This window comes from Paenibacillus sp. NPDC057967, assembly GCF_042887015.1.
In the GTDB taxonomy this organism is placed as follows: Bacteria; Bacillota; Bacilli; order Paenibacillales; family Paenibacillaceae; genus Pristimantibacillus.
On record NZ_JBHVQB010000015.1, the window covers coordinates 1 to 57,671 of the forward strand.

The 57,671-nt window shown below is 50.4% G+C and carries 55 protein-coding genes, 1 rRNA gene and 1 other annotated feature (1 of these 57 running past the window's edge); of the genes, 54 read left to right on the forward strand and 2 right to left on the reverse strand.

Annotation, left to right across the window (positions count from 1 at the left end; all coding sequences use genetic code 11):
- The 13 genes from rrf to xylB form a co-directional block, all read left to right on the forward strand.
- A 5S ribosomal RNA gene (gene rrf, locus ACFVSO_RS27810) occupies positions 1-92 on the forward strand; the annotation flags it as partial.
- A gap of 698 nt (positions 93-790) precedes the next feature.
- Positions 791-1,537 (forward strand): GntR family transcriptional regulator, encoded by a 747-nt coding sequence (locus ACFVSO_RS27815; RefSeq protein ID WP_387479987.1) that lies wholly within the window; start codon positions 791-793, stop codon positions 1,535-1,537.
- Between the two features lie 19 nt (positions 1,538-1,556).
- Complete coding sequence (locus tag ACFVSO_RS27820) at positions 1,557-2,507, forward strand: sugar phosphate isomerase/epimerase family protein (RefSeq protein ID WP_387479988.1); 951 nt, start codon at positions 1,557-1,559, stop codon at positions 2,505-2,507.
- Positions 2,504-3,715, forward strand: a complete 1,212-nt coding sequence (locus tag ACFVSO_RS27825) for a M20 family metallopeptidase (protein ID WP_387479989.1) — start codon at positions 2,504-2,506, stop codon at positions 3,713-3,715. The genes ACFVSO_RS27820 and ACFVSO_RS27825 overlap by 4 nt, the downstream gene beginning before the upstream one ends.
- Positions 3,716-3,720: 5 nt before the next feature.
- Complete coding sequence (locus tag ACFVSO_RS27830; RefSeq protein ID WP_387479990.1) at positions 3,721-4,917, forward strand: threonine synthase; 1,197 nt, start codon at positions 3,721-3,723, stop codon at positions 4,915-4,917.
- Positions 4,917-6,263 carry an ABC transporter substrate-binding protein gene (locus ACFVSO_RS27835; RefSeq protein WP_387479991.1) on the forward strand — a complete coding sequence of 449 codons (1,347 nt, stop codon included), beginning with the start codon at positions 4,917-4,919 and terminating at the stop codon, positions 6,261-6,263. The genes ACFVSO_RS27830 and ACFVSO_RS27835 overlap by 1 nt, the downstream gene beginning before the upstream one ends.
- A gap of 84 nt (positions 6,264-6,347) precedes the next feature.
- Positions 6,348-7,232 (forward strand): carbohydrate ABC transporter permease, encoded by an 885-nt coding sequence (locus tag ACFVSO_RS27840; protein ID WP_387480057.1) that lies wholly within the window; start codon positions 6,348-6,350, stop codon positions 7,230-7,232.
- Positions 7,233-7,274: 42 nt separating this feature from the next.
- The gene (locus ACFVSO_RS27845) at positions 7,275-8,078 is read left to right on the forward strand and encodes a carbohydrate ABC transporter permease (protein WP_387479992.1); all 804 of its coding nucleotides are present in this window, start codon (positions 7,275-7,277) and stop codon (positions 8,076-8,078) included.
- Between the two features lie 21 nt (positions 8,079-8,099).
- Entirely contained in the window at positions 8,100-9,155 is a 1,056-nt protein-coding gene (locus tag ACFVSO_RS27850; protein WP_387479993.1) for a Gfo/Idh/MocA family protein, read from the forward strand.
- A gap of 29 nt (positions 9,156-9,184) precedes the next feature.
- Complete coding sequence (locus ACFVSO_RS27855; protein ID WP_387479994.1) at positions 9,185-9,643, forward strand: RidA family protein; 459 nt, start codon at positions 9,185-9,187, stop codon at positions 9,641-9,643.
- A 1-nt stretch (position 9,644) separates the two neighbouring features.
- On the forward strand, positions 9,645-10,388 hold the full coding sequence (locus ACFVSO_RS27860) for an MBL fold metallo-hydrolase (RefSeq protein WP_387479995.1): 744 nt from the start codon (positions 9,645-9,647) through the stop codon (positions 10,386-10,388).
- Positions 10,389-10,418: 30 nt separating this feature from the next.
- Positions 10,419-11,150 (forward strand): sugar isomerase domain-containing protein, encoded by a 732-nt coding sequence (locus tag ACFVSO_RS27865; protein ID WP_387479996.1) that lies wholly within the window; start codon positions 10,419-10,421, stop codon positions 11,148-11,150.
- Positions 11,151-11,190: 40 nt separating this feature from the next.
- A complete protein-coding gene (gene xylB, locus ACFVSO_RS27870; RefSeq protein ID WP_387479997.1) occupies positions 11,191-12,699 on the forward strand; it encodes a xylulokinase in 1,509 nt (502 codons plus the stop codon).
- Between the two features lie 123 nt (positions 12,700-12,822).
- On the opposite strand, the gene ACFVSO_RS27875 is transcribed toward xylB, so the two are convergent.
- Positions 12,823-13,467, reverse strand: a complete 645-nt coding sequence (locus tag ACFVSO_RS27875) for a YitT family protein (protein WP_387479998.1) — start codon at positions 13,465-13,467, stop codon at positions 12,823-12,825.
- Between the two features lie 154 nt (positions 13,468-13,621).
- Here ACFVSO_RS27875 and ACFVSO_RS27880 point away from each other — a divergent pair, with 154 nt between their 5' ends.
- The 9 genes from ACFVSO_RS27880 (at position 13,622) to pssA (ending at position 23,076) form a co-directional block, all read left to right on the forward strand.
- Positions 13,622-14,059: an Lrp/AsnC family transcriptional regulator gene (locus tag ACFVSO_RS27880; protein WP_387479999.1), complete on the forward strand. Its 438-nt coding sequence runs from the start codon at positions 13,622-13,624 to the stop codon at positions 14,057-14,059.
- Between the two features lie 85 nt (positions 14,060-14,144).
- Positions 14,145-14,519, forward strand: a complete 375-nt coding sequence (locus ACFVSO_RS27885) for a DUF3221 domain-containing protein (RefSeq protein ID WP_387480000.1) — start codon at positions 14,145-14,147, stop codon at positions 14,517-14,519.
- Positions 14,520-14,867: 348 nt separating this feature from the next.
- The gene (locus ACFVSO_RS27890; RefSeq protein ID WP_387480001.1) at positions 14,868-15,329 is read left to right on the forward strand and encodes a CtsR family transcriptional regulator; all 462 of its coding nucleotides are present in this window, start codon (positions 14,868-14,870) and stop codon (positions 15,327-15,329) included.
- A gap of 15 nt (positions 15,330-15,344) precedes the next feature.
- On the forward strand, positions 15,345-15,863 hold the full coding sequence (mcsA, locus tag ACFVSO_RS27895; RefSeq protein WP_387480002.1) for a protein-arginine kinase activator protein McsA: 519 nt from the start codon (positions 15,345-15,347) through the stop codon (positions 15,861-15,863).
- A gap of 30 nt (positions 15,864-15,893) precedes the next feature.
- Entirely contained in the window at positions 15,894-16,979 is a 1,086-nt protein-coding gene (mcsB, locus tag ACFVSO_RS27900) for a protein-arginine kinase McsB (protein WP_387480003.1), read from the forward strand.
- Positions 16,976-19,441: an ATP-dependent protease ATP-binding subunit ClpC gene (clpC, locus tag ACFVSO_RS27905; RefSeq protein ID WP_387480004.1), complete on the forward strand. Its 2,466-nt coding sequence runs from the start codon at positions 16,976-16,978 to the stop codon at positions 19,439-19,441. The genes mcsB and clpC overlap by 4 nt, the downstream gene beginning before the upstream one ends.
- Before the next feature lie 345 nt (positions 19,442-19,786).
- Complete coding sequence (gene radA, locus ACFVSO_RS27910; RefSeq protein ID WP_387480005.1) at positions 19,787-21,154, forward strand: DNA repair protein RadA; 1,368 nt, start codon at positions 19,787-19,789, stop codon at positions 21,152-21,154.
- 11 nt (positions 21,155-21,165) lie between these two features.
- Positions 21,166-22,242 (forward strand): DNA integrity scanning diadenylate cyclase DisA, encoded by a 1,077-nt coding sequence (gene disA, locus ACFVSO_RS27915; RefSeq protein ID WP_387480006.1) that lies wholly within the window; start codon positions 21,166-21,168, stop codon positions 22,240-22,242.
- Between the two features lie 87 nt (positions 22,243-22,329).
- Positions 22,330-23,076 (forward strand): CDP-diacylglycerol--serine O-phosphatidyltransferase, encoded by a 747-nt coding sequence (pssA, locus tag ACFVSO_RS27920; protein ID WP_387480007.1) that lies wholly within the window; start codon positions 22,330-22,332, stop codon positions 23,074-23,076.
- 95 nt (positions 23,077-23,171) lie between these two features.
- On the opposite strand, the gene ACFVSO_RS27925 is transcribed toward pssA, so the two are convergent.
- A complete protein-coding gene (locus tag ACFVSO_RS27925; RefSeq protein ID WP_387480008.1) occupies positions 23,172-23,567 on the reverse strand; it encodes a nucleoside triphosphate pyrophosphohydrolase family protein in 396 nt (131 codons plus the stop codon).
- Positions 23,568-23,730: 163 nt separating this feature from the next.
- Between ACFVSO_RS27925 and ACFVSO_RS27930 the strand changes: the two genes are divergently transcribed.
- The 32 genes from ACFVSO_RS27930 to rplC form a co-directional block, all read left to right on the forward strand.
- Positions 23,731-24,828 (forward strand): PIN/TRAM domain-containing protein, encoded by a 1,098-nt coding sequence (locus ACFVSO_RS27930; protein WP_387480009.1) that lies wholly within the window; start codon positions 23,731-23,733, stop codon positions 24,826-24,828.
- Between the two features lie 147 nt (positions 24,829-24,975).
- Entirely contained in the window at positions 24,976-25,680 is a 705-nt protein-coding gene (gene ispD / locus ACFVSO_RS27935) for a 2-C-methyl-D-erythritol 4-phosphate cytidylyltransferase (RefSeq protein WP_387480010.1), read from the forward strand.
- A 1-nt stretch (position 25,681) separates the two neighbouring features.
- Positions 25,682-26,158, forward strand: a complete 477-nt coding sequence (ispF, locus tag ACFVSO_RS27940; RefSeq protein ID WP_387480011.1) for a 2-C-methyl-D-erythritol 2,4-cyclodiphosphate synthase — start codon at positions 25,682-25,684, stop codon at positions 26,156-26,158.
- Between the two features lie 431 nt (positions 26,159-26,589).
- On the forward strand, positions 26,590-28,050 hold the full coding sequence (gltX, locus tag ACFVSO_RS27945; RefSeq protein ID WP_387480012.1) for a glutamate--tRNA ligase: 1,461 nt from the start codon (positions 26,590-26,592) through the stop codon (positions 28,048-28,050).
- A 473-nt stretch (positions 28,051-28,523) separates the two neighbouring features.
- Positions 28,524-29,186: a serine O-acetyltransferase gene (gene cysE / locus ACFVSO_RS27950; protein ID WP_387480013.1), complete on the forward strand. Its 663-nt coding sequence runs from the start codon at positions 28,524-28,526 to the stop codon at positions 29,184-29,186.
- On the forward strand, positions 29,183-30,601 hold the full coding sequence (cysS, locus tag ACFVSO_RS27955) for a cysteine--tRNA ligase (protein ID WP_387480014.1): 1,419 nt from the start codon (positions 29,183-29,185) through the stop codon (positions 30,599-30,601). The genes cysE and cysS overlap by 4 nt, the downstream gene beginning before the upstream one ends.
- A complete protein-coding gene (locus ACFVSO_RS27960; RefSeq protein WP_387480015.1) occupies positions 30,598-31,182 on the forward strand; it encodes a Mini-ribonuclease 3 in 585 nt (194 codons plus the stop codon). The genes cysS and ACFVSO_RS27960 overlap by 4 nt, the downstream gene beginning before the upstream one ends.
- Positions 31,183-31,690: 508 nt before the next feature.
- Positions 31,691-32,446, forward strand: a complete 756-nt coding sequence (gene rlmB / locus ACFVSO_RS27965) for a 23S rRNA (guanosine(2251)-2'-O)-methyltransferase RlmB (protein ID WP_387480016.1) — start codon at positions 31,691-31,693, stop codon at positions 32,444-32,446.
- 2 nt (positions 32,447-32,448) lie between these two features.
- Positions 32,449-32,973 carry an NYN domain-containing protein gene (locus ACFVSO_RS27970; protein ID WP_387480017.1) on the forward strand — a complete coding sequence of 175 codons (525 nt, stop codon included), beginning with the start codon at positions 32,449-32,451 and terminating at the stop codon, positions 32,971-32,973.
- Positions 32,974-33,153: 180 nt separating this feature from the next.
- Positions 33,154-33,807 carry an RNA polymerase sporulation sigma factor SigH gene (gene sigH / locus ACFVSO_RS27975; protein WP_387480018.1) on the forward strand — a complete coding sequence of 218 codons (654 nt, stop codon included), beginning with the start codon at positions 33,154-33,156 and terminating at the stop codon, positions 33,805-33,807.
- Positions 33,808-34,105: 298 nt separating this feature from the next.
- Complete coding sequence (gene rpmG / locus ACFVSO_RS27980) at positions 34,106-34,255, forward strand: 50S ribosomal protein L33 (RefSeq protein ID WP_082967189.1); 150 nt, start codon at positions 34,106-34,108, stop codon at positions 34,253-34,255.
- A gap of 18 nt (positions 34,256-34,273) precedes the next feature.
- Entirely contained in the window at positions 34,274-34,483 is a 210-nt protein-coding gene (gene secE, locus ACFVSO_RS27985; RefSeq protein WP_116050280.1) for a preprotein translocase subunit SecE, read from the forward strand.
- 24 nt (positions 34,484-34,507) lie between these two features.
- The gene (gene nusG / locus ACFVSO_RS27990) at positions 34,508-35,041 is read left to right on the forward strand and encodes a transcription termination/antitermination protein NusG (protein ID WP_028609672.1); all 534 of its coding nucleotides are present in this window, start codon (positions 34,508-34,510) and stop codon (positions 35,039-35,041) included.
- Between the two features lie 58 nt (positions 35,042-35,099).
- Positions 35,100-35,525, forward strand: a complete 426-nt coding sequence (rplK, locus tag ACFVSO_RS27995; protein ID WP_387480019.1) for a 50S ribosomal protein L11 — start codon at positions 35,100-35,102, stop codon at positions 35,523-35,525.
- Between the two features lie 126 nt (positions 35,526-35,651).
- Positions 35,652-36,344, forward strand: a complete 693-nt coding sequence (gene rplA, locus ACFVSO_RS28000; protein ID WP_387480020.1) for a 50S ribosomal protein L1 — start codon at positions 35,652-35,654, stop codon at positions 36,342-36,344.
- 20 nt (positions 36,345-36,364) lie between these two features.
- Positions 36,365-36,525, forward strand: a sequence feature (ribosomal protein L10 leader region).
- A 57-nt stretch (positions 36,526-36,582) separates the two neighbouring features.
- Positions 36,583-37,086, forward strand: coding sequence for a 50S ribosomal protein L10 (gene rplJ / locus ACFVSO_RS28005; protein ID WP_387480021.1), 504 nt, complete (start codon positions 36,583-36,585; stop codon positions 37,084-37,086).
- Between the two features lie 89 nt (positions 37,087-37,175).
- Complete coding sequence (gene rplL, locus ACFVSO_RS28010; protein ID WP_387480022.1) at positions 37,176-37,538, forward strand: 50S ribosomal protein L7/L12; 363 nt, start codon at positions 37,176-37,178, stop codon at positions 37,536-37,538.
- A 127-nt stretch (positions 37,539-37,665) separates the two neighbouring features.
- Positions 37,666-38,262: a class I SAM-dependent methyltransferase gene (locus ACFVSO_RS28015; RefSeq protein ID WP_387480023.1), complete on the forward strand. Its 597-nt coding sequence runs from the start codon at positions 37,666-37,668 to the stop codon at positions 38,260-38,262.
- Between the two features lie 347 nt (positions 38,263-38,609).
- Positions 38,610-42,155, forward strand: coding sequence for a DNA-directed RNA polymerase subunit beta (gene rpoB / locus ACFVSO_RS28020; RefSeq protein WP_387480024.1), 3,546 nt, complete (start codon positions 38,610-38,612; stop codon positions 42,153-42,155).
- Between the two features lie 100 nt (positions 42,156-42,255).
- Positions 42,256-45,882, forward strand: a complete 3,627-nt coding sequence (gene rpoC / locus ACFVSO_RS28025; protein ID WP_387480025.1) for a DNA-directed RNA polymerase subunit beta' — start codon at positions 42,256-42,258, stop codon at positions 45,880-45,882.
- Positions 45,883-46,128: 246 nt separating this feature from the next.
- A complete protein-coding gene (locus ACFVSO_RS28030; protein ID WP_387480026.1) occupies positions 46,129-46,365 on the forward strand; it encodes a hypothetical protein in 237 nt (78 codons plus the stop codon).
- Positions 46,366-46,452: 87 nt separating this feature from the next.
- The gene (locus ACFVSO_RS28035) at positions 46,453-47,556 is read left to right on the forward strand and encodes a hypothetical protein (RefSeq protein WP_387480027.1); all 1,104 of its coding nucleotides are present in this window, start codon (positions 46,453-46,455) and stop codon (positions 47,554-47,556) included.
- 18 nt (positions 47,557-47,574) lie between these two features.
- On the forward strand, positions 47,575-48,363 hold the full coding sequence (locus ACFVSO_RS28040) for a hypothetical protein (RefSeq protein ID WP_387480028.1): 789 nt from the start codon (positions 47,575-47,577) through the stop codon (positions 48,361-48,363).
- A 218-nt stretch (positions 48,364-48,581) separates the two neighbouring features.
- Positions 48,582-49,001: a 30S ribosomal protein S12 gene (gene rpsL, locus ACFVSO_RS28045; RefSeq protein WP_387480029.1), complete on the forward strand. Its 420-nt coding sequence runs from the start codon at positions 48,582-48,584 to the stop codon at positions 48,999-49,001.
- 69 nt (positions 49,002-49,070) lie between these two features.
- On the forward strand, positions 49,071-49,541 hold the full coding sequence (gene rpsG / locus ACFVSO_RS28050) for a 30S ribosomal protein S7 (RefSeq protein WP_116050258.1): 471 nt from the start codon (positions 49,071-49,073) through the stop codon (positions 49,539-49,541).
- A gap of 29 nt (positions 49,542-49,570) precedes the next feature.
- Positions 49,571-51,649 carry an elongation factor G gene (gene fusA / locus ACFVSO_RS28055; RefSeq protein WP_387480030.1) on the forward strand — a complete coding sequence of 693 codons (2,079 nt, stop codon included), beginning with the start codon at positions 49,571-49,573 and terminating at the stop codon, positions 51,647-51,649.
- Positions 51,650-51,769: 120 nt separating this feature from the next.
- Positions 51,770-52,960 carry an elongation factor Tu gene (gene tuf, locus ACFVSO_RS28060; RefSeq protein WP_387480031.1) on the forward strand — a complete coding sequence of 397 codons (1,191 nt, stop codon included), beginning with the start codon at positions 51,770-51,772 and terminating at the stop codon, positions 52,958-52,960.
- A gap of 297 nt (positions 52,961-53,257) precedes the next feature.
- Positions 53,258-54,271, forward strand: coding sequence for an ABC transporter substrate-binding protein (locus ACFVSO_RS28065; protein ID WP_387480032.1), 1,014 nt, complete (start codon positions 53,258-53,260; stop codon positions 54,269-54,271).
- A gap of 95 nt (positions 54,272-54,366) precedes the next feature.
- Positions 54,367-55,278 (forward strand): ABC transporter permease, encoded by a 912-nt coding sequence (locus tag ACFVSO_RS28070; protein ID WP_387480033.1) that lies wholly within the window; start codon positions 54,367-54,369, stop codon positions 55,276-55,278.
- Positions 55,278-56,072, forward strand: a complete 795-nt coding sequence (locus tag ACFVSO_RS28075; protein WP_387480034.1) for an ABC transporter ATP-binding protein — start codon at positions 55,278-55,280, stop codon at positions 56,070-56,072. Before ACFVSO_RS28070 ends, ACFVSO_RS28075 begins: the two co-directional genes overlap by 1 nt.
- A 934-nt stretch (positions 56,073-57,006) precedes the next feature.
- The gene (gene rpsJ, locus ACFVSO_RS28080) at positions 57,007-57,315 is read left to right on the forward strand and encodes a 30S ribosomal protein S10 (RefSeq protein ID WP_005544556.1); all 309 of its coding nucleotides are present in this window, start codon (positions 57,007-57,009) and stop codon (positions 57,313-57,315) included.
- Between the two features lie 39 nt (positions 57,316-57,354).
- Positions 57,355-57,671, forward strand: partial view of a 50S ribosomal protein L3 gene (gene rplC / locus ACFVSO_RS28085; RefSeq protein ID WP_119803794.1) — the 5' portion only. Its footprint extends 307 nt past the window's final position; the window shows 317 of its 624 coding nt (coding positions 1-317); the start codon lies at positions 57,355-57,357; its stop codon lies beyond the right edge, outside the window.

Below are 57,671 nucleotides of genomic sequence, written 5' to 3' on the forward strand. Positions count from 1 at the left end.
CACGCGTTCCCATACCGAACACGACCGTTAAGCCCTTCAGCGCCGATGGTACTTGGACCGCAGGGTCCTGGGAGAGTAGGACGTCGCCAAGCACAGATAGCCTACCGCATGCATTTGCGGTAGGTTTTTTGTTGTTCGTACAGGCTATGCCTCGTACGAACTGCTTGGCGACGTTCCTCTCCCTGACTGGGAGAGTGTCCGAACCTTTGATCGAAGCAACTCGGAGATGTGGGCCCGGCATTAGAGGTAGGTTCAGACGCCGACCGTGATGTAGAGCTTCGTAGCTGACTCATCCGGTGCGGAATGGACATCGCCAAGCACAGAAGCCTACCGTAATGGACGGGTAGGCTAATTATTTATTAGATCAAAAACTAAAGATAAATCAAAAACCTAAGGTCAAAATACCATAGACTATACTCCTAATCGGCACCTATACGATGCCTCATATAGCCATGAAGAGCATAAATTCAATGAAATAAATCACCTGTAGCAGCTTCCAGCTACAGGTTTTTTCGTGGAAAAGAATATTATTTCAGTACATCTTAAAACAAGAAGATTCAGTTATTACTGCGAGCAATAAGCTAAAATAAGCATAAATTTCGATAAATTATTAGAATATTTTAATGTTTTAAGCTATTTGGGCAGTAAGATTGTGCAAATTTAAAATGATTCTGAATATTCGCCATTGAAAAATGATATTGACAAATGTGTGAAGGTTGAAATATATTATTCTCAACAACTGGTATAGACGACTACTTCACTATACGACATTTGAAATCGAGGTGATGCCATGAAAGACTTGAAGGGCTTTATCGATCGCAATAGCGTTCTCCCGCTTTACTTTCAAGTGAAGGAGTATTTGCGCAGTCAGATTCAATCAGGCCATTATAAGCCAGATGAATTGATTCCTTCTGAGCGTGAGCTGTCGGAGGAATTTGAGATCAATCGTTTGACAGTCAGGCAGGCAATTAACGAGCTGGTACAGGAAGGTTTGTTGTATCGTCAGCGTGGAGTCGGAACATTCGTGTCCACGCCGAAAATTGAGCAACCGCTTACGAAACTGACAAATTTCAGTACGGATATGCAGAATCGCGGCGCTGTGCCGGGAGCACAGGTTGTGTCCATACAAGTTATTCCTTCTACGAAGCAAGTTGCCGCACAGCTTCGCTTGGAGACAGGCGAGGAAGTGCTGGAGATCGTACGGGTGCGTACGGCAGATGGTGAACCAATGGCGCTTGAACGCTCATACCTTGTGTACGAACTGGCAAGACCGCTGCATGGCATGGATATGGAAAATGTATCGTTATACGAAATGCTGGAGAGGTATTGTGGACTTAAACTTGTGAAAGCGGTTCAAACGATAGAGGTTGCTGCCGTATATCCGGAGGAAGCCGGCATTCTCGAGATAGGACAACATGATGCTGCGATGCTGATCGAGAGGACGACCTACGCGGAAGGCTTAGATCGGCCGGTGGAATATGTAAGATCGCTGTATAGAGGAGATCGCTACAAGTTTACAATCGAAATGAACGTCTAGACATCTTAGGAGGAACACTATGAGTAATCATTTGAAGCTGTCGTTCGAGATTTGGCCAAACATGCCGTGGGGAAGACTGGAGATCGCAGGTCCTGCCTGGAACTCCTGGGGAGACAAATCACTAGAGTGGTGCATAAGACAAATCGCTTCCTACGGCTATGAAGGCTTCGATGTCATCTATCCGAAGATACAAGAAATATTGCCTCATGAATATGACGATACGGTCAAAAAGGTACGCAAGGCGATGGACGAAACAGGACTGGCCTTCTCCTCTATCGGCTGTCATACGACTTTTGTAACACCGCGTTACTTCGACCGCGATGCCGGTATTGCGAAGTTCAAAAAAGCGATCGATGCCGCATCCGATATGGGCGCAGGTACAGTGGTGACGCTAATTGGAGACGGTTACTATGATCCGCCGCTATACAACCTGATGACACGAAAAGAAGCTTGGCATCAAGTGGTTACAGCGACACAAGAGGTTGCGGATTACGCCAAAACAAAAGGAATCGACGTCAGCATTGAGCTGATCCAGGGTACGATCATTAACAACATCGACGATATGCTGAAGCTGTTTGAACTGGTTGATCGCCCGAATGTGTATGCTTGTGTGGATGTCGGAACGTTCTACACGACCGTTAAGCCTCGTATGCCGATCAAGGAAGCGATTCGCAAGCTGGGCGACCGAATCCGCGTAACGCATGTGAAAGACGAAGTCGGTTTCCCGAACATTATGCAATCCCAGCACGTATGGTTCGGCGCTGGTTTTGTCGATTTCCGCGAAATGGCGGAAGCGCTTAAAGAAGTCAATTTCCAAGGCTACAACTCCGTCGAGTGGGAAGGCTTCCAGACAGGCGGCCTATATGGTGTCGGCGATCCTTCAGGCGTAAGCATGACAGACTTCGACAGAGTGGCTGAAGAATCGAAGGAATATCTAGAGGAATTCGGCTGGGGAAAACAAGACAAATGAACAAGGTAATCGCCGCTTCAGTCCCTGGGGAGATCGAAGAGCTATTAGCACAACTCATTGCCATTGAGAGCCATAGCGAGGTACCTGAACAGGAGATGCGGTTAGCCGTATATATGCAACAATGGTTTCAAGACCAGGGGATTGAATGCGAGCTGAAAGAGGCGATCCCCGGTCGTCCCAACCTGATTGCACGGATCGTTGGGAGTGGAGGAGGAAAGTCCTTGCTCCTCAACGGCCATCTTGATACAGTTCCCCCCTATAGTATGCATAATCCATTTAAAGCAACTCTAATCGGAGATCGGCTGTATGGCAGAGGAAGCGTAGATATGAAAGGCGCGCTTGCGGCGATGATGATGACTCTGAGGTCTATCCACCGCAGCGGAGTCAGCTTGGCTGGCGATGTGATCTTTGCAGGAACAGCAGGAGAAGAAACGTATAGTCCTGGTGCCTACCGTCTGGCACGCAGCGGTTTCCGGGCTGATTACGCCGTTGTCGGTGAGCCGACAGGGATGAGAGTCGGCATTGCGCATAAAGGGGTAGCCTGGTTCGAAGCGGACTTTGTAGGCCGCTCCGTTCATGGAAGCGTACCCGAGCAAGGCGTCAACGCGATCTACCGGGCCTCGCGTTGGATCAACTACATTCAGGATCATTATTTGCCGGAATTGAAGCTTCGCACTCATCCACTACTTGGCTCTCCATCTCTGAATATCGGAATGATTCAGGGAGGCACAAGACCGGTAATCGTTCCGAACCACTGTGCGATCGGCTTCGAGCGGCGATTGCTGCCCGGAGAGTCGGCTGAATCGGCTCTGGCAGAGCTGGAATTGACACTAGCCGCCGTTCGTGAACAGTATCCTGACTTTGAAGGGAAAATTCGTGTCTCGGACAATTTCCACGGTGTACCACATGGTCCAATGGGGACGAGCGCAGACAGCTTGCTGGTAAAAACGATGCTGAAAGCTTATCAAACAGAGTTTGCAACTGAGGCCTTGGAAGGGGCAGAGCCGATCGGCCTGCAATTCTGGACAGACGGAGCGCTTCTGCAAGAGGCATGTCCTGAGATTATCGTCTGTGGTCCCGGCAACATTGAACAAGCCCATTCTAACGAAGAATATATCGAGCTTGGACAGCTCCACAGCGCTTATCGCATGTATGTGCAAGCCGCACTGGCGCTTGCGGGACATGCTGCATTGGAAGAGGAGGCGTAGCACCTATGAATAGGTTCTGGCCCGTATGCTGGTATTGCGGCGAAACCTACGAGATAGAGCCGATCTATACTTGCAGGCATTGCAATGGCACTATGGATATTCACTATGAGTATAAGGAAATATTCAGCAAAGCCTACTTCGAGCCATTATCGAACGCAGCGTGGAGCGACATCTGGAGATTTCGAGAACTGCTTCCGATATGGCCGGAACGGAGTACGGTCACGCTTGGCGAAGGCGGAACACCGCTTATCCGCACTCTTAATATACTGAATATTGCGAATAATCAGTCTTTATGGTTGAAATTGGAATCCGTCAATCCGACATTGGCGTTCAAGGACAGACCGCTCGCGGTTGCCATGACAGCAGCAGCTCAATTTGGTCTGAAAGAGGTTGTATGCGCTTCAACTGGAAATACCGGTGTAGCTGCCGCAGCTTATGCGGCAAGAGCCGGCTTACGTTGTACGATTTATGTGCCAGAAGGCACGCCAGAGGAGAAGCGGTCTGCGATGGAGCAGTACGGAGCGGTACTGCATACCGTGGCAGGCCACTATAGCGACGCTTACAAAGTGGCGGAAGAGATGGCGCTTGAACGACAAGCTTTTAATCTGACCTCCACCTACATGAATCCTTATGCAGTAGAAGGCAACAAGACGGTTGCCTATGAGCTGGCTTTCCAGCTTGGCAAGGTTCCGGATTGGATTATCGTGCCGATCGGGGCAGGACCCTTGTTATCCGGAATCTACAAAGGCTTTAAAGAAATGCGGCTCGCCGGATTTACGGACAAGCTGCCGCGCATGGCAGGCGTACAGGCCGAGGGATGCGCACCGATTGTGAAAGCGTTCCAAGCTGGCGAGGCTGACGTACAGCCTTGGAGCGGTCCGGCTCAGACGATCGCTTCAGGGATTGCTGATCCCTTGCTGACTTATCCTGCGGATGGAACCCGCACCTTGTCAGTCATTCGAGAATCCGAAGGAATGGCGCTGGCTATAGCGGATGCAGAATTGATTCGCTATCGCAGGCTGCTGGCGGAGCGCGAAGGCGTGCTCGCCGAGCTGTCATCCGTGACGGCTGTTGCGGCAGCGGCGCATATGCAGCAGACTGGCTTGCTTGAGCAGAATGCTACCGTCGTATCGATTGTAACCGGGCATGGCCTTAAGGATATGTCCGCTGCAATAAATCATACAAAAGGGAGTGTCTTGTAATGAAGAGTAAAAAATTTCTGCTGCTGATCGCACTGGTTATCGTGCTTCAAACCGTGCTGGCGGCATGCTCGTCGAACAGCGGCGGCTCGGAGGGCAATAAGGACAAAAACACCAATACGGGCGGAAGCAACGGCAAAGTTACAGAAATTACGCTGTGGCATATGGAGGAGCCGCCGAACCGGGTGAAGCGATTCCAGGAAATTACGGATGCCTTCAACAAAGCAAACCCGGATATCAAAGTGACGCCGCAAGTACAGAGCTGGGGCGATGCATACTCGAAATTCCCGGCGTCCATTATGTCAGGCACGGGGCCGGACCTGCTCTTTACAATCCCGGACTACACGACGCTGATCAAAGAGCTGGGTGTTGTTCAGCCGGTTGATGACATCATCGCGTCACTGGACAGCAAGCATGGCTTCCTGGATACCGCTCTGGAGCCATACAAGTATGACGGCCAGACATGGGCAGTTCCGATCTTCGGCATGGTTCAAGTGCTGTGGTACCGCAGTGATTTGCTGCAAGCAGCCAATGTAGAGCCGCCTAAGACATGGGCAGAGCTGAAAACGGCAGCCGAGAAGCTGACTTCCGGCAGTCAGTACGGCATTGCGCTTCCGGGATCGAAATCGATGGCAACCGACCAGGTGCTGTACAGCTTCCTCGTATCTGGCGGAGCCAAGCATGTCATCAATGGCAACAACGAGATCACCTTCGACAATGAAAAGACCGTTGCAGCTTATCAAATGTATACCGATCTGATGAAGTTTTCTCCACCGGACAGCAATACGTATCAATGGGGCGAGCCGCAAGCGCTGTTCAACTCCGGCAGCGTCGCGATGGCGATCGAGAAGGGCCAATACCTGTCGACCTTTGAAGCGGAATCCGGACGTCCGGCCTCCGATCTGGGTGTCGTGCCAATGCCGGTAGGCGAAGGCGGGGAAGAAGGCAGCATCTACTATTCCAACGGCATCATGGTTCTGACAGACGATGCTGCGAAGAAAGAAGCCATTACGAAGTTCTTTGAATTCCTGTTCGAGCCAGAGACGTACGGCAGCTTTGTCAATGCGGAGCCGGGTCTGTTCCTTCCGGTTACGGAAGACGGCAGCAAGGCCGAGAGCTTCTGGAATGATCCGGTCATTAGTAAATACAAGGAGCAAGTAGAGGTATTGATAGAAGCTTCCAGCAAAGGCGCACTGTTTGGCTTCACAGACGGCGTAGCGACCAAGATCGGCCAGATTGCAGGACCGAACTACATGGCCCAAACGCTCGAGAATATCATCATCGCTGGGAAGTCAATTGAGGAATCAGTCAAGTGGGGACAAGCCCAAATGGAAACTGCTGTGAAATAATTGGACGAGGGGTTTGATGGGCAGGGGTGTGCGTTGGATACCATACCCCTTCTCGTCCCTCCAGGGGAGTGAACAAGCTTGGAGATGTTAGGCAAAGGCAAAAGGTTCAACAAACTGCTGCCCTATCTGCTAGTTGCGCCTATTGTAATTTGGATTGTGGTGACCATATTTATTCCTTTATTTAGCGTAATCAAGGAAAGCTTCTACAGCACAGGGTTTATCGGTACAAAAGGCACGTTCGTCGGGTTGGATCAGTACAAAGCCACATTAACATCAAGCGCTTACTGGACAGCTTGGAAGAAGAGCTTAATATGGGTATTTGGCAATGGCTTGATGCAGACTGTGCTTGCCTTCAGCGTAGCGTTATTGCTCAACAAAGCATCGCGTATGACGAATTTTGCACGTAACTGGATGATCATTCCTTGGATTATACCGACGATTGTCGTCGCTATCTTTTGGCAATGGATATTTAACGGATCCTACGGTATTTTTAACCACGTGCTTCAAGCGCTTCATCTTATTGATAAACCGATTAATTTGCTGGGTGACAGCTTCTGGTCGTTCCCGATTGTCATCTTCATCAACACCTGGCATTGGTTCCCGTTCATGGCTGTTATCGTATTGGCGGGTCTATCTACCATTTCACAAGACATTTATGAGGCCGCCGATGTGGATGGCGCGAACAAATGGCAGCAATTCTGGAGCATTACGTTCCCTTCGCTGGGAAAAATCACGTTCGCGCTTGGACTTGTCGGCACATTATGGTCGTTCAATATATTCGATACGATTTACATTCTAACCGGCGGCGGTCCTGCAGGAGCTTCTACGACTGTACCGGTCATGATCTATCAGCAGGCATTCGAGCAGTTCAAGATCGGACAAGCTTCGGCAACCTCGATTATCACGGCCGTATTCTTGAGCATATTCGCCTTCTTCTTCCTCAAATATGCAGGGCCTAAGGAAGATTAACAACAAGCTTATCTCATCGCTACCGGAAAGTTGGTGACTGTCGTGAAAATATTCCGATACATCATCGGTATATTGCTGACCTTTTTAATAGTCTTTCCCTTCTACTGGGTCATCGTCTCTTCGTTCAAGCCGGCTGATCAAATCCTGAAGCCGGATCTGTTCCCGAAGGCCTTTACCCTTGTTCATTATCAAGAGCTGATCGAACAGACATCGTATTTGACGAACTTGTCCAACAGCATCATCGTCTCCATCGGCACGATGGCCATATCCGTACTCATCGTTATCCCGGCGAGCTTTGCACTGTACCGGATGAAGTTCAAGGGACGCAAGTTTGTAAGCCGCCTTATATTGGCTACGTATGTGTTCCCGGGGATTCTGCTGCTGGTTCCCGTCTATCAACTCATGGCGGATCTGCATCTGGTCAACTCTTTGCTTGGCCTAATGGTCATCAACGTAACATTCGCCGCGCCGTTCTCCGTATGGCTGATGCAGGGCTTCTTCGACAATGTGCCGATTGCGCTTGACGAATCTGCCGCCATAGACGGTGCTGGCCGGATGCGGACATTGTTCCAGATTATCTTGCCGCTTATTGGACCGGGCATCGCTACGATATCCATTTATGCGTTCATTATGGCTTGGACGGAGTTTGCATTCTCGTCAGTTCTGATCAACAGCGATTCATTGCGTACACTCCCAATCGGTCTTAACGCCATTATGGGCCAATACACGGTCCGCTGGGGTTGGACGACAGCTGGTGCGGTGCTTGCCTTGCTGCCGGTTGTCATCTTCTTCGCTTTCGTCGGTAAGTACTTCGTGAAGGGACTTACAGCTGGTGCGGTCAAATAATCGATTCATGGAGGTGTCGCCATGGAGAAGCTGCGTATCGGATTAATCGGAACGGGACGATTCGGCAGGCTGCACTTGCGGGTGCTGCGCCAATTGGCCCATGTGGAAGTAGCCGCGATTGCGGATGTCTATGATCCCGCTCTTCAGGCAGCGGCGTCGGAGTTCGGTATAAGGAGCGAGGACTGCTATGGGGATCCTCTGGAGCTGATTAAGCGAGAGGATCTGGATGCCGTAGATATCGTGTCCGACGAGAAGTCTCATGGTCCGCTTGTCATTGCGGCGTTGCAATACGGCAAGCATGTCATTGTAGAGAAGCCGTTAGCCGTTACGAGTGAGGAGGCACATAAGATTCACCGCCTTCAGGCCGAGACGAACCGGCAGGTTATGGTGGGCAATATCTCGCGCTTCAGCCAGCCATATTACGCAATCAAACGAAGCATAGACAATGGCATGCTGGGGAATGTCGCTGCCATTCGTTCCAAACGGAATTTCAGTCGGTCATGGTTTCATTCCTTCGGCAATCGCGTACACCCCGTCTATGAATCCGGGGTGCATGAGCTGGATTTGATCGTCTGGTACGCAGGCTGCCGCTGCGTCAAGGTATCCGCATTCGAGCGGAATATGAGCGGATATGTTCATCCTGATCTGTTCTCCGCGGTCCTGGTATTCGAGAGTGGATTGGTTGCTTCACTTGACTCCAGTTGGATGGTGCCCTCCGGCGGTCCGCAAAATTTGGTCGAGACGCTGGAGCTGGACGGCACAATCGATGCTGAGATTGAAGTGATCGGGGACAAAGGGACAGCGAAATTCGGACTTGCACATCCCGGATTTACGATCTGGACGGATAGCGGCTTGCAGCATCCCGAGACGACGTTATGGCCCACGGGACCAGAGGGAATTGGCGGTGCGATACTGATGGAGCTGACTCATTTTGTAAATCAGATTGTGAAGGGCCAGTCATCGCCGGTTATGCCGCTTTCCCATTCGGTTCATGTAATGGAAATCGCGGAAGCCATCGTAGATGCGGCAAGAACAGGTGAAGTTGTGAAGCTTGCCGGAAGCGGCATTGGAAAGTAAGAAGATAGAGCGAAGGAGTGGATGAAGAGATGTCCATCGAGAACCGCTTACAGCAGCTAGGCATCACGATTCCTCATGTTCCGCCCCGTTTTAATTTCATCCCCGGGGTCCAGATCGGAGATTTGTTGTTTATCTCAGGCGCAACTCCAGAGATTGACGGGGTGATGCAGCAGCCGGGCCGGCTTGGCGCGGACATTGATATCGAGACGGGACAGAAGCTGGCCAGGCTGGCTGCCTTGAATGGTCTGGGTGAGATCCAGATGGTGCTTGGTTCGCTGGATCGAGTAAAGCGTATCGTACGGGTGATGGGTTATGTGCGCTCCGCTGCCGACTTTGGGGACCAGCCGCTGGTTATCAATGGCGCATCCGATCTGCTGGTTGATGTGTTCGGCGAAGCAGGGCGGCATGCGAGAGCCGCGCTGGGAACAAGCGAGCTGCCGTCAGGAGCAGCTGTCGAACTCGAAATGATTGTGCAGGTCAAAGATTGAGATGAAGCTAAGCAGAGATATTTATTTGATAGGAAGCGGTAAGCTGGGCTTCGACTGGACACATCCGGCCGATTGCAATGTGTATGCGGTGGATACAGGAGAAGGATTAACGTTGATTGATAGCGGAACAGGTTTGTCCGTGGATGAGATGGCCAGTAATCTGGCAGAGCATCATTGCAGCATGGCCGATGTGACACATATTCTGCTTACCCATCTGCATGCCGATCATTCCGGTGGGGCAGCTGAGATTGCCCGTCTTACCGGTGCGCAGGTAGTCCTGCTGGATGAGGCGGCCCCTGTTCTTGAAGCGGGAGATGAGGCGGCAATCGACCTTCCTCAGGCCAAATTGGCCGGCTTCTATCCAGTGGACTACAACTGGACGCCTTGCAAAGCAGGCATTCGGCTTCGAGACGGGGAGATGTTCATGATTGGCCGATATTCTTTTAGCGCGATGCATACGCCTGGACATTCACGTTACGACACTTGTTACTTGATGGAGACGGCGAACGGACGGTCCGTTCTGTTCAGCGGAGACACGATTTTGTACGGAGGGAAAATCTCGATGCTCAGTACACATGATTTTTCGATCAGCGCTCTTGCATTAAGTATAGAGCGGCTCGCGGCTTTGGAGCCGGAGATGCTGCTGCCGGGCCATGGACAGCCAGCCTTGTCCCGGGCAGCGGAGCATATACGCACAGCCTCTCGAATCTTTGGCACACTGGGCATTCCGCCAACTATCGGTTAACGGGGTTGGCCATCAGGAAGGGGTATTCATATGCTTGCTAGCAAATTTGTTCATGAAATTATTGGTCATATTCATTTGGTGGAGAAAGAAGAGCGCCATTCTATTATGCAGGCAGCCGACTGGATTGCGGATTCTGTAGCTCGTGACGGGCTGGTCCATCTGTTTGGATGCGGTCACTCTCATCTGCTGGTAGAGGACTTTTTCTATAGAGCCGGGGGCATGGTGCCGGTAAATGCGATATTGGAGACAAGCATCATGCTTCATGAAGGAGCGGTCAAAAGCTCGAAGATTGAGCGGATGACGGGATATGCTCCGGTTATTCTCGATAACTACAACGTGATGGCGGGCGAAGTCATGATTGTGATATCCAACTCTGGAATTAACAGCCTGCCTGTAGAGATGGCCCAATCGGCCAAGGAACGAGGTCTGAAGGTGGTGGCCATTTGTTCGTCGGCTTACTTCAATGACGAAACCCGCCATCCATCAGGTCAACGCTTGCGTGATATTGCAGATTTAGTTATCGATAATCATATGCCGCATGGCGACGCCCTGGTAGAAATCCCGGACTTCTCCATGAAGATGGCGTCCGGCTCTACGGTTATCGGCAGCGTCATTCTGAATATGATCATGACCAGCGTGGCAGAGAAACTGGTCGAGCGGGGAATAGAGCCGCCCGTCTATGTGAGTGGAAACATACCGGGCGGCTTCGAGAGAAACCAAGTCTATATCGATAAATACAGGCAACGGATCAAGCATCTATAAGAAGGCTGCAGAGTATTTTTTGTGAAAGCGGGGAGTGGAGATGAAGGACGCATCTTTGGTACTCAGCATCGATATCGGCTCCACAGCAGTCAAAGTCATTGCGATGACAAAGGAAGGCGAGATCGCAGCTTCTGAATCGGGTCATTATCCAACGAGCTCTCCCCATCCGGGATGGGTGGAGCAAAGCCCGGAATCCTGGTGGGAGGCGGCCTCCACTGCGATAAAAGGATGTTTGGAGAAGGTTGGACCAGCCGCGATTGGAGCCGTATCCTTCTCCGGTCATATGAGTGCGCCTGTTCTGTTGGACGCGGACGGGAGACCCGTCATGCCAAGCATCCTGATTGCCGATTCACGTTCTTGTGAGGAGACGGCATTGCTTAGAGCCCGCTATAAGGGAGCATTCCTCCAATTAACAGGCAATGAACCGATCGACGCTTTCACCGTATCGAAGTTGCTGTGGATCAAGAGAAAACATCCTGAAGTGTTGGAGCGCGCTTGTACCTTGCTATTTCCTAAGGACTATATTCGGTATAAGTTAACGGGGCGACTCGGAACGGATCAGACGGATGCGGGCAACAGCTTGCTCTACGATCATAGCAAAGGCGAATGGGCGATGGATCTCATTCAAGAACTAGGGCTGCCTGTCCATCTCTTCCCGCAGATCCATGCTTCTTCCGACATTGTCGGCTATGCAACTGAGGATGCTTCAGCAGCTACTGGACTTATGGAAGGTACTCCAATCATAGCCGGTGCTGCGGATATGGCCTGCAGCCAGCTTGGGACAGGTGCCGTCCGCACTGGCACGCTGGCCATTACATTAAGCACGTCGGCTCAGGTCGTGATGAGAGTCGATTCTATGTCCTCCTCCAGTGCAGGCAAAGTAACCTATCATCCTTCCGCTATTCCGGGAACCTTGTATGCGATGGGGTCTGTCTTTACCGGAGGGCTGGGGATCGACTGGGCTTATCGTCTATTAACCGGGAAGAAGAAGCTGGCTGCGGAGGATTACGCGGCTATTAATGGGCTATGTGAGGGTATGAGGGACATTCCTCCCGGCAGCGCTAATGTGATGTTTCTTCCTTTTCTGGTGGGAAGCGGGACGCCTCACTTCGACGCATACGATAGAGCGACGTGGATCGGGTTATCAACGGGACAGTCACCGGAGCTGCTTATGCATTCCGTGATGGAGGGCATTACGTTTAATATTCGTGAAAGCATGGAAGTATTCGAGGCGGATGGCCATGTAATTGATCAGGTTCATCTGGGTGGAGGCGGCAGCCGAAATGCCGTGTGGCGCAACATGATTGGCGATGTTCTGGGCAAAAACCTCTCTCTCCTGAACAATCGGGACGCATCAGCAATCGGAGCGGCTATGCTGGCTGGTATAGGGATAGGCATGTGTACGATGGAAGATATCATGACACAGAAGCTTGTAAGCTTCTCTGATTCGATGACGTATTCAGCGGACCGGCATCGGTCCTACGATTCCATCTACGCCAGATATCACAAAGCCTATCGGGCGCTGAATGAATGGTACCGGCAAGAGTGAGCTTGCTAACATAATGGATGCGGCCTATGAGGGGCAAGGACATGTTCCGCAACGTCATTTAAAAAAGGAATCCTATGACATGGTACTCATGCAGGGATTCCTTTTTCGTTTGCATTTGTAGACTTAATTAACCGATGCGATATGAACGGGCCTGGCTTCTTCCGGCTTAACGGTTGTAAGCTTACGTTTAAATAAGGCTAGGACAGTAGAGGTGACTGCGATCGATAGCACGGAGATGAGTCCGCTTGTAAGCGAGTAAGCAAAGAGGCTGGATGCAATGACGATAAAGTCGAAGATGAAGTTACTTTTGCCGGGATTAATGCCATGCTTACGATGAAGATACAACGCCAGAATCGTAGCTCCGCCCAGCGATGCGCCGTTGCGGAATAATCCAATCAGTCCAACTCCGATAAAGGCCCCGCCAATGATCGCGCCAGGCAGCGCCGGGATGGTGAATGCGGGCAGCACGCTGTCCAGCGAGCTCAGTCCCGTGAGCATGGTAATGGCGATCATTGTTGTGAATGTAAAGGATCTGCCCATATAAAAGTATGAAAAAAGAAAGAATGGCAAGTTGAGTAAGGCGAACAAGTAATGGAACGGAATGTTCAGCATGGGAGATAAGCTAAGGGCCAGCCCTGCTGTCCCTCCTGTGACGACACCGGAATGCTTTAAGAGGAGAAGTCCGCCGGCTGTAACGAAGCAGCCTATTGCAATATGAAGCCATTTCCACACAGATGCCTTCACTTTGTAGCCTGATAATAGCAACATTTTGCATGCACCACCTGCATAAGGTTTATATAAATTAGAATACAGCAGGATTAAATAAGGTTATATGTTAATCTGAACGATTTTCATGTTAATATAGATAACATTGAATCTTATTTGCAGGAATACCAAGCAAAGTGAAAGGTGGCTTACAAAGATGGACCATTTGGACCGAACGCTCTTGAAATTGTTGCAAGAAGATGGGCGCATTACGGTAAGCGAGCTTTCCAAAAAATTGGCGCTGAGCCGGCCCAGCGTGTCGGAGAGGCTTCTTCGACTGCAAGAGAAAGGGGCCATTACCGGTTTCGCGGCCAGGGTGTCGCCAGCTGCTTTAGGAAGGAATATTCAGGTCATTATTCAAATTAGCGAGCTGAAAGTATCGCCGAATGAATTCGATAAGCGAATTGTGCATGACGGAGATATTTTGGAATGCCATCGTGTCACAGGGACGGTAAGTTATATATTGAAAGCGGCCGTTACCGGTATGGATGAGCTTAGCTTGTTGGTAGAGCGCCTGATGCCGTATGGCAATGTGAACACGTCGGTCATTCTCTCTTCGCCGGTTATGAATCCTGTTGTGCTCCCTAAAGATTAGACAAGAAGCAACCCTTGTTTCTGAATGGAGCAAAAAGGGTAATCCGGGGTAGCTGCATAAACGCAGCTTTCAAGGAGGGATGTCCATGAAGGTAAAAGCGGTTATGACACTGGTTTTGCTGGCTGCCGTTGTTACGCTAGTGGGATGCGGTTCTGACAAGAAGCAGGAGGCAGCCTGGGACTATCAAGCAGGCCGTGTCATTGCGATTCAGGATGATCAGCTATTGGTTGTGCAGAGCAAGGATGTGACAGAGATCGAATTAAAGCCGGAGCTGGAGTCGGTGGATGAAATTCTAACGGTGCTGCGCCCTCAGGCGATCTGGTTGACCGTCACCGACGAGACGGACATGGTCGGAGTTGAGGTGGGCGATGATGTGCGTGTCGAGATCGAAGGAGCAGTGGCCGAGTCTTATCCGGCGCAGGCCACAGCCAGCAAGATTGAGAAGGTACAGTCCAAGTAAGGAGAGCTCCATTACCGGAGCGGCATGTGACTTCTGGACGGAGCAACGGATACGATACCGCAATTATAAGTCTAAAAGCAGTGGTAAAGTGGCCTGTGGATACAACGAATGCCATCAATCGCCGTTATATACAGGTATAAACCAAGCTTCGGCGCATCAAGCTAGATAGTAGCGATGTGCCGATTTTTGCATCTGTATAAATGTTCAGAAAATTTAAACTCCATTGTATTGACCTGCGGTAATTTTTGCGTATAATAAAGTTAAAGTCAAAGAAAGTCAAAGTCAGTTGAGGTGCAATTTCCTCATTGTCGGGCTTTTATTTGGCGCAAGATCAGGGAGGTTGGTGGTTTGCGTAACATTTCCGATCTCATTGAACAGTACTTGAAGCATATGCTGGATGACAGCAATGAAAGCGCCGTTGAGATTCAACGCAACGAGCTTGCGGATAAGTTTTCATGCGTGCCTTCGCAAATCAATTATGTGATCAGTACCCGGTTCACGCTGGAGAAGGGATACATGGTTGAGAGCAAGCGCGGGGGCGGAGGCTATATCCGAATTCAGCGTGTAGATCTGCCGGCTCTGAAGACGATCCAGTACCACATTGAGCAGACCGTAGGGAATAGTGTCGATCAGGGCGCTGCGGAAGGGCTGATTTATCAGCTGCATGAAGCGGGACTGATTACGAAGCGGGAGGCGAATTTGCTTGGGGCGGCCATCCATCGCGATACGATTGCCCTGATGCTGCCTATGCGTGACGAGATGCGGGCAAGACTGCTGCGTTCGATGCTTATTTCATTACTGGTCAAATAGGAAGGGGGACGTGTTTTGTTCTGCCAAGAATGCGGCAAGAGGCCGGCTACGCTTCATTTTACGAAAATTGTGAATGGCGAAAAGACGGAGTTCCATATTTGCGAAAGCTGCGCCCGCGAGAAGGGCGAAGGCATTCCAGGCACACCGAACAGCTTCTCCATTCATAGTCTTCTCTCCGGATTGCTTGACTTCAATTCGCCGGGAACCACAACGCCTCAGTCAGCGCCGCAGACGGTACGCTGTGAGGAGTGCGGACTGACGTATGCGCAGTTCAGCAAGATTGGCCGCTTCGGCTGCAGCTCATGCTACAGCGCGTTCGCCGACCGGCTTGATCCGCTGCTCAAGCGCGTGCACAGCAGCACGACACATAGCGGCAAGATTCCGAAGCGATCCGGCGGGCAGATTCAATGCAAGCGGGAGATTGAGCAGCTCAGGAAGGATATGCAGACTTATATTGAACAAGAGGAATTCGAGAACGCGGCAGAGCTTCGGGATCGCATACGCGAGCTGGAGCGGAAGATAGCGGAACTGTAGACATAGCTAAGACGTAAAGGAGTGAGCCTGTTGACGAAGCATCGATTCTCAGAAGATGCGCTCAGCGATTGGATGAGGGGCGCAGGTCCCGATTCTGACGTGGTCATTAGCAGCAGAGTGCGTGTTGCGCGCAACTTGCGGCATCAGCCGTTTCCGATGCTGGCGACGAGTGAGCAAGCGACGGAAGTGCTGAATCAGCTTGCCGAAGTAAGCCAAACCGGGCAACTGGACGCGTACGGCCGCTTCGATACAATACTGCTCTCCGATCTTAGCGAGCTGGATAAGCGAGTGCTCGTCGAGAAACATCTCATCAGTCCGAATCTGGCTAATGAGTCGCGCGGAGGCGCCGTCATCCTGAGTGAGGACGAAGCGGTGAGCATCATGATTAACGAAGAAGACCATTTGCGCATCCAATGTTTGTATCCCGGATTTCAGATCGGCGAGGCATGGACGTTGGCGAGCGGAATTGACGATATATTCGAGGAAGCGGCAGATTACGCGTTCGATGAGAAGCGCGGCTATCTAACAACTTGTCCGACTAACGTCGGCACAGGCATACGTGCATCCGTCATGATGCATCTGCCGGCATTAGTATTGACGCAGCATATTAACCGGATCCTGACGGCGGTTACGCAGGTCGGTTTGGCGGTTAGAGGGTTGTATGGGGAAGGCAGCGAGGCGCTGGGCAATCTGTTCCAAATCTCCAATCAGACGACGCTAGGGCAGTCAGAGGATGAGATCATCGAGAACCTGCATGGTGTCGCGAAGCAAATTATCGAGCATGAGCGTGCAGCGCGGAAGCGGCTGTTGGAGGAATCGCGAATCAGGATTGAAGACCGTGTGAGAAGATCGTACGGCATTCTGTCCCACGCAGCGATTATGGATTCCAAGGAAGCTGCGCAGCGTCTGTCGGATGTCAGGCTCGGAGCAGATCTCGGTCTGCTGAAGGATGTAACGCCGCAGGTGCTCAATGAGCTGCTTGTAATGACCCAGCCCGGTTTTCTCCAGCAGGCTTTCAACGAGAAGATGAATGCTGAGCAGCGGGATTACCGCAGAGCGGAGCTTATACGAAGCCAATTAAGCGGCAAAAATGATCATGGGGGTGTAGAACAATGATGTTTGGAAGATTCACGGAACGTGCGCAGAAAGTACTGGCACTGGCACAAGAAGAAGCGGTTCGTCTTGGACATAACAATATCGGTACGGAGCATATCTTGCTGGGCTTGATTCGCGAAGGGGAAGGCATTGCAGCCAAGGCGCTGACGGGACTTGGTCTTGGACTGGAGAAGATTCAGGATGAAGTCGAGGCGCTGATCGGACGCGGACAGGAACAGCCGAACAATATCGCTTACACGCCAAGAGCGAAGAAGGTCATCGAGCTGTCGATGGACGAAGCAAGAAAGCTTGGCCATACCTATGTTGGCACAGAGCATATTCTGCTTGGTCTCATCCGTGAAGGCGAAGGTGTGGCGGCGCGTGTGCTGAACAATCTTGGCATCAGCTTGAACAAAGCCCGCCAGCAAGTCCTTCAATTGCTGGGCAGCAGCGAGGCGGTATCAAGCAATCACGGTTCGCAAGCGAATGTAAGCACGCCTACGCTGGATGGACTCGCGAGAGACCTGACAGCTTACGCGAAGGAAGGCAATCTCGATCCGGTTATCGGACGCAGCAAAGAAATCGAGCGTGTAATTCAGGTGTTGAGCCGCCGGACAAAAAACAACCCGGTACTCATCGGTGAACCTGGCGTTGGTAAAACAGCGATTGCGGAAGGATTGGCCCAGAAGATTATCAACAATGAAATTCCGGAGACGCTGCGTGACAAACGCGTCATGACGCTGGATATGGGTTCTGTCGTTGCTGGTACGAAGTATCGCGGCGAGTTCGAGGACCGTCTCAAAAAAATCATGGATGAAATTCGTCAAGCGGGCAACATCATCCTATTCATCGACGAACTGCATACGCTGATCGGCGCAGGCGGAGCAGAAGGTGCAATCGACGCCTCCAATATTCTGAAGCCGTCGCTTGCACGCGGCGAGCTGCAGTGCATCGGTGCGACAACGCTGGATGAATACCGCAAATATATCGAGAAGGATGCCGCGCTGGAACGTCGTTTCCAACCGATTACGGTAGACCAGCCGTCTGTCGAAGAAGCCATTCAAATATTGCATGGTCTTCGCGATCGCTATGAAGCGCATCACCGCGTGAAAATTACGGATGAGTCTATCGAGCAAGCTGTGAAGTTGTCCGACCGCTACATTACGGATCGCTTCCTTCCCGACAAAGCCATTGATTTGATCGACGAAGCCAGCTCTAAAGTAAGATTGAACTCGTATACCGTTCCGCCTAATCTGAAGCAGCTGGAGAATCGCCTGGAGGATATCCGCAAGGAGAAGGACGCGGCGGTTCAAAGCCAGGAATTCGAGAAAGCGGCAGCGCTTCGCGATACGGAGCAGAAGATCAGGGAAGAGCTGGACGTAACCAAGAATCAGTGGAAAGAGAAGCAGGGCCGTACCGACTCCGAGGTTACACCGGAGGATATCGCTCAGGTCGTAGCGAGCTGGACCGGAATTCCGGTTAGCAAGCTGGCGGAAGAGGAGACGGAGCGTCTGCTGAAGATGGAATCCATTCTTCACGACCGCGTTATCGGTCAAGAAGAAGCGGTGAAATCTGTATCCCGTGCGATCAGACGCGCCAGAGCGGGTCTGAAAGATCCGAAGCGTCCAATCGGTTCCTTTATCTTCCTTGGCCCGACGGGCGTAGGTAAGACGGAGCTGGCTCGTGCGCTCGCGGAAGCGATGTTTGGCGACGAGAATGCGGTTATTCGTATCGATATGTCGGAATACATGGAGAAACATTCGACGTCCAGACTCGTAGGCGCTCCTCCGGGATATGTCGGCTACGAAGAAGGCGGCCAGTTGACCGAGAAGGTTCGCCGCAAGCCTTACTCTGTGGTGCTGCTCGATGAGATTGAGAAGGCGCATCCGGAAGTATTCAACATCTTGCTGCAAGTGTTGGAAGACGGCAGATTGACTGATTCCAAAGGGCGCGTCGTAGACTTCCGCAATACACTGATCATTATGACGTCGAACGTCGGCGCTGATCAGATCAAGAAGAACTCATCCCTGGGCTTTACAGCCGTACAGGATGCAGGCCGCGACTTCGCAGTTATGAAAGACAAAGTCATGGCAGAGCTGAAGAAGAGCTTCCGTCCGGAGTTCCTCAACCGGATTGACGAGACGATCGTCTTCCATTCGCTGGGCGAAGAGCATATTGCTCAGATCGTAACGCTGATGTCCGACGAGCTTCGCAAGCGTCTGCGTGAGCAGGAAGTGGATTTCTCGCTCACCGATACGGCGAAGGCATTCCTCGCGAAAGAAGGCTACGATCCGCAATACGGCGCACGTCCGCTGCGCCGGGCAATCCAGAAGCATATCGAGGACCGTCTGTCCGAGGATCTGCTGATGGGACTGATTCAGAAGGGCGACTCCTTCGTGATCGACTTGAAGGACGGCGGGCTTGTCGTCAACAAGTCGCAGAAGGAGCCTGCTCAAGAGGAAGAGTCGGCGACCAAATCATAAGAAGTGAAGCGAAATCTCGGCAGCTTAGGCTGTCGGGATTTTTTTGTGAAATTTAGTTGCTCCATAAGCTATAAGGATAGCTGGATTCGGGAACAGTCCTTTATAATCTTGCCGGATTATTGTTTATTTAGTTGAAATAACAAGCCCAAGCGCATGCTTATGACATGGGCTAATTTGCGTGTTTTAAAGTTTATAGAACTGGAGTATTTAACCGATAATGATGGCAATGGAGTGGCGAGGGGTTATAATAGAGTAGATCCAACTTTTTTCTTGAATAATGTACCTTTATAGGATGGGAATATAATGGTAAACTTTAATTATGAGAATTGTTAAAAGGAGTTCGGGATGGCCAAAATAAAACTGAAGTTCGTATGCACCGAATGCGGCACCGAATCACCGAAGTGGCTGGGAAAATGCCCGGGCTGCCAAGCCTGGAACACCATGGTGGAGGAGAAGGAGACCGTCGTTAAGACGAAAGGCGTCGGCTTATCGTCGATCCATACGAAAGAAAAACCTCAATCCATCATACATATAGAGAGTGGGCAAGAACCGCGAATCGAGACACGCATGTTGGAGCTGAATCGTGTGCTTGGAGGCGGGGTTGTGCCGGGCTCGCTTATTCTCGTCGGCGGAGATCCAGGCATCGGCAAGTCCACGCTGCTGCTTCAGACTTCGCATGCGCTTGCGGTGAAGGGACTGAAGGTTCTCTACATATCTGGAGAGGAATCCGTACGGCAGACAAAGCTGCGTGCCGATCGGCTTGGTGCGCTTACGGAAACGCTTTATGTATTGTGCGAGACGAATATGGAGCAAGTTAACGATGCCATCGAATCAGTTCAGCCCGACTTCCTGGTCATCGACTCCATTCAGACGGTCTATGACCCCAGAGTGGAATCTGCTCCAGGCAGCGTCTCGCAGGTGCGTGAATGTACCGCCCACTTCATGCGTGTTGCCAAGATTAAGGGGATTGCGACCGTGCTGGTGGGACACGTAACGAAGGAAGGCGCTATTGCCGGACCAAGGCTTCTCGAGCATATGGTTGACTGCGTCTTATACTTTGAGGGTGAGCGGCATCATACGTACCGTCTGCTGCGCGCGGTTAAGAACCGGTTCGGCTCGACGAACGAAATTGGCATCTTCGAGATGGGAGAGGAAGGGCTGCGGGAAGTATCGAATCCTTCGGAGCTCTTCTTGTCGGAGAGGCCGCTTGGCGTATCCGGCTCCACTGTAGTCGCGAGCATGGAAGGGACCAGACCGGTGCTGGTGGAGCTGCAAGCGCTTGTGGCTACGACGAATTTCCCTTCGCCACGACGGATGTCGACGGGCATCGACCATCATCGGATGGCCTTGATTATTGCGGTACTGGAGAAACGGAACGGGATGTTTCTTCAGACGCAGGACGCTTACCTGAATGTAGCGGGAGGCGTCAAACTTGATGAACCGGCGGTAGATCTCGCAGCAGCGGTTAGTCTGGCATCCAGCTTCCGGGATGCGCCGACGAAGCCGTATGATGTCATCTTCGGTGAAGTAGGCTTGACTGGCGAGGTCAGAGCCGTGTCCCGTGCGGAACAGCGGGTGAAAGAGGCCGAGAAGCTCGGCTTCAAACGAGTCATTATGCCGGAGAAAAGCCTGAAGGGCTGGAAAGCTCCGAACGGCATCGAAATTATCGGAGTTGGCACGGTAGCGGAAGCACTTAAGGCAGCGCTTGGATAGGGGGGCATCACATGAAAGAACCGACACAGCAGGAAGTCATGAATCAGCTTTTGCAATTAGTTGCGCCAGGCACCCCTTTTCGTGAAGGGTTAGAGAATGTGCTCAGAGCCAAAACAGGCGCTCTAATCGTGGTAGGATACAGTCCCGAAGTCATGGAAGTCGTCGATGGCGGCTTCTCCATCAATTGCGATTTTTCACCCAACTATCTATACGAGCTTGCGAAGATGGACGGCGCAATCATTATGAGCGAGGATATGAGACGCATTTTGTACGCCAACACCCAGCTCATTCCGAACAGCTCTATCCCGTCCATTGAGACGGGAATCCGTCACCGGACAGCGGAGCGGGTCGCGAAGCAGACGGGCAAGCTGGTCGTATCCATCTCACAACGACGCAATATTATTACGTTGTACCAGGGTAATCTGCGTTATTCACTGAAGGATATAGGCGTTATTCTGACGAAAGCGAATCAGGCGATTCAAACATTGGAGAAATACAAGGCTGTTTTGACGCAGTCCTTTACGAATCTGTCTGCACTGGAGTTCGAGGAGCTCGTTACCTTGCAGGAAGTGGCCCACGTCATTCAGCGCGTGGAGATGGTGCTGCGCATTAAGATGGAAATCAATCGTTATGTGAATGAACTTGGCACGGAAGGCCGTCTGATCAGCATGCAGATGGATGAGCTGGTTGGCGGAGTTGAAGAAGATGGCTGGTTCTTATTGAAGGATTATGCGAAAGATAACTCGGACGAGAAAATTCGCGAAATCCGCAATGGATTGAAGAAGCTCAGCTCGGAGGAACTCCTCGATGCGACGCCGGTCGTGCGTCTGATTGGTTATCCGCACACGAATAATATGGCTGATGAATCGGTATCGCCTCGCGGCTACAGATTGCTTAATAAAATTCCGAGACTGCCATTTATTATTATGAATAATTTGGTTGAACGCTTCCAGAGACTGCCCCATATTCTGATGGCTACCATCGAGGAACTGGACGAAGTGGACGGAATTGGAGAGGTACGGGCACGGGCGATTAAGGACGGACTGCGCCGTATCCAAGAGCAGATGTTTATTGACAGGCAAATTTAAATCCCATACAATTGATAGAATGTGTTCCAAACTTTATTGAGCTGTGCAGCTTCATAATTGGGGCATAGTAGAGAAGAGGTGGAATAGATGATCGCAAAATCGATACCGAGCCTTCTCACGGTTGGTAACTTATTTCTTGGCGTCATCGCCATTATTCTGGTATTCAACGAGAAACCTGCGTTGGCCGCGATGATGGTATTAATCGCTATGCTGCTTGACGGCGTGGACGGACGGGTCGCGCGAGCACTAAATGCCCAAAGCGAATTCGGCAAAGAGCTGGATTCTTTGTCAGATGTCATCTCTTTCGGAGTGGCGCCGGCTTTTATTATGTATGTTGTCGCTTTTCAGGACTTAAGTCCTGCGCTTGCTTGGACCGCAACCGCATTATTCCCGATCTGCGGAGCGCTGCGCTTAGCGCGGTTTAATGTCATTACAAGCAATACCGGCTATTTCATCGGACTTCCGATTCCTGCAGCCGGAGGCGTACTGGCGACTTTGGCCTTATTCAAAGAAGATATTCCGATTTCTGTCTTGCTTACGAGCACACTCGTTCTGGCCCTCTTGATGGTCAGCACGATTCGATATCCGAATTTCAAGAAAGTAGGCATTCCGCGCAGCGCCGTATGGGTCGTTCCGATCATCGTGGTCGTATCCGTCATTCTGGGGCTGCTGTTCGAGAGCCAATTGTCCAAAATCCTGTTCATTCCGCTCTTGCTGTATGCACTCTACGGTCTAAAAAAAAACGTTGACCGTCGTCTGCCGAAACGGTTCCGCAAGCGCGACAAGGCACAGGAGCCAACCGAAGAACCGGTTAAATCCGAAAAGCCGGCTTAGTCCGGCACCTATGAAAAAGAACGTTCCGCAGTCCTTCTTGGGCGGGAACGTTCTTTTTCTTTGTTATGTCGAAGTCATATGTTCTCTTGGAGTGTCTAAGTAAGATTGAACAGGCCAAGCGTCGAGCACTTGTCGTATTCGTCGGCGACTACTTCGTCGAGCTGGATCTGAAGCAGATTACACAGAGCGGTCATATAAAACAAGTTTCGTCCAAGCTCGCTCTTCAGCACCTCGTTGCAATGTTCGCACAGCGAACCCGCCAAATGACTCTCCAGCGTTTCTTTCGCATCTTGCAAATTCGATTCATCGGAATACTGCTGCTTGCGGGCATTCAATTCGATACAACCACAGTCCGTTACGGCTTTCGTAACCGCGCGGTTTACGGATGCGCCGGATTGTCCTAGCTTGGACAACACGTCCAGCAAACTGCGATGTCGCAGAAGGAGCTCTGATACTTGCTGCTGGAACTGATCCAATGTTGGAGCATTCATGGATTCCACCTCATTCACCCACCTTGAGTAGAAGTAATCTCTTTACCTATTATAAACCTCCGGGACATTGTTTTCCACAAGACATAAGATATTGAACATTTTGCCTATTGCCACGATTAGGTCGTGCAAGATTTGATCATAATTGTAATGGAGGTGAACCATTATGGTTAGACGAATGATACAGTTAATCGGATTATTGTTTGGCGGAATGGCTGGTAGTGAGGTTTACAAATGGGTGAATGGCTCGGCCGTGTGGACAAGCTCTTCATTTGGCATGCTGCAGCAATCCGGCACTTATTACATGAATGTAGGAATAGGAGCCTTGTTCGGCGTAATCGCTGCAACGATTCTAGCGCGTCCGGCCATCCGGTATATGCAAAGGGGGGTCGAGCTGACATCAGAGATGCCGCTAAGACAGCTGTTTGCCGGAGCCGGAGGCTTGCTGAGCGGGTTGCTGCTGGCCGTGCTGCTTTATCCGGCGGTATCAGGCTTCGAGAGCGTAGGCGCATTGCTGCCAGCGATGATGGCGCTGGTATTCGGATACTTGGGCTTGCGCATCGGTCTATCTAAGCAAGAAGAGATTGCCGAGGGTTTCCAGCAGCTTGCCGAAAGTCGCCGCACGGTTCCAGTGCAGGATCAGTCGGGAACGTATGAGGAGCATAAAATCCTGGATACAAGCGTCATTATTGACGGCCGGATTGCGGATATTTGCAAAACAGGCTTTATCGAGGGAACGCTGGTCATACCGGAGTTCGTGCTGGAAGAGCTGCAGCATATTGCGGATTCTTCGGACCTGCTGAAGCGTAACCGCGGCCGCAGAGGTCTCGATATTCTGAATAAGATTCAGAAGGAGCTCGACGTGAAGGTGCTGATCTACGAAGGAGATTTCGAAGAGATCGGTGAGGTGGACAGCAAGCTTGTGAAGCTGGCGAAAGCGCTTAGCGGCAAGGTTGTGACCAATGACTTTAATTTGAACAAAGTGTGTGAATTGCAGGGCGTCTCCGTTCTGAACATCAACGATCTTGCCAATGCCGTCAAGCCGGTCGTATTGCCGGGTGAAGAAATTATCGTTCAAGTGATCAAGGATGGCAAGGAGCACGGGCAGGGCGTTGCGTATCTGGATGACGGCACGATGATCGTTGTAGAAGGCGGCCGTGATTACATCGGAACGACGATGGAGGTGCTCGTGACGAGTGTGCTGCAGACGTCTGCGGGCCGAATGATATTTGCCAAGCCGAAGCTGTTGGAAAAAGCGCTGTAACGAGGTATGATAGTACTATTGTACTTGGGATGAGCTAGTATGCGCAGGTGCGCGACAGAGCTGATCCAGCAGCGCGTATCGAACGGATGCCGGGTGAGAGATGGCAGGGCCGTCTGCGCCTGACAACAGTTCAAGGCGGGTTGAAGCATGGAAGAGAAGTGGGGCGTCGTCATCGTAGCGGCCGGACGCGGCACGCGCATGGGGACGAGCGAAAGTAAACAATATTTGCACTTGGCGAACAAGCCAATTCTGGTTCATACGCTGGAGCTGTTCCAGCGGCTGAGCTTTGTGAATGAAATTTCCTTAGTTGTAGGAGCCGATGATATCGAACGATGCCAGTCGTGGGTGCGTGAATATGGCATCTCCAAGGTGACCGCCGTGCTTGGCGGGGGACAGGAGAGACAGCATTCCGTTCTGCGCGGTCTCGAGCAGCTGACGTCGGACTGGGTGATGGTGCATGACGGCGTGCGTCCTCTTGTAATGGAGGCCGCGGTGGAGAACTGCTGTAGAACCGCGCTTGCGGGCGGAGCAGCCGTTCTTGCCGTGCCGGTGAAGGATACCATCAAGCAGGTGGACCAAGGCGGCGTCATCGTCTCGACACCGGATCGCAGAAGCTTGTGGGCGATACAAACCCCGCAGGCTTTTCGGCGTGTATTGCTGCTGGAGGCTCATAGGCGGGCTTCGGAGGAAGGTTTTCTAGGCACTGACGATGCTATGGTCGTGGAGCGAATGGGCGCTCCCGTTACCGTGGCAGAAGGGGATTACACGAATATTAAGATTACGACGCCTGACGATTTGCCGTATGCGGAGTTTCTGCTGGGGCAGCGAAGGACGGAGAGAGGGGAAGCATGACATGATTCGAATTGGACAAGGGTTTGACGTACATCAATTGGTGGAAGGCCGCCCGTGCATTATAGGAGGCGTAACCATTCCATATGAGAAAGGGCTGCTCGGTCATTCCGATGCGGACGTATTGCTGCACGCGATCTCCGATGCGATATTGGGGGCGCTTGGACTTGGCGATATCGGCAAGCATTTTCCCGATACGGATGAGGCTTATAAGGATGCGGATAGCCTGAAGCTGCTGGAACGGGTATGGGAGCTGGTGAAGGAACGCGGCTATAAGCTGGGCAATATCGACTCTACGATCATCGCGCAGCGTCCGAAGATGCTGCCTTACATTCCACAGATGGCGGAGGTTATTGCCAAGGCGCTGGAAGCCGACATCTCGCAGGTGAACGTCAAAGCGACGACAACCGAGCAGCTTGGCTTCGCCGGCCGGGGCGAAGGCATTGCCGCACAATCGGCTGTGCTGTTGGTGAAGGCATAGACGTAGGTTGCCTCTTGCATCGCGCAGATGTTCTCCCGAGTGAAAGCGTCTTTAGGTGATCTAGTCGAGGGGATGATCAGCGTTGCGAGAAACGGCTAAATCGCGAAAACGACGTCGCAGGACGGATTAGTGTTGCCAGAAACTCTTAATCGACCAGTTGCAGCTAAATGGAGCCAAATCGTGTTGTATAGAACGCCAAAATCACTCAATATGCGACATAGCCTGCTATAGCGCTGCCTAGCATATAGAAAGTAGATTGGCAGTAGTGAATGCAGAGTAGTATTATTGAAAAAACGTTTAGCTCATTGCGGTGAGAAACGGTGAACTTATCATACTTTCATACAAGATGAATCTTGCATCCATATTATCTGGATGGAGCCAGTAACAGTTAGAGTAATCGTTAACGTGCTATAACTTAAGGAGGAAAAACGATGACAGCAGAAGTACGCGTTCGTTACGCGCCGTCGCCAACGGGTCATTTGCATATCGGCAATGCCAGAACGGCCTTATTCAACTATCTGTTCGCCAGAAATCAGGGCGGTAAATTTATTATCCGCATTGAGGATACCGATGTGAAACGCAATGTAGCAGGTGGTGAAGAGAACCAGCTGACTTACCTGAAGTGGCTCGGTATCGATTGGGATGAAAGCATCGACGTGGGCGGAGGTTACGGTCCTTACCGCCAGACGGAACGTCTGGATATTTATCGCGAGTACTGGCAGGAGCTGCTTGATCGCGGTCTTGCGTACCGTTGCTACTGCACGGAAGAAGAGCTGGAGAAAGAGCGTGAGGAGCAGACTGAGCGCGGCGAGACTCCGCGTTACTCCGGCAAGCACCGCAATCTGACGCCTGAGCAGCAGCAGGCTTTCGAAGCGGAAGGCCGTGTGGCCAGCGTTCGTTTCCGTGTGCCGGAAGGCAAAACATACGTTTTTGACGATATGGTGAAGGGCTCGATCAGCTTCGATACAACGGAGATGGGCGACTTTGTCATCGTGAAGAAGGATGGGATCCCGACATATAACTTTGCCGTGGTGCTGGATGATCATTTGATGAAAATCAGCCATGTGCTGCGAGGTGAAGACCATATCTCCAACACGCCGCGCCAGCTTATGATCTATGAAGCTTTCGGCTGGGAACCGCCGGTATTCGCACATATGACCCTGATTGTAAACGAAAATAAGAAAAAGCTGAGCAAGCGCGACGAATCCATCATCCAGTTCATTGAGCAGTACGATGACCTTGGTTATTTGCCTGAAGCGCTGTTCAATTTCATTACGCTGCTGGGCTGGTCGCCGGAGGGCGAGCAAGAGATGTTCACCCGCGACGAACTGGTGGCTGTGTTTAACTCCAATCGTCTGAGCAAAAGCCCAGCCGTATTCGATACGCAGAAGCTTAGCTGGATGAACGGCGAATATATGAAAAAAGCGGATCTGGCCCGCGTCGTTGACCTCAGTCTGCCTCATCTGCAACAAGCAGGCTGCATTCCAGATACGCTGGATGCAGAGGGAAGGGAATGGGTCACAGCGCTGGTGGCGCTTCACCAGGACAAGCTCCGCTTTGCAGCGGATATCGTTCCAGTAACGGAGCTGTTCTTCCGCGAGACGGTAGCGGACGAGGAAGAAGCTGCTGTGGTGCTGGCGGAAGAGCAAGTTCCAACGGTTTTGAGCCAATTTCTGGCGTTGTTAGAGGCTAAAGCTGCTCCATTCACTGCGGACGGCATCAAAGAAATGATCAAGACGGTCCAAAAGGAAACGGGCTTCAAAGGCAAGGCGTTGTTCATGCCGATCCGCGCAGCTTTGACAGGCCAGACGCATGGTCCGGATCTGAACCAATCCATTGCGCTTCTGGGTGAGCCGAAAGTAATCGCTAGATTGAAGGCACGTCTGGGCTAATTATATTCAAGTGTGCTTGTCGCGGGCTGAACTTTTGCATGGAATGCTTGCACTTTTTTTGCGATTCGGTATACTATGACTATCAATAAGATGAATCGGCCATGAACAGGAAAAGTACGTTAGCTGTGGATTCGCAGAGAGGACAACCGTCATTCGAATCACTCATTTAGAGATTGGAATGGGGCTGAAAGTTGTCTAGTCCGCTTGAACGGAAATATGCACCTGGGAGCCTTGTTCCGAGCTGTTGTCTCATCGGTACTCACCGACGGATGGCAGGGTAGGCGACAACGTAAAGTCTGCGTTAAAGACGTGAAGATGTGCAGCCGTCGGCTATATAGCCGATCGTGTTGTTCAAGCAGAGTGGAACCGCGAGAAGACGCCTCTGCAGCTTAATGCTGCAGGGGCTTTTTATTATTTTGCGGTAGAGAGATAGCAAGGGATAGGTTTGGCAGCTTTGAAGGGAGAGGTCATCCATGTTTCGCCATTTTCGCTCAGACGTGCAGACGGTTTTCGAAAACGACCCCGCCGCACGCAGCCGGTTTGAAGTCATTTTTACGTATTCGGGCGTCCATGCCATATGGGCCCACCGCATCGCGCATTCACTCTACAGAAGGAGATGGTTCACGCTTGCGCGTGTGATCTCCCAGGTCAGCCGGTTCATGACCGGCATCGAGATTCATCCCGGCGCCAGAATCGGGAATCGTTTGTTCATCGACCATGGAATGGGCGTTGTTATCGGCGAAACTTGCGAAATTGGGGACGACGTTGTCATCTACCAAGGGGTAACTCTTGGCGGAACGGGGAAGGAAAAAGGTAAGCGGCATCCTACAATTGGCAATAATGTGGTTATCGGCTCCGGGGCGAAGGTGCTTGGCTCTTTCACAGTCGGGGACAATTCCAGCATTGGCTCCAATGCGGTCGTGCTAAGGGAAGTGCCGGATAATTGCACGGTCGTCGGCAATCCGGGACGTGTGGTTCGGCGCAACGGAGAACGGGTGGGTGACCGCCTCGACCATACGCAGCTGCCTGACCCGGTGATCGAGATGTTCCGGGCGATGCAGAAAGAAATGGATGGGCTCAAATCCGAGCTCGATGAAATGAAGCTTACGAAAGCGGGAGGAGAAGTCAAGTCATGACAGTTTCCATCTATAATTCGCTCACACGTTCGAAAGAGAGCTTCCAGCCAATCGAACAGGGCAAGGTCAATATGTATGTGTGCGGACCAACGGTCTATGACTATATTCATATCGGGAATGCAAGACCGATCATTTTCTTTGACGTTGTACGTCGATATTTGGAGGATACCGGACTTGAAGTGCAGTATGTCGTGAACTTTACGGACGTGGATGATAAGCTGATCCGCAAAGCCGACGAGCTTGGTGCGACCGTGCCGGAAGTAGCGGAGAAATTCATTGGCGCGTTCTATGAGGACATTGAGGCGCTGGGCGTTCGCAAGGCGACGCTTAATCCGCGTGTAACGGAACATATTCCGGAGATCATAGCGTTTATTGCCGGCTTGGTGGAGAAAGGCTATGCTTATGCAAGTGAAGGCGATGTGTACTTCCGGACGGCTTCGTTCGAGGATTACGGCAAGCTTTCGCATCAGAATATCGATGAGCTTCAGTTCGGCATACGCGTAGAGCTTGGAGACCGCAAGGAAAATCAGGGCGATTTCGTCCTGTGGAAAGGCGCAAAACCGGGCGAGATCAAATGGGATAGCCCCTGGGGACCGGGTCGTCCGGGCTGGCATATTGAGTGCTCGGCGATGGCGCGCAAATATTTGGGCGATACACTCGACATTCATGGCGGCGGTCATGATCTGCAGTTCCCGCATCATGAGTGCGAAGTGGCGCAATCGGAATCGCTGACGGGCAAGCCGTTTGCGAACTACTGGATGCATAACGGTTTCGTTCATATCAATAATGAGAAAATGTCCAAGTCGCTGGGCAATGGCATTACGGTCAAAGAGATTGTGAAACAGGTGAAGCCGCAAGCGATTCGCTACTTCATGCTGGCTACCCACTACCGCAGCCCGCTGAATTTCAGCGATGATACGATTGCCCAAGCGGAGAACAGCATTGAGCGGATCGCGAATTGCTACGACAATTTGAAGCATAGGCTGGATGCAGCTGACGGCGCAGAAGCTGCTTCTACAGCGGATGTGCTTGATGCATTGCGCTCCAAGCTTGCGAGTATTCAGGCGCAATTCCATGCGAAGATGGAAGATGATTTCGGCACTCCGGATGCGATCACGGCTTTGTTCGAGCTGGTCACAGAGGCGAACGTATATATGCAGGATCAGCATGCGCCGGTTGAAGGCATCAAGCTGCTGGTTGAAGCGTTCGACAAGCTGGACAATGTGCTGGGGCTTCTGCCTGCTGCGTCTGGTGATGATTTGTTGGACGAAGAAATCGAAGGGCTGATTGTGGAGAGAACGGAAGCGCGCAAGTCGAAAAACTGGGCACGCGCCGATGAAATCCGCGATTTGCTGAATGAGAAAAACATCGTGCTTGAGGATACGCCTCAAGGCATCCGTTGGCGGCGCAAATGATGCGCCCCTTGGAGGAAGACGCGGGCAAGACGTTTGGGCGTGAAGAGGATGTCGGTTCGGAGCTTACGGCAACTGAGTCGGACGCAATCCCGAATCGAATTACAGAAGAGCAGAGTGCTGCATCAGACGCGGTAGCTTCGGCTTCGGAGAGCAAGGCTGGCTTGGAGCTAGCGTCGTTCAACCCGTTGGCATTGCACAAGCCTTCGGTGAAGACCGGACTTGTGAACCCCGTCGTTCTGGCTTATATGGGAGACGCGGTGTTCGAGCTGCTGGTGCGCCAATATTTGATTTCATTGCCGAACAACAAGTCGCATCATCTTCACAAAGAAGCGACTAAGCTGGTATCGGCTAAAGCTCAAAGGGAGTTGCTGGAGCGTTGGCAGCCTCATCTCAGCGAAGAAGAAGCGGATATCGTTCGCCGCGGACGCAACACCAAATCCGGCGCTCCGCCGAAAAATGCGGACCCTGCCGATTATCGGCATGCAACCGCGCTGGAATGTCTGGTTGGTTACCTCTATTTTGAGGGACGGCTGGATCGGCTCGGGGAATTGTTCCATATTGCTCTATCGGAGCGGGAGTAGACCAGAACTAGGCACTAGCTTGTATGAGGTTGGAGCAGGATGGAGTTTGGCGGCGCGGAGTTTAAGCCGATGAAGCCGGATTTGCTGGAGGGATATGATAGATCGATCAAACCGACTTAAAAGAGTCGAAAGTGTGCTGAGTAGCGCGGTAGGTCGATCAAACCGACTTAAATGAGTCGAAAGTGTGTTGAGTCGCGCACTAGGTCGATCAAACCAACTTAAAATAGTCGAAAGTGTGCTGAGTGGCGCACTAGGTCGATCAAACCGACTTAAAAGAGTCGAATGTGTCTCAACAGGTGCACTAGGTCGATCAAATCGACTTAATCCCGTACCAAGCGCCTAATTCGCCCACAAGTCGGCAAAACCAACATCGAATGATGCAAGAACCAGCAGGATGGGTAATCATTAAGATAAACAATGACTCATTTGGCCTAATTGCGGGCGATGCATCATCGCTCTTGATTAGGTTCGCATACATCAAAGAACGTACAATGACAGGAGGGCAATTATGTCCGTAGAAGTGAATCAGGATGAGCTTATTGCCGGCAAGCATCCGGTGCTTGAGGCTCTGCGCTCCGGGCGCGAAATCAACAAAATATGGATCGCTGAGGGCTCGCAAAAAAGCGTAACACAGTCAATCACAGCTGAAGCCAAGAAACAGGGTATTGTCGTCCAGTTCGTGGACAAGCGCAAGCTCGACAGCATGGCGCAAGGCGTGGCGCATCAAGGCGTTATCGCGCAAGCAGCGGCCTTTGCTTATGTGGAAGTCGAGGAGCTGCTGGAGATCGCGAAGAGCAAGGACGAGACACCGTTCCTGCTCCTGCTCGATGAGATCGAAGACCCGCATAACCTGGGCTCCATTCTCCGTACGGCGGAATGCACTGGCGTCCATGGCGTGATTATTCCGAAGCGCCGGGCAGCTGGATTGACGGCAACGGTGCTGAAGACGTCCGCAGGCGCGGCTGAGCATGTGCCGGTCGCTCGTGTGACCAACCTGGCGCAGACGATCGAGAAGCTGAAGGAAGCGGGCGTCTGGATTGCAGGAACTGACGTAAGTGCGAAGCAGGACGTCTACAAAACAAAATTCGATATGCCGCTGGCGATCGTTATTGGCAACGAAAGCAAGGGCATGGGACGTCTGATCAAAGAGAAATGTGACTTTCTCGTGAAGCTTCCTATGCTGGGACAGCTCAACTCCTTGAACGCGTCCGTTGCCGCGGGCGTGCTTATGTATGAGGTTGTCAGGCAGCGCCGGAGTGAATAGGCATGAATCGGCGCAATGACGTCCTGCTTGTGGACGGCTATAATATCATTGGAGCTTGGCCGGAGCTGGAGAAGCTGAAGGAGCTTGATCTGGAAGACGCCAGGGACAAGCTCCTTGATATGCTGGCGGACTATCAGGGCTTCACGGGCATGCAAGTGTATGTTGTCTTTGATGCTCATCAGGTTCCGGGACTCGGATCGACATTCAAGCAGCATAAGCTGACTATTGTCTATACCAAGGAGAAGGAGACGGCGGACGAATGCATTGAGAGGCTGTGTAACGAGCTGATTGCACGGCGGCGCAACCTCTATGTTGCTACGTCCGATTTGGTGGAGCAGCATGTCGCCTTCGGCAAAGGCGCGCTCCGTATATCCGCCAGGGAACTCCTGATTGATATTGGTCAGAACCGGAAAGCCATCGAGCAGTCCATTCGGGAAGAGAAGCCTCAGAAGCGCAACTCGGTGGATCAGAATATAAGTCTCGATGTGTGGAGCAAGCTCGAACGATTGCGAAGAGGCGAAAAATAATAAAAACCAGGTATTGGTGAACCGCTTTCACAGAGTGCCACATTGTTACATTTTTGCTATAAAATCGATAGTTTTCGGGACTCTCCTTGGTTGACGGTGTAAGGTTACATAATGTATACTGACTCTATATTTCCTAAGAATCTAGCGCGGTGTACGCCTGGCAGGCCGGAGGGATAGTGTGTGAGTATCGACCTCAAAGAATGGAGTACGCTCGAATATGAAAGCAGTACGGACGAAGATATCGTAGAGGCGGTCCGTAACGGCGACAGCGTAGCGCTGGAATATCTGATTAACAAGTATAAGAATTTTGTGAGAGCCAAGGCCCGTTCGTACTTCTTGATCGGCGCCGACCGCGAAGATATCGTGCAAGAAGGCATGATTGGCCTGTACAAAGCCATTCGGGATTTCAAGGGCGACAAGCTTGCTAGCTTCAAGGCCTTTGCCGAATTGTGCATCACGAGGCAGATCATTACCGCGATTAAGACCGCGACACGCCAGAAGCATATTCCTCTCAATTCTTATGTTTCGCTGGACAAGCCTATCTACGACGAAGATTCCGACCGGACTTTGCTTGATGTGATATGCGGCACGCGAGTGTCCGATCCTGAGGAGCTTATCATTAACCAAGAGGAATTCGTAGGGCTGGAGGACAAGATGTCCGAGATTCTAAGCGATCTCGAACGGAAGGTTCTTATGCTTTATCTGGACGGACGATCCTATCAAGAGATTGCAGTCGATCTCGATAGACATGTGAAGTCGATCGACAACGCTTTGCAGCGCGTGAAGCGCAAGCTTGAGCGATACCTGGAAGTGCGGGATATCGGCGGGGTATAAGATGCATCTGACAACGGACTGTCTTTTCTGTCTGACGTTTTTCAGGCAGTGAAGACAGTCCATTGGTTTTAAAAGAAAAGGTTTCGACTATACTGGTAGAATCCAATTTCGAACCAAGATGCCAATTATTCGCATGCCGAACGGCTCCCTTCTTTCGTTGACACGAGGTATGCCTTGTGATAAAGTGTTTAGGTAGGCCTAAATTCGAGGTTTTTTTCGTATTGGCGATTGGAATCAATGAACTTACTATATAGCTTCAATGATTCGTATTTTTAAGCAGTTCGGGAGGTGTAATTCAATGCGGGTAATCATCACGTTGGCATGCACAAACTGCAAACAGAGAAACTATGCTACGACCAAGAACAAGCGCAATCACCCCGACCGCATCGAGTTGAAGAAGTTTTGCAAGTTCTGTAACGAGCAGACTCCTCATCGCGAGACGCGATAGTCCATTGGAGGTGTAACAATGGCTTTTTTGACGAAGGTGAAGCAGGGCTTTGGTACGACGTTTAGTTTTTTTGCCGACAGCTGGGCGGAACTGAAGAAGGTTCGCTGGCCGAATCGTAAAGAGTTGACAAGCTATTCCCTGATCGTTCTGTTCACGGTAATAGTTGTGACGATTTACTTCTGGCTTCTTGACATCGGGATCTCGGAATTGGTTCAGCTGATTGTCTAAGAAGGGACCAAAGGTGGATTATTGATGGAAAAAAGATGGTATGTCGTGCATACTTACTCTGGCTATGAGAACAAGGTGAAAGCCAATCTGGAGCGCAGGGTTGAGTCCATGGGCATGGAAGACAAGATCTTCCGCGTGCTCGTTCCAATGGAGGACGAAGTGGTGGAGAAGGACGGGAAGAAGAAAACTGTCCAGCGCAAGGTCTACCCCGGCTACGTTCTTGTGGAAATGGTTCAAACCGACGATTCGTGGTACGTTGTTCGGAATACGCCAGGTGTAACGGGATTCGTAGGATCGACAGGATCCGGCTCCAAACCGACTCCTTTGCTGCCTGATGAAGTGGAACAAATTCTGAAGCACATGGGTATGGAAGAGCCGAAGCCGAAGATCGAATTCGAACTCAAAGAGACTGTTCGCGTCAAGGTAGGTCCTTTTGCGGACTTTGTCGGATCAGTGGAAGAAATTCTGCTGGACAAAGCGAAGCTTAAGGTTCATGTCAACATGTTTGGCAGGGAAACCCCGCTTGAGCTGGATTACACTCAAGTGGAGAAGATATAACAATCCGGTTTCCGGAGCAGGCAATGCGCTTGTATATCAAGGCAAGGAGGTGTGAGTCATGGCAAAAAAGGTCATCAAGATGGTCAAACTGCAAGTTCCAGCAGGTAAAGCAAACCCAGCGCCACCAATCGGTCCGGCACTAGGTCAAGCAGGCGTTAACATTATGGCGTTCTGTAAAGAGTTCAACGCTCGTACTGCGGATCAGGCAGGTCTGATTATTCCAGTCGTGATCACTGTATTCGAAGACCGTTCCTTCACATTCGAGACGAAAACTCCGCCGGCAGCAGTATTGCTCCGCGTAGCAGCAGGTATCGAGAAGGGTTCGGGCGAACCGAACAAGAAGAAAGTCGCAACGGTAAAACGCGATAAAGTTCGCGAAATCGCTGAGACAAAAATGCAAGACCTTAACGCAGCTACCGTAGAGGCAGCAATGCGTATGGTTGAAGGTACTGCTCGCAGCATGGGCGTAACCATCGTTGACTAATTTCGCTGTCTATTAGACAAGCGATTGGATGTCTTCGGACATCTCGCTTTGCGAAGCGTCGCTTCGCAAGTGGGAGGGTCATCCCTAGGAGGATGAGCCGTTATAACCACAAAGGAGGAACTTACAATGGCTAAACATGGCAAGAAATATGTAGAAGCTGCCAAGCTGATTGACAGCGAAGCAACTTACGAGCCTTCCGAAGCAATTGATCTTGTGAAGAAGGCGGCAACAGCTAAGTTCGACGAGTCCGTCGAAGTAGCGGTTCGCTTGGGCGTTGACCCACGTAAACAAGACCAAGCGGTTCGCGGCGTAGTCGTACTTCCGCATGGCACAGGTAAAACAAAACGCGTTCTCGTTTTCGCAAAAGGCGAAAAAGTGAAAGAAGCGGAAGCTGCTGGCGCTGACTTTGTTGGCGACGCAGACATGATCAACAAAATCCAACAAGGCTGGTTCGACTTCGACGTTTGCGTAGCAACGCCGGACATGATGGCTGAAGTTGGTAAGCTCGGCCGTATCCTGGGCGGTAAAGGCCTCATGCCTAACCCGAAAGCAGGTACTGTAACGTTTGACGTTGCAAAAGCCGTTCAAGAAATTAAAGCAGGTAAGATCGAGTACCGTCTGGACAAAGCGGGTCAAATCCACGCTCCAATCGGCAAAGTATCGTTCGACGCTGAGAAGCTGAACGAGAACCTGAAAGCTCTGATCGACGCTCTTCTTCGTGCGAAGCCAGCTTCGTCGAAAGGCGTTTACCTGAAAAACATTGCTGTTTCCTCCACAATGGGTCCTGGCGCTCGCGTCTCGACTGCAACGTTCCGCTAATCCGGATAGGAAACGCTACTAACATTCGAATACGCATACCGTAGACAGTAGGTGCCCGAAGGGCTTAATTTCCTACCGAGGTGTTATGATAAAACGTTTGGGAATGCGGCAGGTTAGCCTGCATGCAATCAACGACATCATGGCCTTCGCATCGTCTGCGAGGGCCTTTCTCATGCACCAGTGGAAAGGGATATCCGTCGTAATCACGGGATGTATAATATTACGGGAGGTGTACAGTTTGGCTAACGCAAAGATCATCCAAGAGAAACAAGAAGCGGTTGCTGTGATTCAATCGAAGTTGACTTCGAGCTCCAGCACGGTTATTGCCGACTATCGCGGATTGAACGTTGCGCAAGTTACTGAACTTCGTAAGCAGCTCCGCGAGGCGGGCGTTGATTTCCAAGTTCTGAAAAACTCGCTCGTTCGCCGCGCTACTGAAGGTACAGAATTTACGGCGCTTAATGATATTCTGACAGGACCTACTGCTGTTGCATTCAGCGGCGACGACGCTATTGCTCCAGCAAAAATCCTGAATGACTTCGCTAAGAAGAACGACGCTTTGAAATTGAAAGGCGGCGTTGTTGAAGGTAAAGTCGTAGATCAGGAACAAATCAAGGCTCTTGCAGAGCTTCCTTCTCGCGAAGGTTTGCTCTCCATGCTCCTCAGCGTGCTTCAAGCTCCAGTTCGCAACTTCGCCCTTGCGGTTAAAGCGGTTGGAGAGAAACAAGAAGCAGGCGCTTAATCACTTTTGTGGTATGACCGGGGTCGAACTTGCTTCGGCTTCGTAACTTGCATCAAACAAAAACTAAACCAATTTCGGAGGTATATACCATGTCTAAAGAGCAAATCTTGGAAGCAATTAAAGGTATGACTGTTCTTGAACTGAACGATCTTGTTAAAGCAATCGAAGAAGAATTCGGCGTAACTGCTGCAGCTCCAGTTGCAGCAGCAGCTGGCGGCGGCGCTGCTGAAGCTGCTGCTCAAACTGAGTTCGACGTTATCTTGACAAGCGCTGGCGCTTCCAAAATCAACGTTATCAAAGTGGTTCGCGAAATCACTGGTCTTGGCCTGAAAGAAGCTAAAGATCTGGTTGACGGCGCTCCTAAGGCAATCAAAGAAAAAGTTGGCGAAGAAGAAGCTAACGGCGTGAAAGCTAAGCTTGAAGAAGCTGGCGCTTCCGTTGAAGTTAAGTAATTTGACTTTACAACATGTCAGCATGGTTGGCTGATTGGCGAGCTTTGCTGAGGAACCCCTTAGAACCGCATGGTTTTAAGGGGTTCGTTGTATGTTATAGGGATTTATGCGTAAAGGAGGCGGAAGAATGTCTGGCCATTATTACTCCAAGACGCCAGAGGTGAATCATAACAGGCAGACTCATGCCGATTCGCTCAGAGGTTATCCGATGAAATTCGTCACGGATGCCGGTGTATTCTCCAAAACAGGTGTCGATTACGGGAGCAGAGTGCTAGTGGAGACGATGCAACTGCAAGAAGGCGACCTTGTGCTTGATGTAGGCTGCGGCTATGGTCCTATAGGACTAACGGCAGCCAAGCTGGTTGGCTCCGGGCATGTGACTATGATTGATATCAATGAACGCGCCGTCGAGCTATCCAAAGAAAATGCGATATTGAATAAGATTACGAATGTGACTGCTATTCAAAGCGACCTGTTCGAAGCGGTCAAGTCTGAGCGTTTCAACGTCATATTGACGAACCCTCCGATCAGGGCGGGGAAAGCGGTCGTTCATCAAATCTTTCAAGAAGGTTATCAATTATTGAAGGAAGGCGGCAGCATGTGGGTCGTCATTCAGAAGAAGCAAGGCGCACCATCCGCTATGGATAAGCTGGAAGAGATATTCGGAGAAGTGGAAGAAGTGACGAAGGACAAGGGCTATTGGATTCTGCGAGCGCAGAAATAAGCCCAAAAAAGATTTGACTTGACATTTTGAATATGGTAGTATTATAAAATGTCAGCATAAAATTGCTTGAAATCTCTTTAGTCAACTAAAATGTCAAGTGCAAATTTTTAGCGCGGAATGCATACTTTTGCATCATTTGACGTATAATGTTTACATTTTGGGCAAAATTACTTGATATGACACCATCGCACCCGCGCTGCGGATGGTAGCTGCCGGAAACATGCTCTTTTTTCGAACTATATTCGATAAGGGCTTTTCTTTATTTATCTATATAGGCGGGTGATGCCGTCTAGGGTAACGCAGCGAAGTATCGATGCTGTGAGACAGACATGAGGGGTGAGGTTAAGTTGGCAGGACAACTTGTTCAGTATGGTCGGCGGACGCGGAGAAGCTACGCTCGGATCAACGAGGTGCTGGAAGTCCCGAACCTGATTGAAATCCAACAAAAATCGTACGAGAAGTTCTTGGAGACCGATTTGATCGAGCTGTTCCAAGATATCTCGCCGATTTCGGACTTTACGGGTAATCTATCGCTTGAGTTTATCGATTATAGCTTGGGCGAGCCGAAATATTCGGTGGATGAATCAAAAGAGCGCGACGTGACGTATGCGGCACCGCTGCGCGTGAAGGTTCGTCTGTTCAATAAGGAAACGGGCGAGGTTAAGGAACAAGAAGTGTTCATGGGTGATTTCCCGCTGATGACGGAGACAGGCACGTTTATCATTAACGGTGCCGAGCGCGTTATCGTCAGCCAATTGGTTCGCTCCCCAAGTGTGTACTTCAGCACGAAGGTTGATAAGAACGGGAAGAAGACGTACACGGCTACAGTTATTCCGAACCGTGGCGCTTGGCTGGAGCTGGAGACAGATGCCAAGGACATTATTTACGTTCGTATTGACCGGACCCGGAAAATACCGGTAACGGTGCTTTTGCGTTCACTAGGCTTTGGCACAGACGCGGAAATTTTGGATTTGCTCGGCCATGACGAGTATATTCGCAACACACTGGACAAGGATAGCACGGATTCCACGGAGAAAGCGCTGATCGAGATCTACGAGCGTCTTCGTCCGGGCGAGCCTCCTACCTTGGACAATGCGAAGAGTCTCTTGGTCGCGCGTTTCTTTGACCCGAAACGATATGACCTGGCCAATGTCGGCCGTTATAAAATAAACAAGAAGCTGCATATCAAGAACCGTTTGTTCAATCAGCGTCTTGCCGAGAATCTGGTTGATCCGTCCACGGGCGAGATCATTGCAGAATCGGGTCAGATGATTGACCGTCGTTTGCTTGATGAAATTCTCGAAAAGCTTGAGACAGATGTAGGCTTCAAGACATACCATGTGGCTAACGGCGTGCTGGATGCTGATAGTATTCCACTACAAGCGATCAGTGTATTCTCGCCGCTAGACGATAACAAAGTAATTAAGGTTATCGCCAATGGCATTATCGACAAATCCGTCAAGCATATTACGCCTGCGGACATCATTTCGTCGATCAACTATTTCATCAACCTGCTGCATGGCGTTGGCAGCACGGACGATATTGACCACCTGGGCAACCGTCGTCTGCGCTCTGTCGGCGAATTGCTGCAGAACCAATTCCGTATCGGTCTATCCCGTATGGAACGTGTCGTACGCGAGCGGATGTCCATTCAGGACGCGAATGCGATCACGCCTCAAGCATTGATCAACATTCGTCCCGTTATCGCATCGATCAAAGAGTTCTTTGGTTCATCCCAGCTGTCCCAGTTCATGGATCAGACAAACCCGCTAGCGGAACTTACGCATAAGCGCCGTCTGTCCGCACTCGGACCTGGCGGTCTGACGCGTGAGCGCGCAGGCTTCGAAGTTCGTGACGTCCATCACTCTCACTATGGCCGTATGTGTCCAATTGAGACGCCAGAGGGTCCGAACATCGGTCTGATCAACTCCTTGTCTACGTTCGCCCGTATTAATGAATATGGCTTTATCGAAGCGCCGTATCGTTGGGTTGATCCGAAAACAGGAATTGTAACCGAGCAGATTGCTTATCTGACGGCAGATGAAGAAGACAACTACGTTATCGCTCAGGCGAATGCTCAGTTGACTGCTGACGCAAGGTTCGCAGAAGAGCAGACGATTGTCCGTTATAATAAACAGGCTGACAACATCCTCACCATGCCTAGCGACCGTGTTGACTACATGGACGTATCGCCTAAGCAGGTTGTATCGGTTGCAACGGCGCTCATTCCGTTCCTTGAGAATGACGACTCCAACCGTGCCCTGATGGGATCGAACATGCAGCGGCAGGCCGTTCCGCTTCTTATTCCGAAAGCGCCGTTCGTAGGCACAGGAATGGAGCATAAGGCGGCGAAGGATTCCGGCGTATGTATCGTCTCCAAGTATGACGGCGTCATTGAGCGCGCGTCTGCGAACGAGATCTGGCTGCGCCGCGTCGAGACGATCGACGGCAAGCAAGTAACCGGCGATCTGATCAAGCATAAGCTGCATAAGTTCATGCGTTCCAACCAAGGAACATGCATCAACCAACGTCCGCTTGTCCGCAAGGGCGATGTCATTAAGAAAGGCGACATTATGGCAGACGGTCCATCCACAGAGATGGGCGAATTGGCACTCGGACGCAACGTCGTCGTAGCCTTCATGACTTGGGAAGGTTACAACTACGAGGATGCCATCTTGCTTAGCGAGAAATTGGTGAAGGAAGATGTCTACACTTCCATTCACATTGAAGAATATGAATCCGAAGCCCGCGATACAAAGCTGGGACCTGAGGAAATTACACGCGATATCCCTAACGTGGGCGAAGAAGCGCTCCGCAATCTCGACGAGCGTGGCATTATCCGCGTTGGTGCCGAGATTAGCGCAGGGGACATTCTGGTTGGTAAAGTTACGCCGAAGGGTGTAACGGAGCTGACGGCTGAAGAGAGATTGCTCCATGCGATCTTCGGCGAGAAGGCTCGCGAAGTTCGCGATACGTCGCTGCGCGTACCGCATGGTACGGACGGCATCGTCGTAGACGTGAAGGTATTCACACGCGAGAATGGCGATGAGTTGCCTCCTGGCGTGAATCAACTGGTCCGCGCTTATATCGCTCAGAAGCGTAAAATCTCTGAAGGCGATAAAATGGCCGGACGTCACGGCAACAAGGGTGTTATTGCCCGTATCATGCCAGAAGAAGATATGCCGTTCCTGCCGGACGGAACGCCTGTTGAAGTCGTTCTGAACCCGCTGGGTGTACCTTCCCGGATGAATATCGGCCAGGCGCTCGAAGTTCACCTTGGCATGGCGTGCAAACACTTGGGCCTACATGCTGCAACTCCTGTATTTGACGGCGCTCGCGAGAACGACGTATTCGATACGATGGAAGAAGCAGGCATGCAGCGTAACGGTAAGACGGTTCTGTATGACGGACGTACAGGCGAGTCCTTCGAACGTGAAGTAACCGTCGGCGTCATGTACATGATCAAACTTGCCCACATGGTTGATGACAAAATCCATGCCCGTTCGACAGGTCCTTACTCGCTCGTTACGCAGCAGCCACTCGGCGGTAAAGCCCAGTTCGGCGGACAGCGCTTCGGTGAGATGGAGGTATGGGCGCTCGAGGCCTACGGTGCAGCTTACACGCTGCAAGAGATTCTTACGGTCAAATCCGACGACGTGGTCGGCCGCGTGAAGACGTATGAATCGATCGTGAAAGGCGAGAACGTTCCGGAGCCTGGCGTTCCAGAGTCGTTCAAAGTATTGATCAAAGAACTTCAAAGCTTGGGCATGGACGTGAAGATCCTGACCGAGAATGAAGAAGAGATCGAGATGAAAGAAATCGACGATGAAGATGAGGCAACTGGAGATAAGCTCAACCTCAACCTAGAAGGCGCAGAAGCAGGCGTTGAATAACAAGATGACTGAGCTTCAATCGGGAGCTGCTGCGGCGGCTCGCGATTGAAGTTCAGCTTCTGATAAGACACAGTCATACATGACGAAGGAGGGTTGCTCCTTGTTGGACGTGAACAACTTCGAGTATATGAAAATTGGTCTGGCTTCGCCGGATAAAATTCGCTCGTGGTCCCGCGGAGAAGTCAAGAAGCCGGAAACCATTAACTACAGAACGCTTAAGCCCGAGAAGGAAGGTCTCTTCTGTGAGAAGATTTTTGGACCGACCAAGGATTGGGAATGTCATTGCGGTAAGTACAAACGCGTACGCTACAAAGGCGTAGTCTGCGATCGCTGCGGAGTGGAAGTAACCCGCGCGAAAGTACGCCGTGAACGTATGGGCCACATCGAGCTTGCAGCTCCTGTATCCCACATCTGGTACTTCAAAGGCATTCCAAGCCGCATGGGTCTTGCACTGGATATGTCCCCTCGTTCCCTGGAGGAGATCATCTATTTTGCATCTTATGTCGTGACGGACCCAGGAGATACGCCGCTTGAGAAAAAACAGCTCCTGTCCGAGAAGGAATACCGCAGCTATCGTGAGAAGTACGGCTACGGCTTCCAAGCTGGCATGGGTGCAGAGGCTGTTAAGAAGCTGCTTCAAGACATCGACGTTGAGCGCGAGCTTGAGACGTTGAAGGAAGAGCTTCGCACGGCACAAGGCCAACGCCGCAACCGCGCGATTAAGCGACTTGAAGTTATAGAAGCATTCCGTAATTCGGGCAATCAGCCGGAGTGGATGATTCTTGACGTGCTGCCGGTGATTCCGCCGGAGCTTCGTCCGATGGTTCAGCTGGACGGCGGCCGCTTCGCGACCTCCGACCTCAACGATCTGTACCGCCGCGTAATTAACCGGAACAATCGTCTGAAACGCCTGCTTGATCTGGGCGCTCCGGACATTATCGTACAGAACGAGAAACGTATGCTTCAGGAAGCGGTTGACGCCCTGATCGACAACGGCCGTCGCGGCCGTCCGGTTACAGGACCAGGCAATCGTCCACTGAAATCCCTCAGCCATATGCTGAAGGGTAAGCAAGGCCGTTTCCGTCAGAACTTGCTCGGTAAACGTGTCGACTACTCTGGTCGTTCCGTTATCGTCGTAGGTCCTAACCTGAAAATGTTCCAATGCGGTCTTCCGAAGGAAATGGCGCTGGAGCTGTTCAAGCCTTTCGTCATGAAAGAGCTTGTGAACAAAGGTCTCGCTCACAACATCAAGAGCGCAAAACGTAAAGTCGAGCGCGTAAGTCCTGAAGTATGGGACGTTCTTGAAGAAGTAATCAAGGAGCATCCGGTTCTCTTGAACCGTGCACCGACGCTTCACAGACTCGGTATTCAAGCATTTGAACCGATTCTGGTTGAAGGCCGCGCCATCAAGCTGCATCCGCTCGTATGTACGGCTTATAACGCCGACTTCGACGGTGACCAGATGGCCGTTCACGTTCCGTTGTCCGCAGAAGCGCAAGCGGAAGCGCGCCTTCTGATGCTGGCATCGGGCAATATCTTGAACCCGAAAGACGGCAAGCCTGTTGTTACGCCTTCTCAGGATATGGTTCTCGGTAGTTACTACCTGACTATGGACAACAAGGAATCGAAAGGTTCCGGTTCCGTATTCGCAACAGTGAACGAAGCGATCTCCGCTTACCAACGCGGTATCGTATCGCTGCACGCACGCATTTTCATTCCGGTGAAAGTGTTGAAGAAAACAAACTTTACGGAGCAACAGCAAGCATCCTTGCTCGTTACGACGGTGGGTAAGGTCATCTTCAACGAAATCTTCCCTGAAGATTTCCCTTACATCAACGAAGCAACGAAGGTTAACCTGCTGCAAGGAACACCTGATAAGTATTTTGTTTACGAAAAAGGCGCAGACCTTCACAAGTTCACAGAAGATCTGGCTACGCCTGGCGCAGTAGGCAAAGACTATTTGGGTCAAATCATTGCAGAATGCTTCCGTCAATACCATACAACGCTGACTGCGGTTATCCTTGACCGTATCAAGCAACTTGGTTTCACGTATTCTACCAAAGCGGGTATTACGATCGGTGTTTCCGACGTTATTATTCCGAAGGAAAAAGCGGGAATCATGAAAGCTTCCGACGAGAAGGTTGCTACCGTTATGAATCAGTACCGTCGCGGTCTGATCACGAACGAAGAGCGTTATGACCGGATCATCAGCATCTGGAGCAAATGTAAGGACGAGATTACGGAAGTCCTCATGAAATCGATGGATCGTTACAACAACATCATGCTCATGGTGGATTCCAAAGCACGGGGTAACAAATCACAGATTACACAGCTTGGCGGTATGCGCGGTCTGATGGCGAATCCATCCGGTCGTATCATCGAGTTGCCAATCAAATCGAACTTCCGTGAAGGACTGACAGTCCTCGAGTACTTTATCTCGACGCACGGTGCGCGTAAAGGTCTTGCCGATACGGCGCTTCGTACAGCCGACTCCGGTTACCTGACTCGTCGTCTTGTAGACGTTGCGCAGGACGTAATCGTTCGTGAAGATGATTGCGGTACGGACAAAGGCTTCGCAGTTAGCAAGATCCAAGATGGCAAAGAGGTTATCGAGGATCTGTATGACCGTATCGAAGGCCGTTACGCATTCGAGACAATCCGTCATCCGAAGACGGGTGAAGTGATCGTCAACCGCAGCGAACTGATCGATTCGAACAAAGCCGATGCGATCATCGATGCTGGCGTAGAGCGTCTGCAAATTCGTTCTGTACTCAGCTGCCGTGCGCGTCATGGCGTTTGTAAGATCTGTTATGGACGTAACCTGGCGACTGGCAAGCATGTTGAGATCGGCGAAGCGGTAGGCATTATCGCGGCGCAATCGATCGGCGAGCCGGGTACACAGCTGACGATGCGTACGTTCCATACAGGCGGCGTTGCCGGCGACGATATCACGCAAGGTCTTCCGCGTATTCAGGAGCTCTTCGAGGCTCGTAATCCGAAAGGCCAAGCGATTATCACTGAGCTTGACGGCGTCATCAAGGAAATCCGCGAAGCGAAAGACCGTCGCGAGATCGAGGTACAAGGCGAAGCCGAGTCCAAGGTCTATGCGGTCACTTACGGCTCGCGTATCCGCGTAGTGGAAGGCCAGCATATCGAAGCAGGCGACGAGCTGACAGACGGTTCGATCGATCCGAAGGATATGCTTCGCATCAAAGGCATTCGCGGCGTACAGAACTACATCCTGCAAGAGGTACAGCGCGTATACCGTAACCAAGGCGTTGAAATCAACGATAAACACGTCGAGGTTATGATTAAGCAAATGCTGCGCAAAATCCGCATCGTCGAAGCCGGCGATACGACTCTGCTGCCAGGCGCATTCGTAGACATTCATGAATACGAGTCCGCTAACCGTGAAGCGATCTTCGCAGGCAAAGAGCCAGCGGTTGCGAAGCCGGTATTGCTTGGTATTACGAAAGCGTCCCTCGAGACGGATTCCTTCTTGTCCGCAGCATCCTTCCAGGAGACGACTCGTGTCCTGACAGATGCAGCGATCAAAGGCAAGGTTGACCAGCTTCTTGGTCTGAAAGAGAATGTTATCATCGGTAAGCTGATCCCGGCTGGTACGGGCATGCAGCGCTACCGCAACATTCGCTTCGCAGGCCTCGAAGAAGAAGTGGTCGAAGGCGCCGAACAGGGTGAAGCTGCTGAACCATTGGCAGTAGAATAACTTTTATCGCCTAACCAGGCGATTCTATAGAGCGACACATGGTTCCCGCACATTGTGAGGACGATCCATGTGTCGTTTTTCTTTGTTTCAGGAGGAAACATAGCGGTGGGATGCGGAATATGCTGATAGTGATCCATCATGTCAAACGATTGGTATGAAGGAGCAACTTTGAAGCTGGTCTAAGCGTTCTATAGGATGAGAGCGCGTTGACAGCTTCTTTTAACAAAGCTAAGGGAGCTGAATGATGTGAAGTCTATCTCATTAAAGCTGCTTGTTCTGATTATGTTAATTGTGCTGGCGGTCATCTCTATATGGCTGGAGCGTAAAGCAGATAATAGAGCTACCAGCGGAGTGATCGGTGATCAGGTAGCTGCAGTTACCGATATGGAGGGTAAGAGCGTGTTGTATCAACCATCTGATGGGACCGTCAGTCCCCTAAACAATCTTCAGCTAGAAAGGCTTCGACCGAATGGAGATGGATAACTTATGGAATCTCGTGAGGATGGTTTAGGATTCATAAGATAGGTGTAAGGATATAAAGCGCATTTCGCAAGGAGGAGCAAAGGAGCGATGAAATTGAGATACAAACAATTCTACGTCATTCTATTTACTATAGCCGCATTACTCCTGTTAGCCTCATTGTTATGGGAGCGCAAGGGAATTGAAGAGGTCATAGCCGAGCACGAGCTGGATATGGACCTGTATTCGAACTATGACAATCTGTATGCGCTTGCAGAAAATGAAGAGCAGAAGGGGGATCTGAATTTTTTGAAAGCCAATGATATACTTGGTCCCGGCGTTTGGCTCCGCGAGGGACTTATCATTGTTGGTGAGCTCCCCCAGAATCAACAGCGGCTTACTCTGCAAGCAGTCAGAGACAAGCTGGAAGCCTATATAGATGACGAGACGCTAATGAAACAACTTAATCTCATTGCGGGAGCGCCAGATTGGCTGGGCGGCGGGGATGTTGGCCGGGTTATTTATCATCTGAATGATGAGGGGACGGAATCCGTTCATTTCTCCTATGGAGTGGTATCTTATGTTCATAAGGATAGCAACGGCATAGAACAGGTAGAGCTTCTGCACAAGCCGGATCAATATGAGCCAAAGACGTATGAGGTGACGCTGTCTACCCCGGATTTTGGCATTACAAAAGAGCTGACCGATATGGTGGAACAAGCTGGGTTTATCGTCGAAGGGCGTTATGAGAAGAAACTGGGAACGACTCAGCATAACGAACTGTATACGGATGAATACAGCTTCATTGTAGAAAACGTCCTATATGGTGATCTAGACGAAAGCCCAATCTCCATATCGATTCCGAGCTTTGATATTCAAGCAAGACCGCATGATGACCAGACGTATGAAGCAAAAGGCGCTAGATTCTATTTTGAAAAGATTGAGCTGGGTAAGCCCTATATGTTGTTCTTGAGGAAGCAATCGGGATTTGAAGAATATTTTCCGTCAAGCATACCGTTTCAGATTTTCTTTGATGAAGCTGGCATGGCCACACTTGATTATCGGAAAAGCGTGAGCGAGGATGTGAGGCTTACACCTAATGGGGATACGCTGATTTTTACGCGAGAAGGTCTGGGCATTGAACATTCGGAGCAAATTAGCGGGATGAGCCGTGAGCAGATTGTAGAGCAGCTGCAAGCGGTATTGTCGAAGTAGTACCAGGGAGAGGAATCGATGACAGCGAGATACAAGATGGACGATCTGTTGGCGCACATACGGGCACGGCTTGGGATAGATGAGGAGACGAATCTTTTTTACGGAAACATAGACGGTATACGGACGGAGTTCAAGAAGCTCAGCGAAGAACAATTGATGCTGCGTACCGAATGTATGGAGCTGGAGCTGCGTCCTGGTTATGTGAATGAAGACCATAATAAACTTATTCATATGCTTGAGCCAGTAGATACGGTGTATAAGGAGTTCAATTTAGATCATCCCGTCAAAATCATTTCAGGTTTTCTTAGTGAAGATATAGACAAGACCAAGAAGCCGACATCATTTCCGTTTAACTTTGTGCTGAAAGTTTATAAGAGCTTTCATGATATCGAGGATACGGCTGACAGATTCCAAATGAATTATGAGGGATCGGTTCTGGAATTGGAGAGTATGAGTGAGGATGAAATCGTCATTCGATGGGATGGAGGCGAAGTGTTCGCTCGTTCATTCTTACCTTATTCGGACAAGCTCTTGGCACAGAATAGCGAGTATTTTTACGAAAATATGACTCTATCAAATTATAGTAAGGTTGCCGTACTGTACAGAGCGCATGCAGACGAGCAAACGGATCGTGATGGCCTGCTGGCTGCGTTAAAACTGCTGTTAAGCTATTATCATGGCCTCTTAATTCGGATTGAACTTCCGACGGTAATGGAGATTGTGGAGAGATTGGCATATCGGCAAAATGATGTGGAAATCGACAATATCCGTTATGCCGTGTATCTGGAGCCAGGCTCAATGATGTAGCGTTGCATGAAACTTTTGTAAATCGTATCCAAGGACGAAAAATACCCCACAACACGCTTGACATGCATACGTGCGAAGTGATAATATATCGGAGTGTGCCTGACGACTAGGCTTAAGGAATACTAATGTTCAATTATGAACCGCCTGGCTCTGTGGGCTTAAAATTGGGTGAAATGTCTACCATCATAAAGACATGAATAAGGGGAGGGGGTGGCAACATGCCAACAATTAACCAGCTCGTTCGTAAAGGACGTCAAGCGAAGGTCGTTAAATCGAAATCGCCAGCCTTGCAAAAAGGCTTTAACGCTCTGAAACGTGAAGCAACTGACATCAACGCGCCTCAAAAACGCGGTGTGTGCACTCGTGTAGGTACGATGACTCCAAAGAAACCGAACTCCGCGCTTCGTAAGTATGCGCGTGTACGTCTGACTAACCGTGTTGAGGTTACAGCGTACATTCCAGGTATCGGTCATAACCTTCAAGAGCACAGCGTGGTTCTGATCCGCGGCGGTCGTGTAAAAGACCTTCCGGGTGTTCGTTACCACATCGTTCGTGGCGCATTGGATACAGCAGGTGTTAACAACCGTAACCAATCCCGTTCGAAATACGGTACTAAGCGTCCTAAAGTTAAGAAATAAGAAGTATAACACTATCTTGTTGATAACAAGCTAGAACAAGTTACTATTAGAAGAAAGGGGGACTTTCTCATGCCACGCAAAGGTCCTGTAACGAAACGTGATGTGCTTCCGGATCCGGTTTACAATAGCAAACTGGTTACCCGCCTAATCAACCGTATTATGATCGACGGTAAGAGAGGCACTGCACAAACACTGTTATACGATGCATTCAAACTGATCCAAGAGCGCTCGGGAAAAGATCCGATGGAAGTGTTCGAAGCAGCTTTGAAAAACATTATGCCGGTTCTTGAGGTTAAAGCTCGCCGTGTAGGCGGTTCTAACTACCAAGTACCTATCGAAGTTAAGCCTGAGCGCCGTACGGCTCTTGGTCTTCGTTGGCTCGTGAACTACTCGCGTAACCGCGGCGAGAAAACGATGACAGAACGTTTGGCTGCTGAAATTCTGGATGCTTCCAACAACACTGGCGCATCCGTTAAAAAGCGTGAAGACACGCACAAAATGGCAGAAGCGAACAAAGCATTCGCTCACTACCGCTGGTAGGATAACCATTTACGAGAGGAGACATATTTATGGCAAGAGAGTTCTCCTTGGAAAATACGCGTAATATCGGGATTATGGCGCATATTGACGCTGGTAAAACCACAACTACTGAACGGATCTTGTTTTTCACTGGCCGTACCCACAAAATCGGTGAGGTGCACGAAGGTGCAGCTACGATGGACTGGATGGAGCAGGAACAAGAGCGCGGCATTACGATTACGTCTGCCGCGACAACCGCTCAATGGAAGGGTAACCGCATTAATATCATCGATACCCCAGGTCACGTTGACTTCACAGTAGAAGTTGAACGTTCCCTACGCGTATTGGACGGGGCCGTTGGTGTTTTCAGTGCGAAAGAAGGCGTTGAGCCACAGTCTGAGACTGTATGGCGTCAAGCTGACCGTTACGGCGTTCCTCGGATCGCTTATGTTAACAAGATGGACATCATCGGCGCAGACTACCTCAATGTTGTTAAAGACATGCGTGAGCGTCTGCAAGCAAATGCCGTTGCAATTCAGTTGCCAATCGGCGCTGAGTCCGACTTCGTTGGCGTAATCGATATCATCGAGCGCGTAGCGTATACGTACAAAGACGATCTTGGTAAGGATCCGATCGAATCCGAGATCCCGGCTGAGTACAAAGAGCAAGTCGAAGAACTTCGTCTTGAGCTGGTAGAGAAAGTTGCTGAGCTGGATGAGGATCTGATGATGAAGTATCTGGAAGGCGAAGAAATTACGATTCCAGAACTGAAAGCAGTACTTCGCAAAGGTGTTTGTGAAGTTAAGATCTTCCCGGTTGTTGCAGGCTCCTCGTACCGTAACAAAGGTGTTCAATTGGTATTGAATGCAGTTGTTGATTACCTGCCTGCACCAGTTGACGTACCAGCAATCAAAGGTACGCTCGAAGACGGTGAAGAAGCAGTTCGTCTTTCATCTGATTCCGAGCCGTTCTCGGCTCTGGCATTCAAAATCATGACAGACCCTTACGTTGGTCGTCTGACATTCTTCCGTGTATACTCGGGTATCCTGAAATCCGGTTCGTACGTTCTTAATGCAACTAAGAACAAGCGTGAGCGGATTGGCCGGATTCTGCAGATGCATGCGAACAGCCGTCAAGAGATCTCCGAAGTACACTCGGGCGATATTGCTGCTGCAGTAGGTCTGAAGGATACAACTACAGGTGATACGCTGTGTGACGAGAAGAACCCGATCGTTCTCGAATCGATGAACTTCCCTGAGCCAGTTATCCAAATCGCAATCGAGCCTAAGACGAAAGCAGACCAAGATAAACTTGGCGTTGCAATCTCCAAGCTCGCTGAGGAAGATCCTACATTCCGTGCTTATACAGACGAAGAAACGAACCAAACGATCATCGCAGGTATGGGTGAGCTTCACCTTGAGATCCTCGTTGACCGTATGCTTCGTGAATTCAAAGTAGAGACGAATGTTGGTAAACCTCAGGTTGCATACCGTGAAACCTTCCGTGTAGCGGCTAAGGTTGAAGGTAAATTCGTTCGTCAGTCCGGTGGTAAAGGTCAGTTCGGTCATTGTTGGGTTGAGTTTGAACCTCAAGAGGCTGGTACAGGCTTTATCTTCGAAAGCAAAGTCGTGGGTGGATCGATTCCTCGTGAATATATCGCTCCGATTCAGGCTGGTATCGAAGAGTCGATGAAGAACGGCGTTATCGCTGGCTTCCCGCTCGTTGATATCAAAGCGACTGTTGTCGATGGTTCCTACCATGACGTCGACTCCTCGGAGATGGCGTTTAAGATCGCAGGTTCCCTGGCGCTTAAAGCTGCGAAAGAAAAATGTAAGCCTGTCCTTCTTGAGCCAATCATGAAGGTTGAAGTTACTGTTCCTGAAGAGTACATGGGCGATGTAATGGGCATGCTGAACTCCCGTCGTGGTCGCATCGAGGGTATGGATTCGCGCGGTGGCGCGCAAATTATCCGTGCTAAGGTGCCTCTCTCCGAGATGTTTGGTTACTCCACTACACTTCGTTCCGGTACACAAGGACGCGGCGTATTCTCGATGGAGCTTTCTCACTACGAAGAAGTTCCTAAGTCGATCGCCGAGGAGATCATCTCCAAGCATAAAGGCGGAGAGTAATTTTACTCGAAGTCCCACTGCAACAATTGTTTGTAATCGGCCGTCATCAGGTATGCTTGCACTCTCGGTGCCGGCCCACACATAAAAAATATCAAGTTATATTGAGGAGGACTCAGTTCAATGGCTAAGGCAAAATTTGAACGTAACAAACCGCATGTTAACATCGGTACAATCGGTCACGTTGACCATGGTAAAACAACACTGACTGCTGCGATCACAACTGTACTTTCCAAAAGATACGGCGGTGCGGCAATCGCATTCGACCAAATCGACAAAGCTCCAGAAGAGCGTGAGCGCGGTATTACAATTTCTACATCTCACGTAGAGTATGAGACTCCTAACCGTCACTATGCTCACGTTGACTGCCCAGGTCACGCCGACTATGTTAAAAACATGATCACTGGCGCGGCTCAAATGGACGGAGCGATCCTGGTTGTATCCGCATCTGACGGCCCAATGCCGCAAACGCGCGAGCACATCCTGCTCTCCCGCCAAGTAGGCGTTCCTTACATCGTTGTATTCCTGAACAAATGCGACATGGTTGAAGACGAAGAGCTTCTTGAACTGGTTGAGATGGAAGTTCGCGACCTTCTTTCCGAGTACGAGTTCCCAGGCGACGACACTCCAATCATCCGTGGCGCTGCTCGTGAAGCACTGGCTAACCCAGATGGTCCTTGGGCTGACAAAATCGTTGAGCTGTTCGAGCAAGTTGACACTTACATCCCAACTCCAGAGCGCGACACGGCTAAGCCTTTCCTTATGCCTGTCGAGGACGTATTCACAATCACAGGCCGTGGTACAGTTGCTACAGGTCGCGTAGAGCGTGGCGTTATCAAAGTTGGCGACGAGATCGAAATCATCGGTCTTCAAGAAGAAACTCGCAAATCCGTTGTTACGGGCGTTGAGATGTTCCGTAAATTGCTTGACTCCGCTCAAGCAGGCGACAACGTTGGCGCATTGCTTCGCGGTGTAGACCGTAAAGACATTGAGCGTGGTCAAGTATTGGCTAAGCCAGGTTCCGTTAAGCCACACACGAACTTCACAGCTCAAATCTACGTTCTGACTAAAGAAGAGGGTGGCCGTCATAAGCCTTTCTTCACTGGCTACCGTCCACAATTCTATTTCCGTACAACTGACGTAACAGGTATCATCAACCTGCCTGAAGGTACTGAAATGGTTATGCCTGGCGACAACATCACAGTTACTGTAGAACTGATCGCTCCAATCGCGGTTGAAGAAGGCACTCGCTTCTCCATCCGTGAAGGCGGCCGTACTGTAGGCGCTGGCGCTGTAGCTACAATCCAAAAATAATGCCATGCAGCGTAAGCTGCATCGTGTAAACTGCCTCGAGCTTAAGCTCGAGGCAGTTTTTTGTTGTGTTCTCATTTATTAATAGCTATTTCCTTAATATTAGGATTGACGCGGTGAAAATGCACCTTTAATATATGTATATAAATCGATGAAGTCGTCCCAATATTGCGACTTTATCACCAGTTATATCCATAGACTTTATTGGATTAATGCAACATTGCAACAATGTATTAATGCGGCAATTGTTTCTATCGGCAATGAAGGTAAATGGATGATAATGAGAGGGGTCATTAAAGTATGAAGAAAAAATTCTGGCTTGGATTGGCACTGGCGTCACTAATGGCTGTAACCGCTGCTTGTGGCAGTAATGGCGGAGGCAAAACAACGGAAGGCGGCAATTCGGAAGGCAAGGAATATACAGTAGCCATCTCGCAGATTGTTGAACATCCATCGCTTGACGCCACACGGGAAGGTTTTCTGAAAGCGCTTGAAGATGCTGGCTTGAAGGTGAAAGTGGATTACAATAATGCTCAAGGCGATCCGAACAACTTCAAGTCCATTGCGGAGAAAATTGCTTCCGGCAAATCTGATCTCGCATTAGGAATTGCTACAGCTACAAGCAGCGCATTGGTTGAAGCTGTCAAGGACAAGCCGGTATTGTTTGCGGCAGTAACAGATCCGCTGGGCGAGAAGCTTGTGCCGCAGTTACAAGCACCAGGCGGCAACGTTACAGGTGCATCGGATACGAATCCGGATGCGATTGTTCAATTGATGGATTTTATTGCGAAAGAATTCCCTGATGTTAAAAAGGTTGGCGTAGTCATTAATGAAGGTGAGCCTAATGCTGTCGTTATGACTAACATTGCTCAAGAAGCGCTAGCCAAGCATGGGATTGAAATCGTTAAAGCAGCAGTAGTGAACAGCTCTGACGTTCAGCAGGCAGCTCAGTCTCTCGTTGGCCGTGTTGACGCTGTTTATGTAACGCTGGATAACACGGTTGTTGAAGGCGTTGAATCCATTATCGATGTAGTTACCGAACATGATATTCCGTTCTTCTCAGCTGATCGTGATACCGTAGAAAAAGGCGCTTTCGCAACCGTAGGCTTTAAATACTTTGATCATGGATATGAAGTTGGCCAGATGGCTGTTGAAATTTTGAAAGACGGGAAGAAACCAGGGGATATGAATGTTAGAACCCCAGAGAAGCTGGACTTTATCCTTAACTTGTCCGCAGCAGAAGAATTAGGCATTACCGTTACAGATGCTATGAAGGCATATGTGAAAGATCCGGAAAACAACATCATCAAATAGTAAACTTTTTTTAAGTTATATAACAATGGCATGGGGTGATCGGGCTTCTGATTGCCCCATTGCTATTACTTACAGGAGAGGAGGACGCATCATACATGCTAGTTTCTTTACAAGGCGCAATTGAAAGCGGATTGCTTTATGCGCTTATGGCACTGGGTGTTTACATCACATTCCGGATTCTTGACTTCCCTGATCTAACGGTTGATGGAAGTTTTACAACGGGAGCCGCTATTGGTACAGTCATGACCATTGCTGGTACGCCTCCATGGTTGGCGGTGATTTGTGCGTTTATGGGAGGGGCACTGGCGGGAACGTTAACCGGGTTGCTTCATACCAAAGGTAAGATAAATGGACTTTTATCCGGCATTATTATGATGATTGCTCTATACTCGATTAACCTTCGTATTCTAGGCAAGCCAAACGTTTCTCTTCGAGGCGAGGCCAACGTATTTGACGGTGCTTCGGTTCTTGCCATAGGTCTGATCCTTGCCGTAGTGGCGAAGGTAGGACTGGATTTGTTCTTCAAGACGAATATGGGTCTTAGCTTGCGTGCCACGGGCGACAACAGCCGCATGATTCGCAGCTTTGGCGCGAACACGGACATTACGATTATTATGGGCGTAGCATTATCCAACGCTTTGGTAGCATGCTCGGGCGCTCTAATTGCGCATTCGCAGAATGCGGCCAACAACTCGATGGGTATTGGTATGATCGTAATCGGTTTGGCGTCTGTTATTATAGGTGAGGCGATCTTCGGGGCTAAAACGATTTTCCGAGCAACTCTGGCCGTAGTACTGGGCGCAATTATTTATCGTATTATCTATGCCTTGGCGTTGCGCGTGGAATGGCTGGATGCCCAAGATATGAAGCTGATAACAGCTGTCATAATTGTTTGCGCTTTGGTTGTACCGACGGTCCGCCGAGCGATCAAGTCGAAGTCCACCGCCAAGAAGCGTACGGAAGAAGTACTGTCATCTGTGGGGCAATCGGGCGGAGGTGGACGCTGATGCTAAGAATCGAAGGCGTATCCAAGCTATTTAATCCCGGAACGGTTGATGAAAAGATTGCATTGTTGAATGCGAATCTCCAGATGAAGCCTGGAGACTTTGTTACCGTTATCGGAAGTAATGGCGCTGGCAAGTCGACGCTGATGAACATTATTTCAGGTGTTATGAAGCCTGATGCAGGCAATATTTTTATCGAGGATACGGATGTTAGCCAGTTGTCGGAATTCCATCGCAGCAGATGGATCGGCCGTGTATTTCAAGATCCGATGGCAGGCACTGCGCCGCGTATGACGATCGAGGAGAATCTGGCGATCGCGTACAAGCGCGGCAAGCCGCGCGGATTGTCCTTTGGCGTAACGAGCAAGAATCGCAAAGTATTCCGGGAAGAGCTTAGCCGGCTTGGCATTGGTTTGGAAAACCGCATAACGGCCAAAGTGGGTTTGCTCTCCGGCGGCGAGCGGCAAGCGTTAAGCCTGCTGATGGCTACCTTTACGAGACCACAGATCTTGTTGCTGGACGAGCATACAGCGGCGCTTGATCCGGCTCGTGCGGAGCTTGTCACGAGGTTGACGGAAAATATTGTGCGCGAGTTGAATCTGACAACGCTTATGGTTACGCACAATATGGAGCAGGCTATTCGACTGGGCAACCGACTGATCATGATGGATAAGGGGAAGATTATTCTTCAGGTTGACGAGGAACAGAAGAAGGGTCTGACCGTGGAACGATTGCTTGGTGAGTTCGAGCGCATCAGCGGCAAGAAGATGGCCGATGATCGTGTTGTGCTTGGTTAATTTTGTGCGTGTAACGAGGCTGCGTGTATATGGGCTAACGTGATCAATTAGGATAAAAGCAGCGACATCATGTTGCTGCTTTTTCTGTTGCACTATTTATATAGAAGAAACTCGTTAAAGGGCAGTGCAGAAGCGAATGATTAGTTGGGGAATGCGTGGTAATGGAACTAGTCTTTTTGAGGTAATTAAGGCATGTATGCATCCAACCAAGTTAATGGATTTGGCAAAATGCCGCTGCTATGTGAATCCGTCATAAACCAATCTAAATAACCGAGGGCAACTGAACCGTATGAAGATACACGCGTAGAGTCAGCACAAAGGTATAAGTCGTTGGAACGACTTAAAGGTATGCGGATGAGCGAAATGCGTTTTAAGTCGGTCATACCGATCTAAAGGGGGGAATACGTACAGAATACAGCTGCAAGTCGATCGTACCGACCTAAATGTAAGCGGATGAGCGAAATGTGTTCTTTAAGTCGATCATACCGACCTAAATGAATGGAAATGACCGAAATGTGTTTTTAAGTCGATCGTACCAACCTATGAGGAAGAATGCGTGCAGATTACAGCTGTAAATCGATCGTACCGGCCTAAATGGAGTAAATACGTGCAGAAATAGGCTCTAAGTCGTTTAGATCGACCTCTAACCAACCCCCTCTTATAATTGATCCTGCCATACCTATCACGGTCAGATATCCGCATACCTAAAAGCTCATAACGACGCGGTTTCCCGCGTAAAGAACATTTATTCAGAAAGGCAGAAGTTTTAGTTGCAAATGCCCGCCCAATCCGATATAATATTGACTGTTGGTCTGACGTTGCGTTGATGTGAGAGGTTGCCGACACACCCGGCTCCTTTGCCATGGAGCTTGTGGAGGGTTTTCTCACGGAGTATGTCCGATTAAAAAATTGGGCGAAAGAAGGAGGGACTTATATGGCAAAGCAAAAGATTCGTATCCGCTTGAAAGCATACGATCACAGAATTCTTGATCAATCCGCTGAGAAAATCGTGGAAACTGCAAAACGTTCCGGTGCAGGCGTATCCGGGCCGATTCCGTTGCCAACGGAAAAGCAAATCATCACTATTCTCCGTGCGGTTCACAAGTACAAGGATTCCCGTGAGCAATTCGAAATGCGCACACACAAGCGCTTGATCGATATTGTGAATCCTACGCCGCAAACGGTTGATGCGTTGATGCGTCTGGATCTGCCATCCGGTGTAGATATCGAAATCAAACTGTAAACCGTATATACGATCATAGAGAGGAAATGAGGTGTCAACATGAAAGGTATCTTAGGAAAAAAACTTGGAATGACTCAAGTATTTACTCCTGAAGGCAACGTCATTCCAGTAACGGTTATCGAAGCTGGTCCTAACGTTGTTCTCCAGAAGAAAAACGTAGAAACCGACGGCTACGAAGCTGTTCAACTTGGTTTCTCCGATAAGAAAGAGAAGAGAGCGATCAAGCCAGAGATCGGCCACGCTAAGAAAGCGGGCGCGACTCCTAAGCGCTACGTTCGTGAAATTCGCGGGATTAACCTTGGTGAGTATGAAGTTGGCCAGGAAGTGAAAGCTGACTTGTTCGCAGAGGGCGAATT

Coding starts and splice junctions, on each gene's coding strand:
- ACFVSO_RS27815 (WP_387479987.1), top strand. CDS start 791: ATGAAAGACTTGAAGGGCTTTATCGATCGCAATAGCGTTCTCCCGCTT.
- ACFVSO_RS27820 (WP_387479988.1), top strand. CDS start 1,557: ATGAGTAATCATTTGAAGCTGTCGTTCGAGATTTGGCCAAACATGCCG.
- ACFVSO_RS27825 (WP_387479989.1), top strand. CDS start 2,504: ATGAACAAGGTAATCGCCGCTTCAGTCCCTGGGGAGATCGAAGAGCTA.
- ACFVSO_RS27830 (WP_387479990.1), top strand. CDS start 3,721: ATGAATAGGTTCTGGCCCGTATGCTGGTATTGCGGCGAAACCTACGAG.
- ACFVSO_RS27835 (WP_387479991.1), top strand. CDS start 4,917: ATGAAGAGTAAAAAATTTCTGCTGCTGATCGCACTGGTTATCGTGCTT.
- ACFVSO_RS27840 (WP_387480057.1), top strand. CDS start 6,348: ATGTTAGGCAAAGGCAAAAGGTTCAACAAACTGCTGCCCTATCTGCTA.
- ACFVSO_RS27850 (WP_387479993.1), top strand. CDS start 8,100: ATGGAGAAGCTGCGTATCGGATTAATCGGAACGGGACGATTCGGCAGG.
- ACFVSO_RS27855 (WP_387479994.1), top strand. CDS start 9,185: ATGTCCATCGAGAACCGCTTACAGCAGCTAGGCATCACGATTCCTCAT.
- ACFVSO_RS27860 (WP_387479995.1), top strand. CDS start 9,645: ATGAAGCTAAGCAGAGATATTTATTTGATAGGAAGCGGTAAGCTGGGC.
- ACFVSO_RS27865 (WP_387479996.1), top strand. CDS start 10,419: ATGCTTGCTAGCAAATTTGTTCATGAAATTATTGGTCATATTCATTTG.
- xylB (WP_387479997.1), top strand. CDS start 11,191: ATGAAGGACGCATCTTTGGTACTCAGCATCGATATCGGCTCCACAGCA.
- ACFVSO_RS27875 (WP_387479998.1), bottom strand. CDS start 13,467: ATGTTGCTATTATCAGGCTACAAAGTGAAGGCATCTGTGTGGAAATGG.
- ACFVSO_RS27880 (WP_387479999.1), top strand. CDS start 13,622: ATGGACCATTTGGACCGAACGCTCTTGAAATTGTTGCAAGAAGATGGG.
- ACFVSO_RS27885 (WP_387480000.1), top strand. CDS start 14,145: ATGAAGGTAAAAGCGGTTATGACACTGGTTTTGCTGGCTGCCGTTGTT.
- clpC (WP_387480004.1), top strand. CDS start 16,976: ATGATGTTTGGAAGATTCACGGAACGTGCGCAGAAAGTACTGGCACTG.
- radA (WP_387480005.1), top strand. CDS start 19,787: ATGGCCAAAATAAAACTGAAGTTCGTATGCACCGAATGCGGCACCGAA.
- disA (WP_387480006.1), top strand. CDS start 21,166: ATGAAAGAACCGACACAGCAGGAAGTCATGAATCAGCTTTTGCAATTA.
- pssA (WP_387480007.1), top strand. CDS start 22,330: ATGATCGCAAAATCGATACCGAGCCTTCTCACGGTTGGTAACTTATTT.
- ACFVSO_RS27925 (WP_387480008.1), bottom strand. CDS start 23,567: ATGAATGCTCCAACATTGGATCAGTTCCAGCAGCAAGTATCAGAGCTC.
- ACFVSO_RS27930 (WP_387480009.1), top strand. CDS start 23,731: ATGGTTAGACGAATGATACAGTTAATCGGATTATTGTTTGGCGGAATG.
- ispD (WP_387480010.1), top strand. CDS start 24,976: ATGGAAGAGAAGTGGGGCGTCGTCATCGTAGCGGCCGGACGCGGCACG.
- ispF (WP_387480011.1), top strand. CDS start 25,682: ATGATTCGAATTGGACAAGGGTTTGACGTACATCAATTGGTGGAAGGC.
- gltX (WP_387480012.1), top strand. CDS start 26,590: ATGACAGCAGAAGTACGCGTTCGTTACGCGCCGTCGCCAACGGGTCAT.
- cysE (WP_387480013.1), top strand. CDS start 28,524: ATGTTTCGCCATTTTCGCTCAGACGTGCAGACGGTTTTCGAAAACGAC.
- cysS (WP_387480014.1), top strand. CDS start 29,183: ATGACAGTTTCCATCTATAATTCGCTCACACGTTCGAAAGAGAGCTTC.
- ACFVSO_RS27960 (WP_387480015.1), top strand. CDS start 30,598: ATGATGCGCCCCTTGGAGGAAGACGCGGGCAAGACGTTTGGGCGTGAA.
- rlmB (WP_387480016.1), top strand. CDS start 31,691: ATGTCCGTAGAAGTGAATCAGGATGAGCTTATTGCCGGCAAGCATCCG.
- ACFVSO_RS27970 (WP_387480017.1), top strand. CDS start 32,449: ATGAATCGGCGCAATGACGTCCTGCTTGTGGACGGCTATAATATCATT.
- rpmG (WP_082967189.1), top strand. CDS start 34,106: ATGCGGGTAATCATCACGTTGGCATGCACAAACTGCAAACAGAGAAAC.
- secE (WP_116050280.1), top strand. CDS start 34,274: ATGGCTTTTTTGACGAAGGTGAAGCAGGGCTTTGGTACGACGTTTAGT.
- nusG (WP_028609672.1), top strand. CDS start 34,508: ATGGAAAAAAGATGGTATGTCGTGCATACTTACTCTGGCTATGAGAAC.
- rplK (WP_387480019.1), top strand. CDS start 35,100: ATGGCAAAAAAGGTCATCAAGATGGTCAAACTGCAAGTTCCAGCAGGT.
- rplA (WP_387480020.1), top strand. CDS start 35,652: ATGGCTAAACATGGCAAGAAATATGTAGAAGCTGCCAAGCTGATTGAC.
- rplL (WP_387480022.1), top strand. CDS start 37,176: ATGTCTAAAGAGCAAATCTTGGAAGCAATTAAAGGTATGACTGTTCTT.
- ACFVSO_RS28015 (WP_387480023.1), top strand. CDS start 37,666: ATGTCTGGCCATTATTACTCCAAGACGCCAGAGGTGAATCATAACAGG.
- ACFVSO_RS28035 (WP_387480027.1), top strand. CDS start 46,453: ATGAAATTGAGATACAAACAATTCTACGTCATTCTATTTACTATAGCC.
- ACFVSO_RS28040 (WP_387480028.1), top strand. CDS start 47,575: ATGACAGCGAGATACAAGATGGACGATCTGTTGGCGCACATACGGGCA.
- rpsL (WP_387480029.1), top strand. CDS start 48,582: ATGCCAACAATTAACCAGCTCGTTCGTAAAGGACGTCAAGCGAAGGTC.
- rpsG (WP_116050258.1), top strand. CDS start 49,071: ATGCCACGCAAAGGTCCTGTAACGAAACGTGATGTGCTTCCGGATCCG.
- fusA (WP_387480030.1), top strand. CDS start 49,571: ATGGCAAGAGAGTTCTCCTTGGAAAATACGCGTAATATCGGGATTATG.
- tuf (WP_387480031.1), top strand. CDS start 51,770: ATGGCTAAGGCAAAATTTGAACGTAACAAACCGCATGTTAACATCGGT.
- ACFVSO_RS28065 (WP_387480032.1), top strand. CDS start 53,258: ATGAAGAAAAAATTCTGGCTTGGATTGGCACTGGCGTCACTAATGGCT.
- ACFVSO_RS28070 (WP_387480033.1), top strand. CDS start 54,367: ATGCTAGTTTCTTTACAAGGCGCAATTGAAAGCGGATTGCTTTATGCG.
- ACFVSO_RS28075 (WP_387480034.1), top strand. CDS start 55,278: ATGCTAAGAATCGAAGGCGTATCCAAGCTATTTAATCCCGGAACGGTT.
- rpsJ (WP_005544556.1), top strand. CDS start 57,007: ATGGCAAAGCAAAAGATTCGTATCCGCTTGAAAGCATACGATCACAGA.